The organism is Virgibacillus salarius (assembly GCF_039521925.1).
Lineage (GTDB): Bacteria > Bacillota > Bacilli > Bacillales > Amphibacillaceae > Virgibacillus > Virgibacillus salarius.
Genome location: NZ_BAAACY010000148.1, coordinates 329 through 57,999, shown reverse-complemented (window position 1 = coordinate 57,999; position 57,671 = coordinate 329). Strand labels below are relative to the sequence as shown.

Below are 57,671 nucleotides of genomic sequence, written 5' to 3'. Positions count from 1 at the left end.
ATTATCAAGTGTTTTATGATAATCTAAATGCGCCTCGAAAATATTTAATAAAACTGCAATCCTAGGCTTGAATTTATCTATCCCCATTAACTGAAAAGAAGATAGTTCTAAAACTAAATTCTCGTTATTATCTATTGTTTGTGCTACTTCAGTTGCAACTATTCCAATATTTCCAGCTATCTTAACAGGTTGGTCACTCTGTGTAAGCATTTGAGCAGTCATCGTGGTTGTCGTTGTTTTACCATTTGAACCTGTGATACCAATGATTGTTGCATCTGTTAACTGCGCAGCTATTTCTATTTCAGTAATAATTGGAATTTCTTTTTTTATAGCCTCGGCAACAATTGGATTCTCATAGGAAATTCCTGGGTTTTTTACGATTATGTCGATATCATTTAACACAGAAAGAGGATGGGAACCAACAATTATCTCTGCACCCATCTCCCTTAATCGAATTACCTCTTCATCTGAAGCAGTTGCTTTTTTATCGTTTATACGTACCTTTTTCCCATTTTTCATTAATACCTCAGCAGCAGCTGTACCACTCTTAGCTAAACCTAATACAAGTACATGTGAATAGGGAAAATCATTTAGCTTTCTCAATTTATGCCCACCTCAATGTATATACCTAAAGCTGCAAAAATTAAGCCTACTAACCAGAAGGTTGTTACGACACGCCATTCAGACCAACCTAATAATTCATAATGATGATGTAGTGGGCTCATTTTAAACACCCTTTTTCCAGTTGTTTTAAAAGATATAACCTGAATAATGACAGATAACGTTTCAATAACAAAAACTCCACCGATAATAACTAAAATAATCTCTAATTTAGTTAAAATGGCAATAGCAGCGATGGCTCCACCTAACGCTAATGAGCCTGTGTCACCCATAAATACCTTAGCAGGATGTGCATTAAATACAAGGAAACCAAGCAGTGCACCAACTACAGCTAATGAAAAAATAGTGACTTCATTTTGTGGAATTCCATACCAAGCTAGAATTCCGAATGCACCAAATGCAATAGCAGCGGTACCTGCAAGTAATCCATCCAAGCCATCTGTAAGATTTACGGCGTTAGAAGCACCAACAAGCATAAAAATAATTAAAAGTGCATAACCCCAGCCCAATTCCCATTGAATAGATGTACCTGGAATTGAAATGTAGGTCGGAAAGCCTTGATCTCTCAATATAAAATATACAACAAGTGCAATAATCAGCTGACCAAACATCTTTTGTTTTGAAGTCAAACCAAGGTTCCTCTTCATTGCGACTTTAATAAAATCATCTAAGAATCCTAATAATCCGTACCCTACTAACACAAAAATGAGTAACCAAAGTTCATAGCCAATGCCATCTGAATTTGTTTTCAAGGCCATAATTATTGATGTGATTATAACACTTAGAACAATCATTAATCCACCCATTGTAGGCGTACCTGTCTTCTTTTTATGTGATTTTGGCCCTTCTTCTCTTATGCTTTGTCCAAACTTTAATCGTCTTAAAAATGGAATAATAATAGGAGACATAAGGACGGTGATTAAAAATGCTATAGCAATCGTTATGACTAATACGAATATATTCATTGTTTCTCCTCCTTGTTAGAAACCGTCCATCTATTGTAAATAACTAACTTCTTTTATCATTAATTCAAATTTCAATCCTCTAGATGCTTTAAACAAAATTACAGTGTCTTTATTCAAATAAGGTTGAAGTGCCTCAATGAGCGCTTGTTTATCCCTAAAATGCGTTGAGGGAATTAGAGAATGTTTTTCTTTCATTGCTTTAGTAATGTATTTAGCATCCTCGCCAAATGTGAAAACTTCTGTCACAGGTTCTGATATAACTTCAGCTACAGACCGATGTAACATTTCTGAATGATTTCCTAATTCTAGTATATCACCTAGTACTAGTACTTTATCCTTAAAATCATGTAATTGTTTTACAACTTTTATTGCAGCCTTCATCGATGTCGCAGAAGCATTATAGGCATCATTAATAATGGCTACACCATTATTACCTGTTAGCCATTCAAATCGCATTCCTGTCTTTTCCATTTGCAAAAATGATTGCTGTATTAATGCGCCGCTAATATTTAACAATTCTCCAAGTGCTATTGCAAATGTTGCATTTTTAGCATGATGCTCTCCTAAAAAAGGTATGCTATATTCCTCATCTTTACCTAGCTGAAAAAGTGTCTGTGCATGTTTTAACTCGACCGATATGATTCGTTTATCGTTCGTATGATTAAATCCACATGTACGAACATTAGCTTTTTTATGCATATGATAAAGCAATTCCTCATCACCATCGATAATTAAATAACCATCTGACTTTAGTCCGGAAGTGATCTCAAGTTTAGCTTTGGCAATACCTTCGCGTGAACCTAAATATTCAATATGTGATTCGCCAATATTGGTAATTATGGCATAATCTGGCCTTGCAATTTCGGATAATTGTTCAATTTCTCCAAAGTTGCTCATTCCCATTTCTAAAACCAATGCTTCCGTATCAATCGGCATAGATAAAATAGTTAATGGTAATCCGATATGGTTATTATAATTTCCATCTGTATAATGTGTTCGATATACAGCTTTCAACATAGCTGCCACGATATCTTTCGTAGAAGTCTTACCATTTGAACCTGTAATACCTACTACGATTGGATCAATCTTTTTCCGATAATGAAAAGCCATTTCCTGTAAGGCAGTAATCGTATTGTCAACAAAGAAAATCGGAAGGTCATCGGGAACCTGCTGTGGTAGAGCCTTCGCCTGATCCCAAAATACAGCAATTGCTCCATTATGAATTGCCTGTTCCACATAAGCATGACCATCAAAGTTCTCCCCAATAATCGGAATAAACAAGGAATTTGGCTTTTGCTGCCTACTGTCTGTATGAACATGTTCTATTGATTTTCCGTGGATATCCCCCGTAAAGTCTGGAAAAAATCCCGAAAGCCAATTTAAACTAAACATAATCTCTACTCCTTAGCTAAAATAGCTTGGCGAGCTATTTCTCGATCATCAAAATCATATTTAACATTGCCGATTTGTTGATATGTTTCATGCCCTTTACCTGCTATTAGAATAACATCACCAGCTTTAGCATGTTCTACAGCATACTGTATTGCCAATCTTCGATCTACGATAACTTGATAATCTTCGTTAGCATGCAAACCATTTGTCATATCATCCAAAATTTCTTGGGGATCCTCCGTTCTCGGATTATCAGATGTGAAAATAGCATGATCTGCATATTTTAATGCAATTTCCGCCATAAGTGGCCGCTTCGTACGATCACGATCACCACCACAGCCTACTACTACAAACACACGATTTTCTGCAAATTCTTTCACCGTCTGTAAAACATTATCTAATGAATCCGGTGTATGTGCATAGTCAACAATAACTGCAAAGGATTGCCCTTCATTCACAGGTTCAAATCGACCATTTACACCCTCCATTTTTTCTAAAGCCGTTTTAATGTGGGCAATCGGAATATCACTCACAATTGCTGCAGCACTGGCCGCCAACATATTATATACATTAAACATACCAATAAGCTTGCTTTGGATTGTTAACTCTCCAACAGGTGTCGTTAATTGGAAAGTTGTACCTGCTGCACCAAGTTTAATATTACTTGCCATTACTTGAGCAGAATTTTCGATTCCGTACGTAATCACATGTTGAGCTGTACTTTCTTTTAATAGTGTACTTGACGCATCATCTTCATTAATTACGGCATATTTATCTTCACCGCTATAACTATTGCCTAGCTGCGCAAACAAGAGGCTCTTGGCTCTTAGATAGTCATCAATATCTTTATGATAATCTAAGTGATCCTGAGATAGATTTGTAAAAACCGCTATATCATAATCACAACCATAAACCCTTCCCTGCACAAGCGCATGCGAAGAAACTTCCATAATTGCTTGGTCTACATCTTGATCTAGCATCTTTTTGAACGACTTCTGAAGTAGTAACGCATCTGGAGTCGTATTGGCAACCGGATATGTTTCATTTCCTATTTTCATATGAATTGTTCCAATAACACCTGTCTTTTTCTTATATTCATTAAATATCGTTTCAAGCAGATACGTCACCGTAGTCTTACCATTTGTTCCAGTGATACCGATTAAAGGTAGCTTAACAGTAGGGTTATTATAATATTTCACACCAAGCATCGATAATGCTCTGCTTGTATTAGCGACTTTAATTATTGGTACGCTTGAATGTACTTCTTGATCGACAATAACGGCACTGGCTCCATTTTGAACCGCCTGCTCTACGTAGTCATGTCCATCAACTGTAAAGCCTTTGATGCAGACAAAAAGATTACCGGATTCTACTTTTCGCGAATCCATTTCAATACCAGTTACCTCTATATGAGCTATATCATCATTTGTTTCATAAAAAGGTATACATCCTAACAAATCAATTAATTTCATGTTTAACATCCCAATCTAAAATAATGTCCCACATATGTATTCTCGTAGATTACAATTTTTAAGAGGGTGACAGCACCCTCTTTTATTCTTTTTCCACCTAAATCATTATAGCAAATTTATCCCTGTTTAACGATTATTTTCCGATAAATAAATGCGGATTTTTGATCCTTGCTCTACTTTTGTTCCAGGACTAGGTGCTTGATCAATAATATAATCACCCTTTCCACTAGTTTCGATGGATAGGTTTGTCATGTATTCCGTTAATTCTTCTTTATCTAGTCCCACTAAGTCAGGAACTTCTACTTTCGGTTCTTCTGGCCACTGATATTCTTTGTCCAGTCCACCCTTACGAGGTTCGACTTCCATTGCCCTTAGGCTATCACCAATAATTGTACCAACAATTGGTGCTGCTACCACACCACCAAACTGGACCGTATCTTTCGGATTATCAACAGCTACATACACAACGATTTCAGGATCATCTGCTGGAGCAAAACCAATAAAGGATACCACATAGTTATTTTCCATATATCTACCATCTGGTCCAACTTTTTGTGCTGTACCTGTTTTCCCGCCAACTCGATAGCCATCAACATATGCAGGTCGTCCTGTTCCTTGTGCAACAACACTTTCTAAAGCGTGACGTATCTCCTTGGAAGTCGATTCGGAAATAACTTTCTTTTTCATGGTAGGTTCCACTTTTTCGGTTGTCTTTTTTGTTTTAGGATCAATCCACTCTTCTGCAATATATGGTTCGTATAAATAGCCACCATTAACTGCAGCTGCTACCGCCATTACTTGCTGAATTGGAGTAACAGATACACCTTGTCCAAAAGCTGTAGTAGCCAATTCAACTGGTCCTACATTTTCTGGTTTAAACAGAATTCCATTCCCTTCTCCCTGCAAGTCAATTCCTGTCTTTTTACCGAATCCAAAACTATTGATATATGAAAATAGCTTCTCCTTTCCTAACATTTGACCAAGGCTTACAAAGCCAGGGTTACAAGAATTCTGGACAACTTCCAAATAACTTTGATGCCCATGACCACCGCTCTTCCAACAATGTAATTCGGTTCCTCCAACAGAGATGTCACCATCATCGTGAAAGTGATCATTTTCTAAATCTACGACTTTTTCCTCAAGAGCAGCAGCTAATGTAATAATTTTGAATGTAGAACCTGGTTCATACGTACTCCAGATCGGCAGATTTCGATCAAACACATCGGAGTCTACTTCTTGATAATTCTCGGGATGAAAGTTTGGACGTGACGTCATACCAAGAATTCCCCCAGTTTTAGGATTTACGGCAATCGCAACTGCACCATCTGGATGATATTTGGACTCAGCTAGATCAAGTTCACGCTCCATAATAGTTTGTACTTTTGTGTTAATAGTTGTTTTGAGGTCTAGTCCATCCTTGGGAGGGCTGTATTCATCTGCTAATCTATCTAGACGTCTACCTTTCGCATCTGAGTAAAAGGAGAGACTGCCTTTATCTCCACTTAATTTATCATCATAAAATAACTCAAGACCCATTAATCCTTGATTATCAATGCCTGCAAATCCGAGCACGTGGGAAAGGTCATCTCCGTATGGATAATGTCGCTTAGAATCTTTAGATAAATAGACACCATCCATATTCAATGTTCGAATAGCGGTTTCTTGTTTTTCATCTATTTTCCTGCCATCTGGATGTATGTTCACACTCGATGCATTTCGTGTAACATATTCATAAGCCTTATCATATGAAATGTCTAGAATATTGGACAAATTCTTTGCCGTTTCCTCAGGCTTATCAACTTGCCTCGGTACAACTACAACGGATGGAGCCGTTACATTTTCAGCAAGTACTTCACCATTACTGTCCAATATATTTCCTCTTTCAGGTTCAAATTCAATATCCCTTGTCCATAATTCATTGGCTTGTCCCATTAATTTATCGCCTATTACAAATTGCACATACCCTAAACGAATATCAATAACTGTAAATATTAATAAACCAATAAGAAAAACAGCGACTATCCGTTTTTTTGTCGTCACAGCAGATACACGTTTCATACTACATCTCCTTTTTATAGACATGCTTGTATCCACTATATGAACAATAAAATTGGATTAGAACACTGTTTCTCATCGCCACAAAATTATATTACTTGTGTTATTCCCCTGTATCTTCTTGATCTGATGAAGTGTTTTCCTGCTTTTCTTGATTCGGAGGTACTAATTCAATACCTAAATAGTCTTTAGGCTTTACAGGTGTACCTTCCTTTATATTCTGAGTAACAACATAGCCATTACCAAAGGTCTCTGTTTTCAATTCCAATAGATTTGCTAACTGTAATGCATCACGTAGCGACCAGCCCACGATGTTAGGCATCTTTGGTTTTTCAGTTATTAATAAAACATGATCATTTGGTAACACTTTTTCACCTTCTCTGACATTACTAGCTACAATTTCCCCTTGACCAGCTACCGTAACTTTCAACCCATGCTTTTTAAGCTCTTTCTCCATTTTACTAGCATCTTTTCCTACTAAGGTAGGGATGCTTACTTGTTTAACCTTGTTGGTCTTCTCTTTATCAGGATTAATATTCAAATAGTGAAGCCCATTCTCCATTACATTTTTAAAAATAAAAGATACTGGTGTCGAACCTGATTCCGTTGGCTCTAACTTGGGCTGCTTAACAGATACATACATCATTAACTCCGGATCATCGATGGGTGCCATGCCTAAGAAGGAAAAAACATGATTTTCTTTACCAGATAAATATCCTCCTTCAGGATTAGGAATCTGCGCTGTCCCTGTTTTACCTCCAACTGTATAATCATCCAGTTTATACTTTTTACCCGTCCCATCTTCTCCATTTACAACAGATTTCAAAAGCTCTAAAACTTGTTCAGCTGTCGCTTTAGAAATTGGTTTGCCAACTACATTTGGTGACTTCTCTTCGATTATTTCTCCAGAATTAGCGTCAACAATTTTTTTGATCACATAAGGCTGTAGCATTTTTCCATCATTTGCAATAGCTGTTGCAGCTTTCATTTGTTGAATTGGTGTTAGCGTACTACCTTGACCGAAAGAAGTACTTAACTTCTCACGCGGCCAATTATATAAAATTTCACCAGCTACCTCATTGGGTAAATCAATTTCCGTTTTTTTATCAAATTGAAAGGCCTTTAAGTATTCTAGATATTTGTCGGTACCAATTTTTTCCCATACAAGCTTAGAAGCTGCTACATTGGATGATCGTTGGAATCCCTTATCAAATGAGATTTTCCCCCAACCGTTACCTCCATTATGGTCACGCACAGGCTTTATTTGCTCATTGGGTTGGTAGCTACCTGACATATAAGGTTCACTACCATTATATACATTCTCTTCTATCGCTGCTGCCCAAGTAAACATTTTAACCGTTGAACCCGGTTCAAACGGTGTAGAAACAACGTCATTAAACCAATTTTCTACTTTTGGATCATTCGGATTATAGCTTGGTCGATTACCCATCGCCACAATTTCACCCGTTTTAGGATTCATTACAACAGCAGAAATGCGCTCAGGCTCATACTTTTCATCTGCCTGTGTAAGTGTATCCTCCAGTAAGGTTTGAATTTTCTGTTCGATCGTTAAATAAACATCATCTCCATCCTCGGGTTCAGTAACAACTTCTTCTGGATGCAAGAGCTTTTTATTATATTGATCACGCTGATAAGATATGCGCCCATCTTTACCGCTTAATAAATCATTCATTTCATGTTCAATGCCAGCTATACCTTTGATTTCTTGTTTCGTACCAGTTTTGTCTTTCTTCTTAACTTCTTTTTCTCTTGCAAACCCAATAATTTGTGAAGCAAACATTCCATTTGGATAATAGCGAATTGCTTCTTCCTTGAAATTAATTCCAGGCAAATCTAAAGCTGCAATTTCATCCTTTTTCTGCTGAGATAATTCTTTACCGTTATTTCCAAACTCAACCTGAAATTTATTTTTTTCGATGCCAGCATTTAACTGTTCAAGCACTTCACTTTCTTTCATATCTAATAAAGGAGCCAGCAATTCCGCAGTTTTCTCCGGATCTTTTACATGCTTTGGCTCCTCTAAATCTTCGGAATAGGATTCATCTACAATGGCGTATAATCTATATGTAGGTCGATCATAAGCCAGCGTCATTCCATTACTATCGTATATTTTTCCTCTTTCTGCGGGTAATGTATAAGATGATGTTCGTTGTTTATCTGCCCATTCCTCCAATGATACTCCGTTTATTTCCTTTGTGGCTTGAATGTAGAGAAACCGTCCTGACAATGTAAGAAATGCACCTACGAAAAGGATTATAAAAATGCCTGCCATGAAGTGAGTCGCTTTATTTTTCCTCATAACCATGTTCCCCTTGATTCTAATTATTCATTTTCTGAGCTTGTTTCACTTTGGTATCTTGAATTTTTAGACCATTCTTTTCAGCTATATTTATAATTCTTTCCGGCCTACTCAACTCTTTCAACTCATAGCTAAGTTGATCATTAACAGCTTGTTGTAACTTGACTTTGCTTTCTAATTGTTGTAATTCTCGATTAACCGTATCCGTTGATGAAGAAAAAGAAACCATATACAATCCTGCTACAATTATACATACCCCAATTATGGAATAAATTAATTTTTCTCCTTTTGTAATCCAACCCTGCTTCTGCACTTTAACAGGTATGGATTGCTCCTTCTTCGGTGTCTGCTGCGGTCTAATTTGTTCCCATGATCTAGCATGATTTACACTCATTATTTTCTCCACCCTTCTTCATACCTAAAATGTGGTTTCCAATCAGATATTTTTTCAATAATACGCAGCTTAGCAGATCGTGATCTTCGGTTAACCTCCAACTCATGCTCATTAGCAATAATCGGTTTTCGGTTAACTAGCCGAAAAGGTGCTTCATTAGCTTCCGGTAAAATAGGCAAGTTTCTTGGTGTAGCCTTTGGTGTACTCCATTTTTTAAAAGCTTGTTTACAAAGTCTATCCTCTAATGAATGGAAGGTAATTACTGCAATTCTTCCACTAATGCCTACAACTCTTGCAGCTTGATGTAAGGCATCGTTAAACACACCTAACTCATCATTTACCGCAATTCGTAAGGCTTGAAATATCCTTTTAGCAGGATGTCCCCCTTTACGTCTAGCGGGTGCAGGAATACCTTCTTTAATAATTCCCACTAATTCATGTGTCGTGTCTATCGTTTTAGTTTTCCGATAGGCTTCTATTTTTCTGGCAATTTGTTTGGCGAATTTTTCTTCACCATATTTAAAGAAAATTTTCACCAAATCATTATACGACCAGTTATTTACGATCTCATAAGCGTTCAGATCTTTTGTTTGATCCATTCTCATATCAAGTATTGCATCATGCTGATAGCTAAAGCCTCTTTCTCCCCTGTCCAATTGAGGAGAAGATACACCTAAATCGAATAAAATCCCATCTACTTGGTCAATTTGATGCTCTTCTAGAGCTTCTTCTAGCCTGCTAAAATTAGAATGAACAAATAATATTCGATCTTTATATTCCGCTAATCGTTCTTTTGCAGCCTGTAATGCATCTAAATCTTGATCAAAAGCTATTAGTAATCCGTTTTCGCTTAATCTTGAGGCAATTTGCTCAGAATGCCCTCCACCCCCTACTGTACAATCAACATACGTACCAGTTGGCTTGATCTCCATTCCTTCAATTGTCTCTGTTCTTAAAACACTATAATGTTCAAACATTGAAACACCCATTTCTATCGTTTGCCGCCTTCATGATGTCAAATGTCCTCTCTAGTTGATTAGATATCGAAGTCCATTAGGTTCTCTGCAATTTCTGCAAAGGATTCTTCTGAGTCTGTCACGTACTCTTCCCAATTCTCATTCGCCCAGATTTCAATGCGATTTGAAACACCAATCACGACACATTCCTTTTCCAATGCAGCGTAACTGCGTAAATTCTGCGGAATATTTATTCTTCCCTGTTTATCAACTTCGCATTCAATTGCACCAGAAAAGAAAAATCGCGTGAATGCTCTGGCGTCCTTCTTAGTAAGTGGGAGTTTTTTTAACTTTTCCTCCAATAGTTTCCATTCGTCCATTGGATAAGCAAATAAACATTTATCTAGTCCACGGGTCACAACAAAGCTTTCCCCAAGCCCCTCACGAAACTTAGATGGAACAATCATTCTTCCTTTAGTATCAATGTTATGTTGGAATTCACCCATGAACATATAGTCCACCCCACCTTTGTATATCCAATATTACCACATTCCCCCACTATTCACCACTCATATTTAAAAAAACATAAAAAAAAAGCTGTTTATACAGCTAAAAGCTAACGGTAATAACAACGGAAAAAGCTGTCATATCAATATATGACAGCTTTTTTATACGATGGTGGTAATTAGTGGGAGAATAATTGCCTTTTTATACATAAATAATATAATGATCAGTTGTAAATTGATAGGAATGATTCATTAATTCACTTATAAAGCCTAAACCATACTTATTAATCCAAGGTAATACATTCCAAACACGCTCTTGTAAACCATTTTCTGGATGTAATACTATATTCATCAAATCAAATGCTTTTAATTCTTCCTCATGTTTTGATCGTAGTGCATTTATTAACTTACTCTCCAAAAAGGATACATCTGCTTTTAAAAATTGCAGATTCTTATTAGCTAAATCACCTAAATCGCTTCGCATATCAATCGCAACTTCCCTCAAAGGCAAATGCGCCCTTTCAACATCTTTTTTTACTTGTTCAGCAATTTCTTCAATAGCTGGCTGATTCTTCTGAGCGAACCAATGTTCTTTAAGGTGAACAGTGCCATGATTTATTGCGTCTTCAGCTGAAATTTGAAACTTGTGCATTGTTTTCTCTATATGACGTTCTACAATCGTTAAAGATAGCCTTGGTAAGACAGGTGGCATCTTTAACTGAACCGAATGAAAGGCAGATTTTAAAGAAGCCCAATAACCTATTTCTCCTGGTCCTCCGATAAATGCCAAGCTAGGAAATAAAAACTCTTGCATTAATGGACGAGTAACTACGTTGTTACTTAATAGATTTGGGTTTTGATTAGCAATGTATACTAGCTCGTCAGTAGTAAGCACTACCTCATTTTGTTTCCCTTGCCAGTCACCATTTTCCATACGGCGTAATAAAATTCGCTCTCCATTTCTGTGAAAAAACAAGTGACCATCCGATTCTTCCACATCAAGAGATAGAGAATAATTTAATTCATTCAATTCCTTAATCGTTGCATGTACACCCTTACTGATCTCGGGCTGTTGTTTAATCATTTGCACAAAGTACTCTTTTTCCAGTTCACGTACGCGATCATCACCCGAGTCAATGAGTACGACACCTTCATTTGGAAAAAGGGCAAAAATTATTTGTGCAAAAAAATCAACATAGCTAGCAGAATCATTCAAGCAATGCTTCATTTGCTCATATAATTCTTTTGTATAGTTTGTTTCTTTTAGATCTTTAAATAACTGCTGTAACCAAATTGCACTTTGCTCTTTATTAATCTGCAAATCAGATAATGAAATTTTGTCCCAAACCTTATGTTGCACCTTATATTTTTGTAAATGCTGTTGTTGAGGAAGGTAAATATGATTTACTTCATCAAAATCATGGTCTTCTCCGGCGATCCAAAAAATAGGAATAACTGGAACACCGAGAATTTTTTCTTGTTCCCTAGCAAACTGTATAATTGAAATAATCTTATTTATCGTATACATTGGACCCGTCATTAATCCTGCTTGTTGTCCCCCAATTACAACCACACTGTCATCCGCTACTAACCGTTCTATATTTTCCAATGTAGATGGAGGAGCGTTCCAGCCTTGGTTCAATTCATGCAATACCTCACATAAACTTTCTCGTTGAAAAGAACGTTCCATTAGTTCATCATATCTTTTATCAAAACTGCCAAATGGAGCATAATCAAAAAAAGATTGAATTTGCTCGTCGTTATTTCTATAATCCTGTATTAATTTATTCCGTTTCTTCAAAACGATCGGGTCAATCCGCATAGATCCCATGCTCCTTTATATGTAATGTCCTTTTTGTATTGTACATAAAAAGAGCGTAAATTTCATGCGATCTGTTTTGCAAGGTACAGTTAGAAAAAAATTCGCTGAATAACTCCTAGTAAAACAAGTAAGGCATATAAAAAACCGAAAATCAAAAATGAAATCCGTAACATAATTTTAAAAGCCCTCGCAAAATTAACCTCCGTTTGCATACGCCACTGTAAAACAATAATGGTAGTGATGAGTACAAGCAAAAATGTAATTATAATGCCAATAACATTGAAATTAAAAATAATTGACCCTATTACACATACAGATAGGATGTAAAATATTGTTGTCCAATGAACTGCAACATGTAAAGCCTTTAAGGGGTGTATACCTGAAGAACGAGCAATGTAATACAATATCCCAGTAGCAAATAGTGGAACTGTTACTAACAATGCAATGAAATAGCTAAGTACATTAATCATTTATTACCATTTCCTCCGAACTGTTCATCGTTAAAAACGCTAAATAATTCTTTTATTTTCATATTGTTCCTTTTATATTATAATAAATATATAGAAAATCCAAAATAATTGTAACAAAGTAAATGACAGCAACGATATAGAGGGGGAACTTTTATGGAATCCGTGAAAGTGGAAAAACTCATGATCAATTACAAAACACTTGAAAAATTTAAACATTTCAAGGAATATGGCAATCAAGAATTATCAATGCTGGAAGACCTAGAAAATAATATGATCGAAAATCAAAATGACTCGCCATTCTACGGGATTTATGTTGGGGATAGTTTAATCGCCAGAATGAGCCTTTATAAAGTAAAGAAAAAATACGACTTTTATTTCGAACCACCTCAAGACTATCTAACACTCTGGAAGTTAGAAGTTTTACCTGAATATCAGGGAAAAGGGTATGGTAAAGTACTTGTTAATTTCGCTAAAAGTTATCAATTACCTATTAAAACGAATCCTCGTATTAACTCCCACGGCTTTTGGGAAAAAATGGGATTCCAAAAAGCGCATTATGAAATGGAAAGAGACTTAGGCGAAAATCCTTTAATATGGATGCCTGAAGGGGTAAAAGAGCAAGAAAGTTCAAATTAAATTGAAGCTAAAGACATGAATGTAAAATTGCATTCATGTCTTTTTATCTCGCATATAACTGGCATTAATACCCCCACTTCAAGCAATAAAGTAAAACCAATATGGTAAGTGCGGGATAAACAAAAACCCCCACTGATTGAAGTTTCACTTTATCTGAATTTGGCTTTTGTTTACATTATATAAAACATAAAAAAGGCTTTAAATTATCTACTTATGCGCTAGACAAATCAAGCGCAATGAGTTATCTGTTTTTATTACTTATCCTGTGAATCCGTTTTTACCCAACTCCATAATTTACCCATTTCTTCCCAAGCATTTTCATATCGCGTAAGTTTCTCTTTTAGATGCGCATTTTCCTTCTCTAAATGCTCCGCATATTCTTTATCATTCTTGATATCTTCTGTTTTTTGTGTTGAAAAATTGGATCTCATCTTTTCTAATAGCAGAATCGCAGTTTCTATCGTATCTCTTTCTTGAATTTTAGGCTCAGTAAAGCTCCATATATCCTTTCTATTGCCAAGCTTTCGTTCCTCTTTCGCTGTTTGAATTGCATCCTGATATTGTTTACGAATTGTCGCATTCCAACGAAATCCACATGCAGCTGAAGTTCTTGATAATTTTTTAGCTACCTCTTTAAAAGCTTCTAATTGTGTTTTTCCATCTCGTATATAGCGCAGGACCGTTTCTGCTAACAACACATCCTCATCTTTAGTCCATGCATCTTGTCGAGTTGCATTCATAACATCCCTCCTTATACATTTGCTATCAATGTATGCAAAAAATAGGAGTGATAGAATAAAGTATTATGTATTTTTAACAGTTTTTTTAATTATTGTACAAATAAAAGTAAAAATAGAGGGTGCGCTTATCTAGTGAAATCCTTTCCTATATAACAGGTTCCAGCTAACTTGGAGTGAAAATAGACAACCATAGATTCCATAACTACCTGTTGATTATATAAAAAACAGATCACAATTTGTGATCTGTTTGTAAGCTATGATTATACTTTATTAGTTACTTACTACTTCTTTCCCGTCATAATGTCCGCATGATTTACAAACATAATGTGGTTTTGTTAATTCACCACAATTTGAACATTCTACCATGCCAGGTACGTGTAATTTTTTATGAGTACGACGTTGATTTTTAACTTTTTTAGAAGTTCTTCTTTTAGGTACTGCCATGACTTACACCTCCTTCATAGAAGATAAGAAAACCGAGTAGAATGATGTTAGTCTTTCTTCTCGTCATCTTTCAACAATGATTCCAATTTCTTAAAACGCTTATCTATCGTCTTTTCTTTTTTTTCTTCTGAAATAAACTCCCAACCTTTCCCTTCTGTAGGGGACTTCATTTGGTCATTTGTTTCATCTGAAAATACTCGATACGGAACCTCTAATAGAATATTTTCCTTTATAAGCGGGGTTAAGTCAAGTACTTCCCCATCAATCGGATGTATTTCTTCTTCCGCTTCATCTTCAGTAACGTATGGTGCAGTAGTAAATACTTCATCTGCATGAATATCAAACGGATACGGGACATCTACTAGTGTTCGCGCACAAGGAAGTATCATCTCTCCACTAATCTCCAATGAAAAAATGATTTGGTCTCCTTGAAAAAAACACTGTCCATGAACACGAACTGGTTCAATTTGACGAATATCGTTATTCATTGTCTCCAGTTCAGAAACATTTACTTTTTCATCAAAAGTGAATGGTTCATTATAAGCACTTTTCTTTAATTGAGCTAATGCAAATTTCAATATAATCACCTCAAGGCAACAAGAGTAATTTTAAAAGAAAAAAAGACTTTTGTCAACATATTTTCTTTACAGAATACAAAACTAATTGATTAGCTATATCCTTTATATAGAGTGTTCCCGATCACTCCTATCACTAGTCATCATAACAGTAGACCAAATGCGAAATAATCTATTTTTTGATACAATAAAGTGACACTTTATTCAAAAGTGTACTACTTCTGAATGTTAGTTGAACCAATCGGGCTTCTACGGGCAATTTCCTCTACGTGTTATTACTTTTTCATCTAGATTTACTGCCCAGGTTACCGGTAATAAAGTGAAACTTTATTTGAACTAGGAGATGATGAAAATGGAAGCATGTGGGCTAGTAGTTGAATATAATCCATTTCATAACGGGCATGTATATCATATACAGGAAGCTCGAAAAATAAGTCAGGCAGAATGTATGATAGCCGTGATGAGTGGGTCCTTCCTACAAAGAGGAGAACCAGCAATTATGGATAAATTTTATCGTGCAAGAGCGGCCCTAAGCAAGGGAATTGATTTAGTAGTTGAGTTACCATATTCATTCGCTGTGCAAAGCAGTGATTTATTTGCTAAGGGAGCAGTTTTAACCTTAAGCGAATTAGGTGTATCTAGCTTATGCTTTGGTAGTGAATCAGGCAATATTGACAATTTTATAAACAGTTATCACAGATTAAAAACAAATCAACAAGACTATCAAAACGTTCTTAGAGACCAGTTAAATTCCGGAATATCTTTTCCAGAAGCTAGTAAAGCAGCATACCGTCATATTAGCTTATCTACTGATGAAATGGATTTAACCAAACCAAATAATATTCTAGGGTTTAGTTATGTAAAAACCATTATGGATCATAATCTCCCGATTAGACCATTAACTGTCCAACGCTCCCAAAGTGGTTACCATGATGAAACAATTTCAGGATCAATTGCCAGTGCAACCAGTATACGAAAAACTCTAACAGAAAGAAACACGATCACACATGAAATTAGCAACTCTATTCCTGATACAACAAAAATGGAATTAGAAAATTATAATCAACGCGCTGGAACTTGGCATGTTTGGGAAAATTATTTTCCATTTCTACACTATCGTGTAACAACTATGTCGCTACAGGAACTTTCTATGATTCAAGGTGTAGATGAAGGGCTTGAACATCGATTAAAAAAAGCTGCTAGGAGTGTTCATTCATTTGGAGAATGGATGCAGACGCTAAAAACAAAGCGTTACACATGGACACGATTACAACGTATGTTCGTACATATATTGACGAATACCAAAAAGAAAGAAATCGACATCTTATGTAATCCATCCAAGATGGCTTACGTTCGTGTACTTGGATTTAATAAAACGGGGCAAGCTTATATTCATCAACAGAAGAAGAAAATAGATGTTCCTCTTATTCAGAAGTTGGGTCGTACCATGCATCCGATGTTAGAAATGGAAGAAAGAGCAAGTGATGCCTATTATAGTATTCTTGCTCCAGATGTAAAATTAGCTCTACGTAATCAAGAAATCCAACCACCGATTAAAATATTATAATAGCATTAAAAAACAAGACCTATCCTCTAAAAAATCTAGGTCTTGTTTTTTATTTACTTCAACTGCTGTAAATAATCAAGCGCATCTTCAAATGTATCAACAGGGACTATTTTCATATCTGTTTCTATTTCCGCTGCCTTTTTACGTGCGATTTCATAATTTGTCTCACCATTACCTGCCTCGTTTGGAGCAAAAAAGATATCCGCACCTTCTTTATCAGCAGCAACCACTTTTTTATCGATTCCCCCGATTCGATGTACGTTACCGTCATAGTCTATTTCGCCCGTACCTGCGATTTCATAACCCTTCGTCAAATCCTCTTCCGTTAATTGATCATAAATTTCCAAAGAGAACATGAGTCCTGCACTAGGACCACCTATCTTCCCGCTAGAAAAATGTACTTGAGGGTTTACTGAAACCGCACGATCAGTTACTAATCGAATACCTATTCCAGGCTTATTACCTAAATCAGCTAATGATTCGAGTGTAATCTTTACAGACATCTCTTTTTCGTCACGAACGAAATCTACAGTAATTGTTTCGTTAGCCTTTTTTTCTTCTACGTAATGAATTAAATCATTCGCTTCTTTAATCTCCTCTCCATCAATTCCAATAATTCGATCTCCCATTTGTAATTTCCCATCAGCAGGCATATTTTCAACAATTGAAACAACGTATACGCCATTGTAATCGATTGATATATCTTGATGTGCAGCTTTATATGCAACTACAGTCGATGCTTCTTGTGAATTTTCCATCATTTGCAATTGAGCATGCATATACTCATCATCTGTTATACCATCGGGGAAAACTTCTTCAATAGGAACTATTTGATGATGAGGTAGCACCTTTGCCAATATGTATTGTACTGGTGTAGCTTGTCCGCCACTAACTGTAACAAGATGCATATCTCCCTTACTTTCATAACCTTCTTCTACTTCAACAATTGGATTGAGCGCATCTGCACCACCAGGCTTATAAATATAAAATGGAAGCTGATATGCCGCTAAAAAATAAACAGCAACTATCATTAGAAGTAAGCTAGCCAAGTATTTTTTTGTCATTTCTTTACCCTCCACTATGTTCCACTAACACCATCTGTTTTAAAAGTGTATGGCATAAATTCGCTAGGTATGTGCGTATATTTATATAGACTTGTACATCGCATTAGGAGAACGCGCTTTCTCCTAATGATATTCCAATTCTACTACTATCATACGAATAAGTACAGAGCAAGGCTAACAATTAGGAGGCGCAACATTGTCACAAATAGTTAAAACAATCCTTCTTTCTGGGACAACGGCATTTATTGCATTTTCACTAATACAATTTTCAGATCAAACATTTGAAGCCAGTATCCGTGGCTTAAGTATTTGGTGGGAAGTGGTATTCCCATCACTATTACCTTTTTTTATAACTGCTGAACTACTAATCAGTTTTGGTGTCGTGAAATTTATTGGCGTACTATTTGAACCAATCATGCGCCCTTTATTTAACATTCCAGGTGTTGGAAGCTTTGGATGGATTATGGGGATGGCAAGTGGTTATCCTACTGGCGCCAAAATCGCAAGTAGACTAAGAGAAGAAAAACAATTAACACAAATTGAAGCTGAAAGATTAGTTTCATTTACTAATGCCTCCAGCCCATTATTTATTTTTGCAGCAGTATCTGTTGGTTTTTTCCACGATACAAAACTAGGAATATTACTAGCTGCTTGTCATTATATTAGTAATGCATTTGTTGGTATTTGTATGCGATTCTATGGAAAAAACAAAGAAAAACAAGATATAATGAGAAGGGAAGTTCGTGGGAGAGTATCAATCGTTAAAGCATTTAAAGATATGCATGAAACAAGATTAATGGACAATCGACCATTAGGAGAAATTCTCGGAGATGCTGTCCTTCATTCTGTTAAAACACTAGTAATGGTTGGTGGATTTATCATTTTATTCTCTGTGCTTACAAAGTTATTCTTTTTAACTGGTATATCCACATTCATATCTGTATTTTTCCAACATATTTTACAATTATTTTCTATGTCTCCCGAATTTGGTTTACCTCTATTATCTGGACTTTTCGAGATAACAATTGGTGCGCAGAGTATTTCAGGAATAACAAGTGATACGCTTCTAACAAAAGCTATCTTAGTAAGTTTTATTTTAGGTTTTAATGGTTTGTCGGTTCAAGCACAAGTTGCGAGCATACTTGCAAAAACAGATATTCGTTTTGCGCCTTATTTTTTTGCTAGAATTCTTCATGGAATGATTGCGGCCATCCTTACTATCGTCCTTTATAAACCGTTATATTTGAATAAACAAGCATTTGATTCCGATCATATCGCTGTATCGCAAGGCGTTCATGAAAATATTTGGAATATGGTATTGGAGAAAATAATAACATATGGTCCAATCATTACCATCATTTCCCTAGGAATTTCTATTATTATAATTGCTATTCGACTAAATGCTGCAAAATAAAGCGATGGTTAGCTGTATAAATAAAAGTGCAAGCGCTCGATTAGAAACGCAGCGACTGGAGCGAGTCAACGAAGATAGAGGATTCACACCGATGATGACTTAGATTAGGGAGATTCATGGGCGATGGGCGATGGGAGCTGAACGCAGCTTAACACGCCCATAATTATCCAGATGGGCAAATTTTATAATTTCCTAGACTATAAAAAGAAGGCTGGGACAAAACACAACTTCTTTTACTCAAAATACGAATAATCATGTTATCAATAGAAGTATCATCGCCACACCGTGAAACTATACGCGCTTTCCGCGGGCACGGACTCAACTAACTTGGTAAAGAAAAACAAGTTACTAAGTGGATCTTCGGACTCATGCTGTTCCCGCCGGAGTCTTGCTTATTTCAGGTGCTAAATGATGATTCTGATCAAACAACGAACGATAATTAATTCAAATTAATTATCGTTCGTTGTTTCTTCATTCTTTTGTCCATTAATTATACTTTTGCTCTAATGCTGCTTCTACAACATTAGGAACTAGATCACTAACATTTGCTTTATACTTCGCAACTTCTTTCACGATACTTGAGCTTAAAAATGAATATTGGTTATTTGTCATCATAAAAAAAGTCTCGATATCTTCATTTAATTTCCGGTTCATCGAAGTAATTTGCATCTCATACTCAAAATCACTTACAGCTCGAAGACCACGAATAATTGCCTGCGCATTTTTTGACCTTGCATAATCCATTAATAGACCATTTGATGAATCAATAGATACATTTGGTAAATCTGCTGTACATTGTTCCAATAAGTTGATACGTTCTTCTACATTAAATAAAGGGGCCTTTGATTGATTATTGAATACGGCTACAATAACCTGATCAAAGATCTTTGCTCCTCGTTGTATGATATCTAAGTGTCCATACGTCACAGGATCGAAACTGCCCGGACATATCGCCAATCTAGTCAAGATAAGCGCTCCCTTCCTCATTCATTTTATAAATGGTGATTCCTATCGTACCACCATAATGGGTTTGTTTTACTACGTTTAAATATGGGTGATCCGATGGCAGTTTTTCAGACATGTCATGCTCACAATATATCCAAGCACCTTGTTTTATAAGCCGAAGTTGAATCATTTCGTTGATTAACTCTTCATAGTTTACCTTTCCATAAGGAGGATCGAGTAAAACGAGTTGAAAATCCAGTTCACGTTTAGCTGCGGCGTGAATTGCACGAAATGCATCTGCGCGGAAAATTTCCACTCTATTTTCCAACTTCAGTTGTTTACTATTTTCATTAATGGTATGTACTGCCTTTGGGTGTTTGTCTACGAATACAACCTTCTCCACACCGCGGCTTAATGCTTCAAATCCAAGCGAGCCGCTACCTGCAAAGAGATCTAATGCATTCCCACCCTGAAAAAATGGACCAATCACTTGAAAAACTGCTTCCTTTACTTTATCAGTTGTTGGCCTAGTTGTCTTCCCTGGTACAGCTTTTAGCTGCCTTCCCTTATACTCACCAGCTATTATACGCATTATTCCACCTCGATTTTACCCTATTCGACATTTATCCTACCACAAAAGTATGGAAACGAAAACAAGAATTCATTGAAAAAATTTTTTAGCTAGGTGTATATTATCCTTATGATCGACCATACTAACATAATGAGACAGCTAAAGGTTAGCTTGGTTGTTTCAAAACACGGAGAAGACTTACTCTTCCCCATAAGTTCTTCTTCCGGTTTCTCCTCTCCCTTTGCCTTTTTGTTTTCTAACAAGAAAACAAAGGGACCTGTAGAATCATTTCTGCAGGTTTTTTCTTTTGTATAAGAGAATTGTTTCAAACGAAAAGCTGCGAACAATCAATTCGCAGCTTTTCCGTCATATCCCCATTTTATAATCGTATTGTTTAGCCTTATCTGGTTTCGCATTTTCAAAATCAATTCGAACAAAAGGCTTGTAGGAGCGCTCAACCTTAGAAACAAAAGAAAGCCTTAATAATTTTTCTTCTACTTTTTCTATTTCCTCTTGATCGACATATAATACAGCATATTTCATTTTCTTTGAACTGTATAAAAAATGACCATGGCGCTTAATTTGCTTTAGATTCTTCATATGTTGAAACCAGACCACAATTCCTTGACGTTTTGTTCGCATAAGTTACCTCGCTAAAAATAATATACTTTTTCCATCATTTAAGATGCACATCCACATCCGCCACCGCTACCACAACCACATCCACTATCGGATAATGCAGCACCATCTTGTGGGGCTTTGACTTGCTCACTTACACTATGAGCAACATAATTACTAATTTCATCCAGCAATTTTTGTAGATTACGTTCAGCTATCTTAAAGGAAGCAACTTTATCATTCATGTCCATCTCCCTTTTTACTCTTCGAACTTCTTTCATAATCGCATTATAATCTGGATGATATCTACCGAAACGTTGAACATCTTCATAATGACTTTTTATATCTATAAATGCTTGTATAAGCCGTTGTGCATGTTGGTCCTCATCAAGTTCCTGCTGAGATCGATTATAGGCTTCCATAACGTCTGAGTCTAAAATCATTCTACCAAGCTGCTCAGACCGATCTAGAATATCTACATATTCCATTGTCGCAATCATCCTATCCACCTCCATCCTTATCTTATCACTTTTCCTGCTTTCTGAAAATAATTAATCCTTCATCGCTCCAGCAAACTGCATTAACATTCCCACCATTTGAATGTGATTATTTACTTTCTCTACCTGCTGAGGAAATGTTTTTCCATAGAAGCGTTTGGACTCCTTTCTCATGTCTTCGATAAGATTAGGATCTCGTGATAAATATCGATACCAGATAGGATTAAGTCTAACAAATCGTAATAATTCAGGATTTTGTCGTAAGTAGTTATAGGAATTCGGATCCATATTTTCACTCCTTAGTCGCGAAACCATCCCATTCTTTCATTTGGTTGTTGTGAAGAAGTGCTTTTATTTTGTTGAAATTGTCCAATAAGTTCTTGTATCGTCGTAATGGAGTCACTAAACTGTTCAATTTGCTTTTGAATTTTTTCTAGATCCATTGATTCTGTCATTTTCATTAACTGACTGAATAGCTCTGAATTTTTTTCCTTTTTTGCTTTTTCTTTTTGGGTTTTTGTTTGCGATTTATCACCCTTATATTTTTCCCAAAAAGGGTCATCTTCACCTAGTAATACCCATTTTTCATATGTTTCCTGCCATGGTCTACCACTTTTTCTTATATGCTCAATCAGCTTGGGATGTTCGTTGATAAATTGCTTAAATTCAAGGACTGAAGGGTGTAGTTTCTGGTCACTCATCCTCATCACCTCTTTTAATACATAGTCATATGCACTATTTATTCTATGCATAGGCATGATAGATGTGATTCAAAATCAGCAAGCGAAGCATTATAAATCTTCGCTTGCTTACAATTAGAACGCTTTTGCTAAGAAATTTTGTGTATAATATAAGCGGTAAACACCTACCCCTAGGTGGGTATAATCATCACTCAGCAATGCCTTTCGATGCCCTTCACTATTCAACCATCCTTCCATAGCAGCTGCAGCATCTGGATATTGCGCGGCAATGTTCTCACCTGCTGATACGAATGAAACCTTCCCTTCATCTAACCTATCTTTTAAACCTCTTCCATCTAAACTAGAATGGGAAAAATAATTATTATCTGACATATCTTTACTATGCAGAAATGCTACTTCACCTACAGATTTTTCCCATTTTAACGTTGTTTTCCCTTGCTTATGTCGCATCACATTTGTTATATCAAAAATCTGTTGTTCCATACCTTCCTCTACCTTTGCCCATTGTTCGTTTGTTAAATCGGGCTGCTCAGGCAAATTCCCTCGGTACTGAAGCTCATAAGGCTGATGCTTTAATAACGTTTCCGCTTCTAACACTCGTACAGAGGATAATGTATTCGTAAATGTATCGAAATAGAGTTGCATAAAGACAGAATCGGATAATTTTACGAGTGGCCGCATTTTTTTATCTTCATCTTTAAGCTTAAACGTATATGAAGTTAATCCATTTCGATAAGTTACTTCATCTGAAAAATTAAACTGTTTGCTTATGTTTTCATAAGACTCGCCCAGTGTAACAGACTTTATGTTAATATTATTTCCAGTTGCATAGATTGTTTGAATTTTATCATCTGCCACCCCAAATTGCACATAGGTTTCTTTTTGATCCGTATAAACCCACCAAGTGTATCCGTAAGCACTTGGATCTTTTCTAGTAGGTTTTCCCATGCTTTGAATTAATGCATCGGTTGATTTACCAAACCATTGAAAAAGTTCACCTGCTAATGGAATTTCTTCCTTTTTCTCAGGTACAACTTTTGTTTTAAGTAATTGTTGCTTTTCTTTTACCGAATCACTAATTGATTCTATTGTTGCTTCCGGAGACATATCATTTTGCTCCAAGAAATAGAATCCTACTACCGCTAATAGAGATAAAAGTATGATGCTTTTAATAAATCGCATTATATAGTCTCCTTTTACGTTTTATGGTATATATATGATTCTAATATATAAATCATGCTATCTTCTCTATTATTTTAATGGTAATCATATAAAAAAATGCCAAGTTCGGCAAATAATTTCACTTTCAAAATACGCAAATAGAACCCATTACAACAATTTCAGTCCTGCGAATATCCAATAGTTATATTAGCAGTCATCCTGTAGGAATTTATCCTATTTTTCAATATGTCTTTTCAATTGCAAGTTCTTGCAATTCATACTAATATAGTATAGTGAGGACTATTAGGTGAGGTGGATAAAATGAGATTAGAAAATACAGGATTGGAAGACTTGGTTATTGATTTAAAGCCACTGGATCATTTAACTGCTAAACATGCTTTTATTCGTGCAGGTCAATGGGATTATGAACGTGTCACTTATGATTACCGAATGGATTCCAAAGAAAAGAATATTACATACTACATTCGAATTCAAGGCTATGCTGTTGAAGGTGATGTCGATCGTGGAAACGCCGTCATCAAACTAATGACACCTTTATTAGGAAAGCACTATTACCCGCATGGGGTTGAATATGGAGAGGAAGAAGGCTTTCCAGAAAATTTAGTTGAACGTGCAAATAACTTAGTTAGTAAAGTGAAATCTGAAATTGAACAATTCAACCAATAAATAACTAGCAGCCGACTACTCCTAAGTATGAGAGTAGCCGGTTTTTTTACACATTCCATGTATATATGTAACATAACATTTAGATATAAAAAGTATATAAGCCGTTGTGCATGGAAGTTTTTAGAAATATTATTCTGTTCAAATTCAAAAATAAATGCTATATTTTTTATATATTTGTAACTGTTTTTTCTAGGAAAGGAGCCATCGTAATAAGTTGTTTCGAAATATAACAAAACGCCATTGGACACTCATTTTTTTAGGTATATTCATCATTTTAGTTGCGATTTTTATTTTGCCCATATCAATACCTTTGATTGTAGCATTTGTTTCTGCCCTTTTCCTAAATCCAGTAATTCGACTAATTCAAAGAAGATTAAAAGTCAACAGAAAAATCTCAGTGACTATCGTTTTCTTACTGTTTTTAATCGTACTTGGAGTAGCAGGGACCTTTACTGTTACAAGGGCTGTCACACAAGTAGTTAATTTTGTTGAAGATGTGCCTTCTCATTTCAATGAATTGAACCGAATCTATAGGGAATGGGAAACAGAAGTTCAGCAATATACAGATGATTTACCATCTGAATTTGTTAATCAGGTATCATCTAGCATCGAAGCCAATTTGAATGCACTAAGTGAAACTGCTAAAGAGAAATTCACGCTTGATCGAATTGCACAAGTATTTGCAACGGTTCCTCAATACTTAATTAGTTTCATTGTCTATTTAATTGCTTTATTTTTATTTATGGTTGAACTACCATTGCTAAAGGCCAAAATGTATCACGTAATGACGAAAGAAACAGCAGAACAAGTATCGTTTATGAACGCAAGGCTGACGAGTGTATTTTTGGGTTTCTTCAAAGCTCAGTTTCTTGTGAGCCTTATTATTCTAGCTGTAACATTGATTGGATTATTTTTCATAGCACCTGAAGTAGCGATTATTATGTCATTAATCATTTGGGTGATTGACTTAATTCCAATCATTGGTTCAATTGCCATCCTTGGACCTTGGTCGATATTTATGTTCCTCGCTGGCGATACGGGGATGGGGATTCAACTCGCCGTGCTTGCTGTTATCCTACTTGCTATCCGTCGAACAGTTGAGCCAAAAGTGATGGGACAGCATATAGGATTGTCACCATTAGCCACCTTAATATCCATGTTCATTGGACTAAAACTCCTAGGTCTATTCGGATTTATACTCGGTCCACTACTAGTAATCGCGTTTAATTCAGCAAAAGAGGCAGGTATTATTAACTGGAATATAAAAATATAAAAAGAGTTAGAGGCTTAAGCCTCTAACTCTTTTCTATGTTCCTAAAATTGCTTTTATTAAACTAGTTGTTTCTCCACCCTCATAGAGTATATATAGTAAAAGATAAACAATTACTCCGGTAGACGCGCTTAAAAACCAAATTATACTCGTAATCGGACCTATTTTTCTATGTACGCTGATCTTACGCTTAAATGCCAATACCAACGTTGTAATACCAAAAACAGCCCCCGTTGTAGCTAAGGTAATGTGAAAAATCAAGAAAATCGTATAATATATTTCAAGATCCTCTGGTCCTCCAAAGCTCGTATTACCAATAAAAATAGTTCTTGATATATAAATAATAAAAAACAGCAATGCACTAATTGCAGCGGCAATCATCGTTTTCTTGTGGCTTTTCGCCTCTCCTTTAACAATAAATCGCCAGCCAAAAGCGACTAATACTGCACTAAGAACAATAAAAAACGTACTAATAGTGGGCAATAAAGGCATAGAAAATATGTGCTCCCTTCTAAAAATGCATAAGTAACTCAGCAAACCTCAAGATTATGCTTTTATATTTTATCATATTTTGTTAAAGGCTAAAATCACGACGTCCTGATAAAGTCATTATGGACGAATCAGTTTTAGCTTATGCTTAAAAATACGGTTTCCATTTAAAATAGACTTACTGATACTATTTTTACAACATAATGTCATATTATTAGTATTTCAATTTTACACCAGTATAAAAAAATTCCTAAACACAACAAAGCCCCCACCTAATTACCAAGTAACTAGATAAAAGAGGTGAGGCTTAGGACTAAAATTGCAATTAAGTAAAGTGCTGAAAACAATATTAGTAATCTTTTCTATAGGAATAAATCTTTGTTAATTTCTTATATCTGCTGGTATTGGATCGACTCTCAAGCTCTCTTGATTAAACCACTTAAAGAAAATTCTACCTAACAGAATACCATAGGTGATTTCCTGCATGATTTTCATAATAATCCCACCTAATTGCTGATCCTCAACGGTACTCATTGGGGAGAACATTTCAGGTCCAGAAATGGAAAAAGATATTCCCTCTAGTACCTCTCCCGGAACGCATAAAGCAAGCGCCTGTAACCAGGCTCCATCTTGACTATATGCAGCAAATAAAGGATGGTCTGCAAATATGATCAACACACATGCTGGAGTGATTAACACACCATTAGCAAAAATATACCCTATTTTCACTAGTGGTCGCATTGTATCCATTTCTTTAATTGGTGATAAGATTGGCCACCAAACAATGAAAGCTGCTGCAAGTATTACAAGTGAAATAGTTGTATGTGCAATCGGATTGGATTTAGCAAAGTCAAAGATTACAGGAATGTGATAGATGGAAAATAGTGCATTAAACAGGAGCAGTGAAATTAACGGTTTAGTTAATAAGTTAAAAAGCGGTTTAATAATTGGTGCTCCAATTACTTTTTTCCAAATCCAAGTTGGAATTCCCTTTATTACGAGTATAGGAAATACTAAGTAGTAAATTGCCATCTGTACCATGTGAGCAGTTAGCATAATATGTGAAAGCAAATCTATCGGTGCTCCCTTAACTACGTAAAGTAAAAAGATTGCGATATAGAACATAACTTGCTGTTTACTCGTCGGTTTATCAGTTCCACCAAATTTATGACGATATGGACCTGTAACTAAAAAGTAAGCGACACCCAATCCGATTACAAATAATAGAAAATACGGACTCCATAAGGCACGAAATCCGAAGATCTGTAATTCTAGCCACATTATTATTCACCTCTATAAAAGGATTGTCCTCACTATTATAACTGAATATGAATATTAACACACACTTATAATGTGACGACTTTTAGAAAACACTAGCATAAAGCAAGAACAAAAGCGTAAGCGCCGAATAGAAACGTAGCGACTGAAGCAAGTCAACCGAGATAAAAGAATCACGATGAGCTCGCGAGCCGATGATGGCTTAGATTAGGACGATTCATGAAGTAGCCTCGTTTCTGGGAGCTGGAACTGGACGTGACTTAACACGCGCCTATTTATCCAAATGGGCTAATTTTATAATTTCTTAGACTAAGAAAAAGAGGCTGGGACAAAACACAACTTCTTTACTCAACATACGAATAATCATGTTATCAATAGGAGTATCATCGCCGCACCGCAAAAACATACTCGTTCCACGGACACAGCCTCAGCTAACTTGGTAAAGAAAAACACGTTACCAAGTGGATCTTCGGACTCGTGCTGTTCCCGCCGGAGTCTCGCTTATTTCAGGTGCTAAATGAATTATTTTGATCAAAAAACGAACGATAATTATTTCCAACTAATCATCGTTCGTTTTTTATTGTTTCTTCATTCTTTTGTCTCAGCCTCTTTTATCCTACCACCAAACAATGGCTACTAATGCTGCTACCGTTAATATAGCAGCCCATATACCACCATAAATCATCATGGATGGAAACTCATGTCCCTTATCCTTCATATGCATAAAATAATAGAACTGAAATGCTACTTGAACTACTGCTAAAATTAGCAGTAGAGGAATAGCGAACATTTTATCCATTGCTTCAGTTGCAACAATAGCAAAAGCTATAATGGTAAATCCAATCATAAGAGCAAAAGTAATAAGTTGCTTCTTCATTTCTTCTTTATTCTTTTGCTTTTGGAACGAATTGGTATTGGTGTTATCCGTCATGAATTAACCCACCTTTCCCATTAGGTATACAACCGTAAAGATAAATACCCATACGACATCAATAAAGTGCCAATACAAGCTGAATGTGTAATATTTTGGTGCATTATATAGGTTTAAACCACGCTTCGCATTTCGAACCATAATGGCAATTAACCAACTAAGCCCAAACGCTACGTGCCCTCCATGGAAACCTACTAACGTATAGAACGCTGAACCAAAAGCAGACGATCTAAACGTAAAATGATACTCGTGAATATAATGATAAAACTCATATATTTCACAAGCTAGGAATCCAATACCAAGAAATGCAGTGATCCCTAACCATAATTGCATTTTCTTAAAGTCATTGTTCTTCATATGATACATCGCATACACACTAGTAAGTGAACTAGTTAATAAAAGCATTGTCATTAGAAAAACAAGCTCTAAGCCAAAAATTTCTTCACCAGCAGGACCGTCTGCAGTTGAATTTCTCAATGCTAAGAAAGTCCCAAACAAACTGGCGAATAAAACTGTCTCACCGCCTAAGAAGAACCATAGCCCAAGGAATTTATTTTTACCTTCAAGGGTAGCCTTTTCTGGTTCCTGAGGCATCGTTTCTGGATTTAAGGAATGATCGTGACTCATATTAGTCAGCCTCCCTTTCAAGTTCTTCTTTGGTAATATGAAAGCCATGGTAATCTTTCAAAGAGCGAATAAGCATACAAGCTAGCGCAATACCCATACCGGCAAACACAGCTACTAACCATGCTTTTTGATCCACCTGATAAATAAATCCAAACCCTGCAATAAAGAAACCTAATGACATGATGAAAGGTAAAATAGATCCATTAGGCATATGAATGTCCCCAAGTGGCTCGGCGGCAGTCATTTCACCCTTACCTTCCGTTTTCTCAATCCATAGTGGATCAAGCCCACGTACAAGTGGTGTTTGCTTAAAGTTATAGAACGGTGGTGGAGAAGGAATAGCCCATTCTAACGTACGACCGTCCCAAGGATCCGCTGGAGCTTTTTCTCCTTTAACAGATGTATAGATGATGTTAATAACAAATAAAAGACCTCCAACACCCATTAACAGTGCTCCTATAGTACTAACTAGGTTACCTATATCCAAGCCTTGATCCTCTAAGAATACCCAATAGCGTCGAGGCATACCCATTAGACCTAAAAAGTGTTGAATAAAGAAAGTTAAATGGAAGCCGATAAAGAATAACCAGAACGATAATTTACCTAAGGCTTCATTTAGAATTTTTCCAAACATCTTCGGCCACCAATAATGTAAGGCTGCCAAAATACCAAATACTACTCCACCTACAATAACATAGTGGAAGTGAGCTACAACAAAATAAGAATCGTGATATTGATAGTCTGCAACAGCTGAGGCAAGCATTACCCCTGTCATTCCACCGATTGTAAATGATGGAATAAATGCTAATGACCAAAGCATTGCGGAATTAATCGTAATGCTACCGCCCCACATTGTTGCCAACCAGTTAAAGATCTTAATACCAGTAGGTACGGCGATCGCCATCGTAGCAATCGCAAAAATAGCATTAGCAACAGGTCCAAGACCCACGGTAAACATATGGTGTGCCCAAACCATAAAACCTAAGAATGCGATCAGTATTGTAGCAAATACCATGGCAGTATAACCGAATAATCGCTTCTTAGAGAAGGTTGCGAATATATCACTAAACACACCAAATGCTGGAAGTATTAAAATGTAAACCTCTGGATGACCAAATATCCAAAATAGATGCTGCCAGATAACTGCATTTCCTCCAAGCGAAACTTCAAAGAACGCAGATCCGAACATACGGTCAAACATTAATAAAAACAGTCCAACTGTTAAAGCTGGAAAGGCAAATAAAATTAGCACGCTTGTTACAAATGTCGTCCAAGTGAAGAGCGGCATACGCATATATGTCATGCCTGGTGCACGCATTGTAACTATTGTTACTAAAAAGTTAATACCACCCATTAATGTCCCTGCACCCGAAATCTGGAGACCTAGGATATAAAAGTCCACTCCATGACCAGGAGACGTGGTTGATAATGGTGTGTAGGCAGTCCAACCTGCATCAGGAGCGCCTCCGAGGAACCAGCTACAGTTTAAAAGAACCCCACCAAACATAAATAGCCAAAACCCAAGTGAATTTAAAAATGGAAAGGCTACATCTCGTGCCCCAATCTGTAAGGGCATAATAGCGTTCATTATTCCTAGCAATAATGGCATAGCTGCAAGGAATATCATAGTCGTACCATGCATCGTTATCATTTCATTATATAAACCTGCACTTAAAAAATCATTCTCAGGTTTAATCAGTTGTATACGAATAAACAATGCTTCAAGTCCGCCAAGTAGGAAAAAGAAGCCACCGCCGAATAAATACAAATGCGCAATTTTCTTATGATCGACTGTGGTTAAATAATCCCAAATAACAGCACCGAAGCCTTTCTTTTGAGCAGCTGCAATACTCAAATTTTAAACCTCCCTTTTACTTCTTCCACCCTTTAGTTTAATTAGTTTCCTGCACTCTCTGGAGTTATCTCAGATGGCTGCAATTGCAGCAAATACTCTGCGATATTACTTGCTTCTTCTTTAGATAGTTCAGGGTAATTATTCGTCATTTTGTTCCCTGGTTTTATGGATTCAGGATCCATAATCCAATTAACTAACTTCTCTTTTGTTGGTTCCAAAATACCAGCTATTCTAGAGCGATCACCAAAGTTGGTTAAGTTTGGACCTACCGCATTTGGCGAAGAACCAATAGCGTGACAGCTCATACAGTTATTTTCCTCAAATGCTGCCTTACCATCTTGAGCCACTGCATCTTGAGGCTGCGCTTCTGGATCAACACCTTGCATGTCTTCAACCCATTGATCATATTCTTCTGGACTAACAGCAATAACTTTAAAATCCATCAAGGAATGTGAAGGTCCGCATAGCTCTGCACATTTGCCCCAGTAAACCCCTTCTTCTTTTGCTTCAATATACATGGTGTTGACATTTTCAGGGTTAACATCCATCTTACCAGAGATACTTGGTACCCATAATGAATGGATTACATCTGATGATTGCATATTTAGATATACTTTTTCTCCTGTTGGAATGTATAAATCCTGACTTGTTTGAATTTCTTCACCAGCATAACTAAAGTGCCACCAGTATTGATTACCAGTAACATCAATGTTGATACCATCTTTTGATTTGGATGTATCTGCCAAATCAAATGTAGCAGCAACGGTTGGTACTGCAAGCACAAGCACTAAAATAATTGGAATAACTGTCCATACTGTTTCCAAGGTTTTGTTGCCCTCTACTTGCTTTGGTATGAAATTTTCCTGTCCCTTCTTTTTGCGAAAACGGACAAGTGTAATTACATAAACCAAAAATACGATAACAAACACAAATAACATAATAATTGATGATAGAATAATTAAATTCATGGAAGACTCTGCTCCATACCCTTTTGGTACAAGGGCAGTTAAGTTTTCTTTCCCACACCCAGCAAGGACAAGTGCAAGTAAACTTAAAAGGAATACAGATTTGAATTTTCCCATCCAACCTTTCATGTATCCATACCTCTCTTTCTTTTCTTGATGCTCCTTATATATAAATTAAATTAAGGACGAATTAACTAAATGGAGAGTTCCATGTTACTAGAACCATCATTAAAAATAAGATAGTTAAATAATTCAATGAATAAATAAAAATGATGTTTGCCCATTTCAGATCATTTTTCATAAAGAATCCACTGATACCAATTGCTAGCCATCCAACATTAAGTAAAGTAGCAATAACCATGAACGTTGTTCCCAACGAAGCTAGGTAAAACGGTAATGGTAATAAACATGCAATGTAAATTACAATTTGACGTTTCGTGAATTCAAAACCATGTACTACTGGTAGCATTGGTATACCTGCTGCTTTATATTCTTTACTTTTTCTCATTGCTAATGCAAGAAAATGTGGAGTCTGCCAAATAAACATAATTAAAAACAGAATAAATGGAACAATATGAAAATTCGGTTCTACTGCCGCCCAGCCAATTAAAGGTGGTGCTGCCCCAGAAAAACTACCAATTGCTGTATTCAGCGTATACTTTCTTTTAGACCACATCGTATAGAGAACAACGTATACAAACCAACCAATAAACGCAAATAATACCGCTTCAATAGTTGTAAACAGGAGTAGTCCAAATCCTATTAATGTGGTAACGATACCAAGTGTAAGAACAGCTTGAAGTGAAATGGTTCCGGTTACGGTTGGGCGTAATTTCGTTCTTGTCATAATTGGATCAATATCAGCATCGTACCAATTATTTAACATACACCCTCCGGCAATCACTAGTGCACTTCCTACCATTGTTAATATAAATGTTCCAATATAATCTGTAAAAGAAGATCCAGTAAAATATAGCGCTAACCAGAAACCTGCAAATACCGTGATTAAATTGGAATTAATGATTCCAACTTTGATCAATGACTTAATATCTGCAAGTAACGTGTTGGAACGTTTATCGTCGGAAACACCAGCATTGCTTACAACCGTTGATGTAGGTGTCTCTGCTTTATCCATTCATATCCCCCCTTCAAGCGCCTACCAAAAGGCATAATGAGACAAGGTATACTTTAGTGGAAAATCCAATAAAAACAAAGTATCCCCAAAAATTAATTGTATCATGGAATTGTTTTACAATCTAATAACTACCTAGTAATTATTTTACTGTAATTCACTCATGTTTTTGTGACGATTTTGTGAATCATTTTAAAACAATAAAGAATTGGCTATGTAGGATGGTAGTTATTTTCGCGTAATGATGGTAAGTATATCAAACTCCCCTACACTATTTCTAGCAAACAACAGACAACAATGCAAGCGTTTTTTATATTTTCTATAGTGAAAAGAAAAACAAAACATGATACTATTACAATTGTGTGTCAACACAATCCATTTTTGAGGCAAACCATTGCTTTTTCTCAGGTATTAATATTATGATAAATCTATCGGATTTGTAAACATACTATTTTTTAAATTACATAAAGTGAGGATTTACTAATGATCAAAATCTTAAAGTGGTTATCTGTCGTGGCAACCATTGGTATGATGTTCGTTTTATTAGGTGGTGCACTTGTAACGAAAACAGGATCAGCTGACGGATGTGGAGATAGTTGGCCATTATGTGAAGGAGAAATAATACCAACTACGATTACACCAGAGTTAATAATTGAATTAAGTCACCGTATGGTCACAGGTATTGTTGGTTTTGCAGTATTGGGCTTGGCAGTATTAGCTTGGAGACATATTGGCCATATTCGTGAAGTGAAGTTCTTGTCATTTCTTTCATTATTTTTTTTAATTCTTCAAGCACTTATTGGGGCTGCAGCAGTGAAATGGGGGCAATCTGACTTTGTATTAGCTGCACACTTTGGCATTTCGCTAATTTCCTTTGCTTCCGTCTTTTTGCTTATGCTTCTCGTTTTTGAGGTTGACAAAAAATTCGATGCTAAATCTCTATTTATTAAGAGGTTTCATCGTATCGAAATATATGCATTAACGATATACACTATGTTGGTTGTTTATACTGGCGCCCTTGTGCGCCATACTGAATCTAATCTGGTGTGTGGTGGATGGCCATTCTGTAATAATAATGCTCCATTTGCTTTCTCAGAATATACTATACCTCAATGGATTCAAATGGGACATCGATTAGCTGCGGCAATATTATTTATATGGACAGTAATAGCTTTTATACAAATGATTAAAAATTATCGTTCCAACCATATTATGTATTGGGGTTGGATCATAACATTATCATTTATCTCCTTACAAGTATTCTTTGGAGCAATGATAATCTTTACTCGACTCCATCTAGGTACGGCACTTTTACATGCACTCGTAATTTCTCTTTATTTTGGCATGCTGAGTTATTTTGTTTTGCTAGCAACAAGAAGTGGCAAGTATGAAAAGCAAACGCAAGATAAGCCCAATATTTCATCAACTTAATATGGAAACTGTTTATGTCAATTATTTGCATAAAAAAATCTCAAGGAAAAAAATTTCCTTGAGATTTTTTATTTCAGGTACACTTTTGGCACAGCTATTCACATAGTAACAAGCTACGTCAAGTAGCGCTGACCAACACCCTATTAATCAAGTGGTATCCCATTTAATCAAATTCGATGAGCAAATCTCCTACTTCGATCGTATCGGCGTCACTGACGTATATATTCTTAATTGTACCTGTAAAAGGTGCTTGAACAGTTGTTTCCATTTTCATAGCTTCGGTTATTAAAATATGATCACCTTTATCTACTTTTTCACCAACATTTCTTAAAACCTTAATAACCGTACCAGGCATTGTTGCTCCGATATGCTTATCATTTCCTTTATCCGCCTTTGGCTTTATTTCTAATTCTGACTGGATATTTTCATCCTTAACGACAATTTCACGTGTTTGTCCATTTAACTCAAAATAGATAACCCTAGTACCATCTGCCCTTGCTTCAGATATCGATACAAGCTTTACAATTAGCGTCTTTCCTTGTTCGATTTCTACTTCTATCTCTTCACCTAGATTCATACCATAGAAGAAAGTTGGTGTATCTAAAACCGACATATCTCCATATGTATCGTAGAATTTATTGTAATCCATAAATACCTTTGGATATAATGCATGTGATATCAAATCAAAACTAGTAACCTGACGATCTAGTGTCTTAAATAACGTTTCTTTTAATTGGGTAAAATCGATCGGATCTAGTAGTTCGCCTGGACGTACCTTAATTGGTTCCTTACCCTTTAGAATAATGCGTTGCAATTCTTGAGGAAACCCTTGATATGGTTGTCCAATATAGCCTTGAGCAAATTCTATTACCGAATCAGGGAAGTCGATAGATTCCCCTCGTTCATAAATATCATCTTCTGTTAAATTATTTTGTACCATGAATAATGTCATGTCACCAATAACTTTTGAGGAAGGAGTTACCTTAATAATATCGCCAAACATATCATTTACTTGCCTAAACATTGCTTTTACTTCATTCCATCTGTCTTCTAAACCGACTGCCTTGGCTTGCTGTTTTAGATTACTATATTGTCCACCAGGCATTTCATGCATATATATTTCTGTATGCGGTGATTTCATACCACTTTCAAAGTCACGATAATAGTCTCGAATCCCTTCCCAATAATGCGAAAGTTTTTCATAAGCAGAAACATTTACCTTTGGCTGTCTCGAATGGGATTCTAACGCATGATATAGTGTTTGTGCGCTTGGCTGTGATGTTAACCCAGCCATTGGCCCAGCAGCAACGTCTACAACATCAACACCTGCATCTATTGCTCGAGCGTATAAATAAATTCCATTTCCACTTGTATCATGCGTGTGCAAATGAATTGGTAAATCAACAGTCTCTTTTAAGGTTGAAATCAATTGATATGCCGCTTCCGGTTTTAATAATCCAGCCATATCTTTAATACCTAGTATGTGGGCACCAGAATCCTCTAATGATTTAGCAAGTTTTTTATAATATTCTATGTCATATTTAGAACGGCCAATATCTAATATATCTCCAGTGTAACACATTGTGGCTTCAGCAATTTTGTTATTTTCGCGAACGGACTCGATTGCTAATTGCATTCCTTCGACCCAATTCAAGCTATCAAAAATTCGGAAAACATCTATTCCTGCAGTAGCACTTTTTTCAACAAATTCTTTAATTAAATTATCTGGATAATTTTTATACCCTACCGCGTTACTTGCACGTAGCAACATTTGAAAAAGTACGTTTGGCATTTTTTCTCGAAGCTTTAACAGACGTTCCCATGGATCTTCTTTTAGGAAACGATAAGCAACATCAAAGGTCGCTCCACCCCACATTTCTACGGAGAATAAATTTGGTAATAATCGTGCTGTCGGCTCAGCAATTTGATACAAATCCTTTGTTCTAACCCTCGTTGCTAATAAAGATTGATGGGCATCACGGAATGTCGTATCAGTTAATAAGACTTCCTGTTGCTCTTTCAACCAATTTGCAAGTCCTTCAGGTCCTTGCTGATCAAGAATTTGTTTTGTGCCATCAGGGGTTTTCTCTGCTGAGTCAAATTTAGGAATTTGTAATTTTGAAAAAGATGGTTTTGCCTTCTTCCCTGATGCATCTAACCCATTAATAGTCGTATGACCAATATAGGTTAACATCTTTGTACCTCGGTCCTTTCGTTTCGGAAAAACGAATAGCTCCGGTGTTTGGTCGATAAAGGTCGTATTATAAACACCTGAAAGAAAATTCTCATGTAAGATGACATTTTCTAAAAAAGGAATATTTGTTTTAATTCCACGTATCCGGAATTCTTTTAAGTTTCTGACCATTTTTTGTACAGCTTGCTCAAATGTTAGTGCCCAAGTAGATACCTTTACTAAGAGTGAGTCGTAATGAGGTGAGATGACTGCTCCTTGAAACCCATTACCTGCATCTAATCGAACTCCAAATCCCCCACCAGTTCGATATGCCATGATTCTTCCTGTGTCAGGCATAAAATTATTTAAGGGATCTTCTGTAGTTACCCGAGATTGAATAGCAAAACCATTTGTAACCAATTTATCTTGTTCCGGTATGCCAATAGAAGTATCATGTAAGTTTCTTCCTTCAGCTACCTTAATTTGTGTCTGAACAATATCCACACCCGTAATCATTTCAGTTATCGTATGCTCTACTTGAACACGTGGATTTACTTCTATAAAGTAAAATTCATTTTCTGTTACAAGAAATTCTACTGTTCCAGCATTAACATATTGAACATTGTCCATTAGGTGTACTGCTGCATTACATATTTCCATCCGTAATTTGTCAGGCAATGATGTACTAGGTGCTACTTCTACTACCTTTTGGTGTCTTCGCTGGACAGAGCAATCTCTTTCAAACAGGTGAATTGTATTACCAGCATGGTCACCAATTATTTGCACCTCAATATGCTTTGGATTCTCAATTAATTTTTCAACATAGATCTCATCATTTCCGAAAGCAGCCCTTGCTTCAGATTTCGCACGGTCATACGCTTCTGCAAGTCCTTGTTCACTGCGTACGATGCGCATACCTCGACCGCCACCACCAAGTGATGCCTTTATTATAATTGGAAAGCCATGCTGCGTAGTGAATTCTTCTACTTCTTCTAAAGAAGTAACTGGCCCATCGCTTCCTGGTATAATAGGAATTCCTGCATTAATCGCTTGTGTTCGTGCTTTTACCTTATCCCCAAACATATCGAGATGCTTACTTGTGGGACCAATAAAAATGATTCCTTCTTCTTCACAACGTTTCGCAAATAAAATATTCTCCGAAAGAAAACCATACCCAGGGTGAATCGCATCCACACCAACTTTTTTTGCGAGCTTAATAATGCCTTCAATATCAAGGTAAGCCTCAATTGGCTTCTTTCCTTCACCGATAAGATACGCTTCATCCGCTTTATACCGATGGTAAGAGCTAGAATCCTCCTTAGAATAAATAGCAACTGTCCGGATGTTTAATTCAGTACAAGCCCGAAAAACACGTATTGCTATCTCTCCTCGGTTTGCAACTAATATTTTGTTTATCTGCTTAAGTTGTTCTTCCATGTTTTTCCTCCTCGATTAGTATAAAGTACTTTACTATCATTATTCTGTTGTTCGGTTGCTGGTTCTTGTTCTCTCTTCTTTACTTGCATTGCTATATTATTTAAAACCCCCATCGATATCATTAATACCAATAGAGACGAACCACCATAGCTTACAAACGGAAGTGGAACTCCTGTGATAGGAAGTAAACCACTAATTGCTCCTAAATTAATAATAGCCTGCAAACCTACCATTGACGATATACCTATAGCTAATAATGCTCCAAAGCTGTCTTTTGTTTTTCGCGAGATAAAAATTCCGCGTAAAACAATAATGGCTAACATTCCTATAACGATAACCACCCCTAAAAAACCAAGCTCTTCAGCAACAATTGCCATAATAAAATCAGTATGAGCCTCGGTTAAATAGCCGAGCTTTTGAACACTTTGCCCGAGCCCTTCTCCCAAAATACCACCATTACCTATAGCCAGATAGGACTGAATTAATTGATAGCCATGAGAATCGGGTGTTTGAAAGGGCTGATATGCTCCTGTAAAACGGGAAAGCCTTTCGTCTGTTATCATATATGGTATTGCAAATAATAATAATGCAACACCAATACCTATTAATATCAGCAAGTGTTTTAATCGAATTCCTGAACTAAAAATTACGGAACATGCAATCAAAAAGATAATTGATGCTGTTCCAATATCAGGCTGAAGGACGACTAAGCCTAAAATTATGCCTGTTAGTATAAGCGGTGGAAGTACTCCTTTACTAAACTGATCAATATATTCTTGTTTTTTCGAATAAACAGAAGCTAGGTACATAATTAGTGCAAGTTTAGCAAACTCAGCAGGCTGTATTCCAAATATCCATGACTGAGCATTGTTTACATTTGAACCAAACAATAACACAGCTATTAATAATAAAATGATACCTAATATGATTGGTTTTATTAATTTTTGGTAATACTTATAAGGGAAAATACAGCAAACTATAAATGCTCCTAATCCCATTGCAAATCTAACAGATTGTAAGCCCAAATAATGCGTAGGTTTATACTCATTTACTACTGCGAATACCATACTCGCACTATAAATCATTACTAATCCAAATGCAGCTAAGAGGATTGGGGTAATCATTAAAGTAAAATCATAATTTTTTAATTTCTGTACCATTTTCCTTCTCCCTACTTTTATGTATTACAAGCGGTATTGTTTTCTATAAATTCTATATTTATTATGTCTTATCGCAGGGTATGAAGCTACTCACTTACCTATTTACATTGTGTTTAAACAAAAAAACCTTGCCGTTTTAGTTTGTAGGCAAAGTTTTTGCATCTTCGTTCAACCCGCAACTAATCTCGTGACGTTACTATCACACGGATTTCTGCGCTGCTTCATGCAGAATATTTAACTGCCTCTCCAAATTTTCAAGGAGTGCTTTACCTTCATCTTCGCTGATTAAGTTCAAACGAACAGCAAAATCAATTTCCCTGGAAAGCCCAAACATTTGTGTATCGAGAACTTCTTCGTATAAAGGACATTGTGGCATTGTTAGGTTATCTATTTGAACTTCTATTAGTCGCAAAATTTTGTCAGCATCAGCCTTAAGAAGGGCATGGGCTTTTTCGCGATGATTTACTGTCACCTCATGAATCAAATCTATCCCCTCCAAAAATAAGCTTCCTTCTCTATATTATATTATCGTTAGCATCAATAAAATGCAAATAAAATTAAAGAAAATCATAATCTTAGAAGTGAAAAATTAGTATAGGTCTGCTATCCTTAAGAAGGACAACTTTTAAGAGGTGATAAATATGATCGTACCAATAAACGGGAAAGTAGCGTATCCCATTACATTAGATCCAACAGTGTGGATATTCGATGACAGAAAAATAGAACTAGAGAAAGCTTTTACAGAAAAACCAGTTGATACCAATGATCAAGACGAATTAGAACGTGCTTCTCAAAGATGGAGCCAAGAGGTCTATCAACAAAATATAAAACCACCCGTAAATAGAAGTATTAAAAAATACGAGCGCGAAAAAATCTTGGAAAGCTCTTACGTGATGCCAATAGGTCATTTTCTTGATAATGCAGAAATTAGCAAGGATGCATCGGGTGCAATTTTAGTTACTGATAGTAAAGAAATCCCTATTTCCATTGATGATTTATACCATAGTTATTTTCTATTCGCTCGGGATGGAAAACCTCTTAAAGAAGACGGACCGGTTCATTTATATTATCAAGACGGTTCCAACAAGGATAATCCTATTAAACATATTACTGCTATAAAAATAAAGTAACACTAACTTAGACATCTTCTTCTTTCTATTTGACCATAGAACAACGGAAAGAAATAATGGGAAAGCAGTGATGAAAAACTTTATTAAAAAGTTACCGAATGATTTTGAAGGTTGTGCACATTGTTGCGACAACCTTTTTTTATAAGCAGGGAAATTATAAATTTTCCCATGTGAATAAATCTTGGCGTGTTGAGCCGCGTCCAGCACCAGCCTTCAGAAACGAGGCGACTTCATGAATCGCCCTAATCTAAGTCATCATCGGCTCACAAGCACACCGTAATCCTTTATCTTCGTTGACTCGCTCCAGTTACTACGTTTCTATTCGGGCGTTTGCGCTTTTGTTCTTTGCCGAAGTAATTTTTTCTAATACTATCTTTATCATAGTTTTCGTAAATAACCCTCAATATCTTACCGTTTTGTATAATTTATATTATTTCATCCAAAATAACAGTAATCGTTTTTATTATGGATGGAGGAATTTCTAATGAGATGGCGAATAGGTTTAATATTACTTGCTAATATATTTATATTGGCAGCATGTCAGCAGCAAAGTCAAGAAGAGCCATTATCGAATGAAGAGAAAGACAATCAAATGATTCAGGTAAAGAATTCGGACCCTCACGAACAAAAAAACCTTACAAATACAGAAATCGCAGATCACCTTGCAAATATTGCAAGTGACGTTCCTAACGTTGAAGACGCGACATCTGTTGTAGCTGGCCCCTATGCAGTTGTAGGGATTGATGTAGATAAAGACCTCGATCGATCGAGAGTAGGCACGATAAAATATAGTGTGTTAGAAGCTCTTTATCATGATCCTTATGGAAAAACAGCGGTTGTTGTAGCGGATGCAGATATGACAGAAAGAATTAGAGGAATGGCAAATAAAATTAGACAAGGACACCCAGTCCATGGCGTTGTAGATGAACTTGCTGCAATTGTAGGAAGGTATATGCCAGATTTTCCAATCAGCGATGACAGACCTCAGGAACCGGATCAAAATAAAGAAGTAATACCCGAGGACGAAAAACAAAAGCTAGAAGATACAGAAGAAGAACAATCTAATCATCATAATAATGAATAATAAAAGAGTTTCCGACTATTACGGAAACTCTTTATCCTTATTGTTGATGCTCAATGGCATTATTATCTTTATGCTCTGTATAGTATTGAACTCCAAATTGAGAGCCTTCTGAAACCATTTTAGCGTTTTCTAATTGTGCTAGATCCTGGTTTTCTGATTGATCCGGTACACCAGCATCTTCAAAAGTAGTACGTATTCCATTTTGATAATTTGTTATTTTGTCTTTTACTTTTTGCCGATTATCTTTATTCTTTAAAAAATATCCTGCCATTGTTGCACCAATCACACCAGCTGCACCAGCAGAATACAAATATCCTTTCTTCATCAAATCGCCCTTTCTTTTACTTATTTATGAGGTATTTACCCTATTCCACCAATCATCAAACATGACATACTTCTTTTTCAGGTCCACATTGTGTTACACTAAGATTAGATTATGATGACAAATAATGATGATATTGTCGACAATAATCTTAAGCCTATTTTTTTACGTTGAGGTGAAATTATGCAAGTTAAATGTACAATTTGCGACAATATAGAAAGTATTGATGATCATTCCTTTGAAGCGAAACGATTAAGAAACAGGCGAATCCATATGTACCTTTGCCAATTATGTTATGAACGAATTGAGCACAAAACGAAACAACGTCATGCTACCGGAAAATTTCGTTTATATACAGAAAAAAAAGCATCTGACGATTTTATTTAAGTCATAAAGAGCGGGGATAAAAAAACAGCTTTTTACGCAAAATACAATAATCATGTTATCCCGCAGGAGTCTCGTATATTTTAGAGCACAAGTGTCCGATTAGAAACGTAGCGACTGGAGCAAGTCAACGGAGATAAAGAAATCACGGTGAGCTTTCGAGCCGATGAATGAATTAGATTAAGGCGATTTGTGAAATCGCCTCGTTTCTCGGTGCTTGCACTTTACGCGACTCAACACGCCAATATTTATCCACCCACATGGGCACATTTTATAATTCCTAGACTATCAAAAAAACGAAAGGTAATTAATTTACCTTTCGTTTTTTATTGTTTCTTAATTCTGTTGTCTCATTCTCTTTATTCGTTGCGTTTTCTGGTTCTTTCCTTATGTAGTCGTAATCGATAAATACCTAACACGAGTGAAATAACAACTAAACTCTCTGTAATTGGCATTTGCATAACACTACTGAAAATCGTAAGTACAAATACACCAATTGCCAACATGATATATACCACAATCGTTTTAATCATCGGAAGCTTTCTAGCAAACCCCAGCTTAAATGCAATAATACTAAAGATAAGATTTAAAATATATAATCCTTCAAACAAATATTCCGTTCCAACTTGCTCGAGAACAAAATCAAATACTAGACTGAAATTCGAGTTCATATGTATCCCCCACTACTTATGTATAGCAATTTAAAATCCTTTTATTATCATACTAAATATTTAGCATGTTCGCCAGCCTAATATATGGTTACATACTTATATAAAACCCTTTGATCAAATAATCGATTTCCGATATACTAGATTTTGAGATAAAAGAGGTGTGGACATGAAAAATATAAATTTTCCAATGCTCTTATTAGCATTACTCGTTATTTTAATGTTTGTTGGCGTCAGCATATCGATAGCCTACCGTAATATATGGTTAGTGATTTTGTTTATATTATTGGGATTTGCTTTTATGGGATTTGGTATAAGCTTAAAGAAAAAAAGGAAGTGACTTTAAAAAGTCACTTCCTTGCTTTACGTACGTAATCTTCAAGAATGTTCTGTTGTATTTGTGGGTTACAGGTGAAGACAGAGTTCTTATCTAACATATTTATTTTATCCCCATCAATCGTTGAAGTTACTCCACCTACTTCATTAACAATAACCATTCCTGCCGCAATATCCCACGGTGAAAGACTAAGCGTTAAGTAGCCATCTAAAATGCCTTCAGCTACGTATGCAAATTCCAACGCTGCGGAACCATAAGTTCTCGTGCCTCTTATATCCCGAACGAGCTGTTGCATGATAGTTTCATCGACTAGACGATTCTTACACAACCAAAAATGGTTTAATCCGATGATCGCCTCATTAAAACGGACGTCTTGATTTAATAAAGGAAGTCTCGTCTCGCCTTTATAAGCCCCTTTTCCTCGTTGTGCACTATACAATATATCATCCATCACATTGTAAATAAGCCCAATCTCACCGATGTTGTCATGATAAATTCCAATTGATATAGCAAAATTTCTCTTTTGATGAACAAAATTCATTGTTCCATCAATTGGATCGATGATCCAAACCGTTCCATCCATTGTTCTTATCTCATCACCAAAACCCTCTTCACTTAATATAAAATGTTCTGGATATTTTTTCTTTATCCGGGAAGCAAAGAAAGCTTCTGTATCTTTGTCCATCGTCGTGACTAAATCATTTGCATTGGATTTTGTATCAATAGTTAATGGATCGTTCATATGATTTCTAATTGTCCTTCCAGCTTCAAGTACCCATTCTACCGCTTGATGGTATACTTCTTCACGATACACTTCATCCATATGTATTCCTCCAATGTTTTCTATATAATACTATAGTATCAGAACTCTTGATGCGAGTCATCGGTTTCACTACCTTAGCTATAATCATTTCTAGTTAGTAAGAAAAAAGCGCAAGCGCCAAATTAGAAATGTAGTGACTGGAGCGAGTCAACAGACATAAAGGAATCACGGTGAGCTTGCGAGCCGATGATGACTTAGATTAGGGCGATTCGTGAAGTCGCCTCGTTTCTGGGTGCTAGAGCTGGACGCGGCTCAATATTTCCATATTTATCCACATGAGCAAATTTAATAATTTCATTATCTAGACTATGAAAAAACCCTCAATACGGATGAAATACCGTTATTGAAGGTCAAAGCACTCTATTCATTATCAATCTCCATTAGCTGTCTCCTCAGCTGCTTTAATCGCTCTTTACTTTTTATAATTCCTACAGTATCTTCACTCTTCATCGCATCATAAAGTGTTACAAGTTCATAATCAATTTCCATGCGGATTACAGGCAATTTTTCTTGGGCTTCTTTACGACGTAAAGCCTCCATAACGTACTTCAATTTGTACACAACCTTTCGATCGCTTTTAATATATTTATGAATATCATCACCATTTGGTTCAATAAATCTTATAATTCCGCGACTTATTGTTATAATTTCCCCTTAAAACGACTTGTTTAAACATTATATTTATAAAACTTGACTTGCTTTAATAAATACTTAATAATAATTATTATAATTAGAATCTGCAGAAATACACCTTGATAACTAGACAGAAGAAAGGGAGATTAAAATGGCTTTTAATGGTTTTGAAAAAAAAGATTTTGATACATTTTTAATTGATGGACTTGAATCAAGAATGGAGGCAATTCAAACACGGATACAGCCAAAATTTCAAGAAATCGGTAGCTTTTTGGCAGATTATTTAGCTACGCAAGTAGGGAATGAAGTATTCGTACATATTGCCAAGCATGCGCGTAGAACAGTAAATCCGCCAAAAGATACATGGCTAGCTATTGCTGCGAATAAACGGGGATACAAAAAACTCCCACACTTTCAGGTAGGTTTGTTTGATGATCATGTATTCATTTGGTTAGCACTGATTTATGAACTAGATCATAAATCAGCCATTGCCCAGACATTCATTAATAGTTTTGATGAATTAAAACAACTTCCTAAAAACTTTGTCGTATCACTAGATCATATGAAAAAAGATGCAAAAAGTATAGAAGACTTAGAGCTAAAAGATGTTAAACGATTCCGCGACGTAAAGAAGGCTGAATTTCTAGTTGGTCTACATTTAGATAGAAATGATGACCGTGTGTATGATGGAGACGCATTCTTACATCAAGCAACAAGTACCATTGATTCTCTACTACCTTTCTATAAAAAAGCAGTAAATAGTAAATAGTATAGTGAACTACTCCCCCCACTTACCGCCCTTACGGGTTGCTTGAAATGGGGGCTTCTTGGGTAATCGCCACTTTTGGTAGCTGACGAAATGGACCAAGCTAACCCTCTTGTTCCAAGAGTTTATATTTTCATTAGGCACTTGCTAATAAGCGAATGCCTTCTTTTTTGATATGAAGCGCTGAATTATAATCTCTATCGAGATTTAGCCCACACGAACAAGCGTATGTTCTAATTTCTATAGGCATTGGTTGGGTATTTCCGCAACTCGAACAAGTTTTGGTAGATGGGAACCATTTATCAATATCCTTTGATTTTCAATCTATTTTTTTACTACTTCAATAGGCGAACCGCCAGTTGTCAACAAACCAAAACTTCTTGACCAAAACATTTCTTTCCATAACTTTTTACGAACAGGAGGAAAATCCCTCTTGCTAAGTCTTGAACTGGCACTTTTATAGGCATTGATGAATTTCGATCATTCACTGTTGGGTTGTGCTTTGAACAAAAAAGGAAAAAAGCCTTTGGGCTGTCGCCCAACCGAAATTCATCTCCACTCCCTTACCGTTGGGCTCCGCCCTTCACACGCTTGAAGATGGAGACTTCTTTCGGAAGTACGTTAAAATACGCTTCGCCAGTTTTATTTCATAGATATTTTATGTTGATCTGAATCCCTTGCGTGTCTTATAACCGGAAAGCATGCATATCCAGATCCCTGTTCAAATTCTCGAAATAGTTTCTTCTCTTCACTCTTCGAGGGAACGACCTTCTTAAAATCATTATATACAGTCAATAATACAGTACGGTCAACGTTTTTTTCATATGCTTGTTCGACCAGTGAAAAGAATTGAACCACCTGTATTACTTCCTCCTTCGTCCAGGTTTCATCAATGGGATAATGATAACTCATGCCACGACCCCTTTCAGCATCAAGCTTTTATGTTTTGATAAGTCTCTTTCTATAACTATCTGGAAGATATTCTTCTCTGTGTCTGCTTCGCTCATTGCAGCAATCTGCTAACTCACTAGCATTCCCTACCGATAAATCAGCAAAAGCCGAATGAGCTAATCTCTTTGAAAGATTGGGTTTTTAATGTTTAATTGCTAAAAACCTTTTCTAAAGAATTATATCAATAACTATTTCTTCTATTTTAGCATTTATTCTTGTTGAACGACTAGTATTTATGGTTGTCTTTTGCTATAATACTTTCGATATTTTAGTCTGACATCATAGAGAGGTGTTCCTATTGGATGAACAGCATCATACACCATTATTTACCGGTGTATTAGAACATATTAACAAAAATCCTATCCCCTTCCATATACCAGGTCATAAACAAGGAAGGGCTGCTGATGATACATTTCGTACGTTCTTAGGCGAGAATGCCTTTAAGATGGATTTAATTAATATTACACCTTTAGATGATCTACATCATCCACAAGGAATTATTAAGCATGCTCAAGAACTAGCTGCCAAAGCATTTGGTGCGGAGCACACCTTTTTTTCTGTGCAAGGAACAAGCGGTGCTATTATGGCAATGGTAATGAGCGTCTGTGGCCCTGGTGATAAAATAATTGTACCCAGAAATGTCCATAAATCTGTAACAGCTGCCATTATTTTTTCTGGTGCTATACCTGTTTTTATTCATCCAGAATTAGATAAAGTATTAGGTATTTCTCATGGAATTACGCCAACTTCTATTGAGCAAGCTCTTGAAGCACACCCGGAAGCTAAGGCGGTTTTGGTTATTAACCCTACCTATTTTGGTATTGCAGCAGACTTAGAAGAAATTGTAAAGATGGTACATTCATATCGTATACCTGTTTTAGTTGATGAGGCACATGGAGTACATATTCATTTCCATGATGACTTACCAATATCTGCCATGCAGGCTGGAGCTGACCTTGCCGCTACAAGTGTTCATAAATTAGGAGGAGCATTAACCCAGAGTTCGATTTTAAACCTTCAAGGTACGCTTATTTCACATGAACGAGTACAAACAGTTATATCAATGCTAACAACGACTTCTACTTCCTATTTACTGTTAGCTTCTTTAGATACTGCAAGAAAACAATTAGCTACTAAAGGGAAAGAGCTCCTAACCAAAACGATAGAACTTGCCAACTATGCCAGAATTCAAATCAACAGCCTAGCTTATCTTTATTGTGCTGGCTCTGAATTATTAGGATCAGAAGCAATAAATCAATATGATCCGACTAAGTTAATCATTTCCGTGAAAGATTTAGGAATTACCGGTTATGAAGCTGAACTATTTTTAAGGGAAAAGCATGCGATAGAAGTAGAACTTTCCGATCTCTATAATGTATTATGCATCATTACCCCTGCCGATTCTCTTTCTTCCATTAGTAAATTAATGGAGGGGCTAAATCATCTAGAAAAAGTTAAGAAACAATCTGTAACGGATGTACAAGTTACCGTACCCGATATTCCCATCCTTGCTTTAGCACCTAGAGATGCATTTTATGCAGAGACAGAAACCGTCTTATTTCAGGAGGCAGCAGGTAGAATCAGCGCTGAATCCATTATGATCTATCCACCAGGGATTCCTATATTTATACCTGGAGAGATCATTACGAATGAAAATATCTCTTATATTCAAAAGAATATTGATGCTGGACTACCTGTACAAGGACTTCTAGATGAAACACTTGAAACGATCCAGGTAATTAAGGAATATAAGCCGTTTAAATGATTTTAAACTAATAACCAGTTTAACCATAATAGCAAACAATTTTTTATACTCTCTATCCACATTCCACATAAATTAGCCTATAATCATATTTTTAAATCCCATAATTGTACACAAAAAGATAGCTAGCCCTAATGAGAGCTAGCTATCTTTAATAGGTATATATTAACTTTATTATTTATTTTCACGGCAAGTCGGACAAGTACCATATAAAGTGGTAACTTTCTCTTCATCATAATGTTCAATGACTTTTTGACAATCTTGGCAAACAACTGTGCCCATTTGGCCCAACTCCTTTTTAATGAATTGTGATAGCGTATTCACATTATAATATGTCACATTAAAAAAATCAACCTTAAAATAGTATGACACATTTAATAATTAATCCAAATTAAAAACCGCTACTTTTCGCAGCGGTTGTAGATTACAGTATTATAATGTTTTGATTAGATGAGGATCAACCATTTCATAGCCCTTATCTCTCAACCCATTCACAATATTCTCTAATGCCTCGTTTGTCCATTCACGGTCATGCATCAATAAATTAGCGCCGGGTTTGAGCAGTGAATAATCAATCCCTACTTCAGGCCCCTCACCTGTTATCATTGCCGTGGTCAATTTCTTTGCATCCATATAAGGCTTAAAATAATCATATCCATATGTCCAATTCATTAGGACCATTCCTTCATCTTTTACAACCTGTTTTGAATGCTCCGTGTTAGACCCATGCGGTGCTCGAAAAAATAATGGTTTTTCGCCAATTATTTCTTCAATTTGATCACTAACTCTCACTATTTCTTTCGTTTGCTCTTCATCCGTTAAATCTTTTAAATTTGGGTGACTGTATGTATGATTACCAATTACAAATCCCATTTCATGAATTTGTTTTAGCATATCTCTTTGCTCTGGTGTCTCTAAGAAGTGTCCATTTACAAAAAAGATAGCATTTACATCTAACTTTTTTAAAGTGTTTGCCATTTCCAAAGCATGTTTATCAGGTACATCATCAATGGTTAATAAGACTACTTTTTCATTCGTATCTTCACCCAAAGGTACAACTGATGAATCATCCGCTATTTCATACATAGGCTCGGTTTGATCTTCCTCTTTGTTTTTTATGACCTCGGCATTTGAATCTTTGCCCTCTAATTCTCCACTGCTTTCTTTGTCGGTAGAATCGGTTGAATGATCCTGTTCTTGCTCTGGTTGTTGCATCGCTTCATTTGCACCACATCCAGCAAGCAGAAAAAGTCCTATCGCGATTATAAGTGTTATGAATGATGTCTTCATCAGATCGTCCCCTTGTTTAGTTTATTATTCTGTCACCTATATTATAGCCTCCATAAAATGCACTGACAATATGAGTAATATACCATTTCCTATAAAGTGAAAGTTTAAACACACTACGAATTGGGTAAGAAAATATATGGTATGATCCTCTTTGACAAGGGAATAGTAAAAGCATGAGGTGTGAGATTTGCCTCAGACCTTTACTATATGTTTTAATACACTAAGTGCGCCTACTACATAAGATCAAAGAAATTTTAAATAGAAAGGACAATTTTTGTGAAAAAAGTAACACGCGTATTTTATATCTCAGCTATTATCGCATTATTGTTTATTATTTGGGGCATTATCCCGAAAGATATATTGCCTAATGGAAATTTGGATAATGTAACGTCAATTATTCAAGGCTTTTTGGTAGATAAATTTGGATGGTTTTACTTATTAAGTGCAACTGCATTTCTAGGATTTGCGATCTACCTTATTTTTTCGAAATATGGAAACATCAAGTTAGGTCGACCAGGTGATAAGCCAGAATATAGTTATTTAACATGGTTTGCTATGCTTTTTAGTGCCGGTATGGGAATTGGACTTGTTTTCTGGGGTGCAGCAGAGCCTATTTCCCACTTTCATAACCCTCCATTTGGAGAAGCAGAAACGAATGATGCAGCTAAAGCAGCAATGCAATATAGCTTTTTCCACTGGGGATTTCATCCATGGGCAATCTATGCAACGATTGCATTAGCACTAGCTTATTTCAAATTCCGAAAACAAGCTCCAGGTGTGGTTAGTGCCATACTAGAGCCGCTATTTGGTGATCGCATTAAGGGTGGATGGGGTACCGCCGTAGATTTCATTGTTGTATTCGCAACTATTTTTGGTGTTTCAACCTCCCTTGGACTTGGCGCCATTCAAATTAGTGGTGGTCTTTCCTTTGTAACGGGTATTGAATCAACAATAACCTTGCAGTTAATTATTATTGCTATTGTTACAGTATTATACATGACTTCAGCTATGACAGGTTTAAACAGAGGAATTAAATATTTAAGTAATGCAAATCTAATGCTCGCATTATTATTAATGCTTTTCGTATTATTCTTAGGGCCAACGAATTTTATCATGAACTTTTTCACGACAACTCTAGGAAGTTATTTACAGAACCTTCCTAGCATGAGCTTAAGAATGACTCCATTCAACGAAGAAAATGCAGAATGGATTAATGGCTGGACCATTTTTTATTGGGCATGGTGGATTGCTTGGGCCCCATTTGTAGGAACATTTATCGCTAGGGTTTCCCGCGGTAGAACGATACGTGAATTTGTTTTAGGCGTCCTGCTCGTACCAACTATATTCGGAGCACTTTGGTTTTCAGTGTTTGGTGGATCAGCCATACACTTAGAAGCGAATGCAGGTGCTAATATCATGCAATACATTGAAAGTGGCGGTGAACAATTAGCCTTGTTTGCTGTACTAGAACAATTTCCTATTGGTATCGTTATATCCATCATTGCAATTTTATTAATCTGTACATTCTTCATTACATCAGCAGATTCAGCAACTTTTGTATTAGGAATGCAAACAACAGGCGGTAGCCTAGACCCAGCTAATTCAGTAAAATTCATTTGGGGTATTATACAATCGAGTGCTGCAGCAGTACTACTTTGGCAAGGTGGATTAAATGCTTTACAAACGGCATCCATAATAGCTGCCTTTCCATTTGCCATCATAATGCTACTTGTTGTTATCTCGTTAGTTAAGTCATTTAGACAGGAAGCAAAGGAAATTGATTTAGGAAGCAAAAGAAGGGGTTAGAACCTCAGCTTGTAGAAAAAGCCTTGTGTGTTTTCTACAAGCTTTTTTTGCGCAAACAGCAATAACAACAGTTTTTTTCTTTGAAGCTACGTTTTATTTTTTCTTTTCTCATACGGAAAATCCACTTACCATCATTAGAAAGGCGGTTCAAACGAACCTGCTCTTCCTTCTCACACATGACGAGTAACAGTTTTCTGGTGCTTGTGTACATTTTGCAAGACTCGAATCCCTATTACATCTGCATTTCGTTTTATTTATAGCTTTATTACTAATCCAACAGATGCGTTTCAATCCATTAACAGTTCAATAACAAACGCTATGTTAAGCATTCTATTTGGTAAACTGATGTATATATGATTATTAAACAGGTAGGTGAGGAAAATTAGAAGCTTATTCATCCCTGTACTTGCTTTATTCCTACTGATTTTTTCATCAGGATGCCAAGCGACAAATGCAACTACAATAGACGTTATTTCATTTCAACCGAATGGTTACAATGTTATGTTTTTTACAAATAACTCGAATAGTGATTTAGAGAATATATATTTTGATGCAATTATTGAGATAAAAGCTAAATATCCATCCGCTTTTAAAGATGTACAAAAAGAGGAAAAAACGATGGACGATTTAGAAATGGGATTAAAACCTGAATCACCTTCCTTAGTTATCATGAAAAACGGGAAGACAATCGAACATTTATCTGGAGATATAGCAAAAAATGATCTCATGGATAAATTAGAGCAAATCATCAACTAATAGATGGACTGAATGCTCCTATAAGTTGTTTGAAATAGAAAAAAACTCCCCCAGAAATAGTTTATCTTCTGCGGGAGTTTTCTACTATGTCTTATAGCAAAAATAGCAGTGGTTTTACCTGTACCTGGCTTAGATAATAATAACGACTAGACTGCCAGCTAAGGAACTCTTTATGCGAATAAAAAAGGCTACCTCAGCTGTTGTGAGATAGCCTCTAATTTATATTACAGCATATGAATTGGTGTACCTAAAGCTACCTCTGCAGCTTCCATCGTAATCTCACCTAAACTAGGATGAGCATGAATAGTTAGTGCGATATCCTCTGCTGTCATTCCAGCTTCAATCGCAATACCAATTTCAGCAATCATATCACTAGCATTTGGTCCAGCGATTTGTGCCCCAATTACAAGGCCGTCTTCTTTACGAGTGATTAATTTCATAAATCCATCACTATCATTTAATGATAGCGCACGACCATTAGCAGCAAATGGGAATTTAGCAGCTTTTACATCGTAACCAGCATCTTTTGCTTCTTGTTCAGTATAACCAACTGATGCTAATTCTGGATCAGAGAATACAACTGCAGGCATACCTATATAATCAATCTCTGATTTTTCTCCACTAATTGCTTCCGCAGCAACCTTACCTTCATAAGATGCTTTATGAGCAAGTGGCATACCTTCTACAATGTCACCGATAGCATAGATATTATCTATGTTTGTGCGACATTGTTTATCAATTTTTATTAGACCACGATCATTCATTTCAATACCTACTTGTTCTAGACCAAGCTCTTGGGTATTAGGACGACGACCAACTGTTACTAATACATAATCTGCTTCAACGGTTTCCTCTTTACCATTAACTTCATAGGATACTTTTACGCCATCTTTGGTTTCTTCAACACCTTTAGCCATAGCTTCTGTGATGATATTTACACCTTTTTTCTTCAGACGTTTTTTCACAACTTGCTTCATTTGTTTTTCGAAGCCACCGAGAATATCCTTTGTACCTTCAAGTACTGTTATTTCAGTACCAAAATTAGCATACGCTGTACCAAGTTCAGTTCCAATATATCCTCCACCGATAACGACCATTTTCTCTGGAATTTCTTTAAGGTTTAAGGCACCCGTAGAATCCAATACACGTTCAGAGAATTTAAATGTTGGAATTTCAATTGGTGTAGAGCCTGTTGCAATAATACAGTTATTAAAGGTATATGTTTGAGAGTTTTTCTCATCCATAACTTTTGCTGTATTTTTATCCACAAAGTAAACTTCACCTTTGATAATATCTACTTTGTTACCTTTTAACAGACCTTCTACTCCTGATGTTAATTTATTAACAACAGTACCCTTCCATTCTTGGACTTTAGTAAAATCTACAGTTACGTTCTCTGTTTTAATACCTAACTGTTCATTTCCATAAGCATGTTCTGTTAAATGTCCTGCTTGAATTAATGCTTTTGATGGGATACACCCAACATTTAAGCAAACTCCCCCGAGGTTACCTTTTTCAACAATTGTAACTTTTTGACCTAATTGTGCAGCTCGAATGGCAGCAACATAGCCACCTGGTCCAGCTCCAACAACTAACGTATCTACTTCAATTGGGAAATCTCCTACAACCATAACCTACGCCTCCATCATAATTAATTGTGGATCGCTTAATAATCGCTTAATTTGATTTAGCGCTAACTGTGCAGTTGCACCATCAACAATGCGATGATCAAAGCTTAATGATAATGCGAGTACCGGTGCAATTACTATCTCTCCATCTCGAACAATTGGTTTATCAGCAATTCTGCCGATTCCTAGAATTATTGCCTCCGGATAATTTAATACCGGCGTAAACCATTGTCCGCCTGCAGAACCAATATTTGTAATTGTATTTGAAGCACCCTTCATCTCTTCAGGTGATAGTTTACCACTTCTAGCCTTTTCTGCCAATTCATTAATTTCTTTAGAAATAGCAAAAATAGATTTACGATCAGCATTTTTTACAACCGGAACAAGTAGTCCTTTTTCTGTATCAGCTGCAATTCCAATATTATAATAATGCTTCTGAACAATTTCATTTGTCTCATCATCCACCGCAGCATTTAAAATCGGGAATTTCTTAGAAGCAGATACAAGCGCCTTCGCTACATATGGCAAGTAAGTTAGTTTAATATCTTGCTCCGCAGCTACAGCTTTAAATTTCTTGCGATGTGCTACTAATTCTGTAACGTCAACTTCGTCCATTAACGTAACATGCGGAGCTTTCGTTTTCGAATTAACCATTGCTTTAGCAATAGCTTTTCGAATTCCACTCATCGCTTCACGTGTTTCAGGATAGTTACCTTCAGTCACAGCAGTTGTAGCCGTAGGTGCAGAAGCTTCTTTTTTCGTTTCTTTAGCTTCTTCAGAAGTTTTAGCAGGCTGATCACCGCTTAGGAAGCTATCAATATCCTCTTTTAAAATACGGCCATTTTTCCCAGAACCAGTAACCTCTGAGATATTCACATCGTTATCACGCGCATATTTTCTAACGGAAGGCATTGCGATCACTCGTTTGTCGCTACCATCATTTGTAGTATCTTGCTTTTTATCAGCTGCTGTTTCTTGTTTTTCTTCTTCTTTAGGAGCTTCTTCTTTATTATCTTCAGAAGCTGAATCTTCTGATTCATAACCTTCTGCGTCAAACGTTATTAGTACATCTCCTACAACAGCTACCGTTCCTTCATCCACATGGAGTTTTTTTACTGTACCCTCAACTGGAGAAGGGATTTCTACGACAGCTTTATCATTTTGGACTTCACACAATACATCATCTTCTTTGATGTCATCGCCCTCATTTACGAACCATTTGACAATTTCGCCTTCATGAATTCCTTCACCAATATCTGGAAGTTTAAATTCAAATGCCATTCGTATTACCTCCTATCTCTTATTAAAAATTCATTACAGTGTTTACTTTTTCTACGATGTCTTTATGGTTTGGTAACCATACTTCTTCTGCTGCTGAGAAAGAATATACTGTATCTGGAGCTGCAACACGTAATACTGGTGCTTCTAAATGTAAAATTGCACGCTCTTGAATCTCAGCTACAACATTTGCAGCAATACCTGCTTGACGCTGTGCTTCTTGGACAACAACGACACGATTTGTTTTCTTAACAGATTCGATAATGGTATCAATATCTAGAGGTGAGATCGTACGTAAGTCGATAACTTCAGCCTGTACACCATCTTTTTCTAATTCCTCTGCTGCCTTCAATGAAGCGTGTACCATGGCACCATAGGAAATAAGCGTAACATCTGTTCCCTCACGCTTAACTTCAGCCTTTCCTAAGTCGATTGTATATTCTTCCTCAGGTACTTCTCCGCGGAATGAGCGGTATAGCTTCATATGTTCTAGGAATAGCACTGGATCATTATCACGAATAGCTGAAATCAGCAAACCTTTTGCATCATATGGAGTTGAAGGAACTACTACTTTGATTCCTGGTTGTTGTGCAATTAATCCTTCTAAAGAATCAGCATGTAGCTCTGGAGTGTGTACTCCACCACCAAAAGGTGAGCGAATTGTAATTGGTGAACTATGTGATCCACCAGAACGATAGCGCATACGTGCCATTTGTCCACTAATAGAGTCCATTACTTCATATACGAAGCCGAAGAATTGAATTTCTGGTACTGGTCGATAGCCTTGTAAACCGAGTCCAATTGAAAGACCACCAATGCCAGATTCAGCTAACGGTGTATCAAACACACGATCTTCGCCAAATTCAGCTTGCAGTCCTTCAGTAGCACGGAATACGCCACCATTTTGACCAACATCTTCTCCGAACACAAGCACATTTTCATCATTTTTTAATTCTGTGCGTAATGCATCCGTGATTGCTTGAATCATTGTCATTTGTGCCATGATTTACTTCGACTCCTTTTCTTTGTATTCTTCCATTTGTTCTTGAAGGTTATATGGAAGTTCCTCATACATATTGCTAATAAAATCCGTTACTTTTTGTTTTGGATACTCATCAGCTTGCTTGATAGCTTTTTTGATCTCTTCTTTTGCTTCTTCAATTACTTTGCTTTCGTCTTCTTCAGACCATAGATTTTTACCTTCTAAGAATTTGCGGAAGCGAACAAGTGGATCTTTTTTCTCCCATTCGTTATCTAAATCATCTGTACGATAACGTGTAGGGTCATCTCCAGCCATCGTATGTGGACCATAACGATATGTTAATGTCTCAATAAGCATTGGGCCCTCACCATTAATAGCACGTTCACGAGCGTGTTTAGTTACAGCATAAACAGCAAGTACATCCATTCCATCTACTTGGATTCCTTCAATACCAGCAGCTACAGCTTTTTGTGCCAACGTTTTAGCATTTGTTTGCTTTTCAACAGGTACTGAAATCGCGAAGTAGTTATTTTGTACAAAGAAAATAGCAGGCGCTTTATATGCACCAGCAAAGTTTATTCCTTCATAAAAGTCCCCTTGTGATGTACCGCCATCACCAGTGTAAGTTACAGCAACTGCTTTCTTACCACGTTTTTTAATACCTAGAGCTACACCAGCAGTTTGTACATATTGTGCTCCAATAATAATCTGTGGACTAACTGCATTTACACCTTCAGGCATTTGATTACCATGAAAATGACCTCTTGAGAATAGGAAAGCTTGGTATAAAGGTAATCCTTGCCAGATTAATTGTGGAACATCGCGATATCCTGGTAAAAGAAAATCATCCTTTTCCAATGCAAATTGACTTCCTAATTGAGAAGCTTCTTGACCAGCAGTTGGTGCATAGAATCCTAAACGCCCTTGACGATTTAAAGCAATAGAACGCTGATCTAACACACGAGTGTATACCATTCTACGCATTAGTTCCTTTAATTCGTCATCAGATAGTTCGGGCATATCATCTTTATTGACAATCTTTCCATCTTCGTTAAGAATTTGGAACATTTCGAACTGACTTTCAACACTTTCTAATACGTGTTTCAAAATAGTTCACCTCTTCCTTTCTTTATATCCTTATTGGTATTGTCATTTCTAGCGTACCCAAAATACGAAAAAAATCTGTACTTTTTGCTATTAACTATGTACCCTTTTCCGTTTTAGATTAATCAAAGCTACTTTCACATTTATCTGTTACATAAATAAAGCAAAAATCATTAGTACAATTTCTTTTCATGTAAATTCTAGCTTAATTATTTCAGTTGGTCAAACACTTTGTTTTTATTAATTTATTTTTAAAACAGCCTAATAATGGCTAGTGATTTATATGGCATTTACCTCCCCTCTGTTATATTACATATTAAAAACTGTATTATAATCATTACCATTAAAATATTTATAACCAATGTTTCTATATAAAAATAAGAAAAACTGAGCAAAATTCGCTCAGTCCTTATCACTACATGCTCAGATTTACGCTTCCTCTAGAAGCTGGGACAAAACCCAGTAACTAAAAAAAGTGGTACTCCAATTTAGGGCGTATCACTTTTTTTACTTTTTTCAATATTTTTATACGCAAAAAGGATACCTTCTGGTAAAGTTAAAGTAATCACACCCAAACAGAACCGGAGGTATCCCTTATGTTTAAACATTATACCATGAATCAAGTC

General features: G+C 36.2%; 57 protein-coding genes and 2 pseudogenes (1 of these 59 cut by a window edge). 14 read left to right on the top strand and 45 right to left on the bottom strand.

The genetic code is table 11. The annotated features are described in order from the left end of the window. The 11 genes from murD to ABDZ84_RS18350 all read right to left on the bottom strand — a co-directional run. On the bottom strand, positions 1-603 hold the 5' end (the start) of the coding sequence (gene murD, locus ABDZ84_RS18400; protein WP_343782543.1) for a UDP-N-acetylmuramoyl-L-alanine--D-glutamate ligase. It extends 747 nt beyond the left edge of the window; 603 of the gene's 1,350 nt are visible here — the first part of the coding sequence; it begins with the start codon at positions 601-603; its stop codon lies off the left edge, out of view. Continuing rightward, positions 600-1,586 carry a phospho-N-acetylmuramoyl-pentapeptide-transferase gene (gene mraY / locus ABDZ84_RS18395; protein WP_026680804.1) on the bottom strand — a complete coding sequence of 329 codons (987 nt, stop codon included), beginning with the start codon at positions 1,584-1,586 and terminating at the stop codon, positions 600-602. Before mraY ends, murD begins: the two co-directional genes overlap by 4 nt. A gap of 30 nt (positions 1,587-1,616) precedes the next feature. Continuing rightward, complete coding sequence (locus ABDZ84_RS18390; RefSeq protein WP_246484574.1) at positions 1,617-2,978, bottom strand: UDP-N-acetylmuramoyl-tripeptide--D-alanyl-D-alanine ligase; 1,362 nt, start codon at positions 2,976-2,978, stop codon at positions 1,617-1,619. Between the two features lie 5 nt (positions 2,979-2,983). Further along, on the bottom strand, positions 2,984-4,450 hold the full coding sequence (locus tag ABDZ84_RS18385) for a UDP-N-acetylmuramoyl-L-alanyl-D-glutamate--2,6-diaminopimelate ligase (protein ID WP_026680802.1): 1,467 nt from the start codon (positions 4,448-4,450) through the stop codon (positions 2,984-2,986). A 126-nt stretch (positions 4,451-4,576) separates the two neighbouring features. Beyond that, positions 4,577-6,508, bottom strand: coding sequence for a stage V sporulation protein D (locus tag ABDZ84_RS18380; protein WP_026680801.1), 1,932 nt, complete (start codon positions 6,506-6,508; stop codon positions 4,577-4,579). A 100-nt stretch (positions 6,509-6,608) separates the two neighbouring features. Beyond that, positions 6,609-8,825 carry a penicillin-binding protein gene (locus ABDZ84_RS18375; RefSeq protein WP_026680800.1) on the bottom strand — a complete coding sequence of 739 codons (2,217 nt, stop codon included), beginning with the start codon at positions 8,823-8,825 and terminating at the stop codon, positions 6,609-6,611. 19 nt (positions 8,826-8,844) lie between these two features. After that, positions 8,845-9,219, bottom strand: a complete 375-nt coding sequence (gene ftsL, locus ABDZ84_RS18370) for a cell division protein FtsL (protein ID WP_026680799.1) — start codon at positions 9,217-9,219, stop codon at positions 8,845-8,847. Beyond that, on the bottom strand, positions 9,219-10,196 hold the full coding sequence (gene rsmH, locus ABDZ84_RS18365) for a 16S rRNA (cytosine(1402)-N(4))-methyltransferase RsmH (RefSeq protein ID WP_026680798.1): 978 nt from the start codon (positions 10,194-10,196) through the stop codon (positions 9,219-9,221). Before rsmH ends, ftsL begins: the two co-directional genes overlap by 1 nt. A 59-nt stretch (positions 10,197-10,255) precedes the next feature. Beyond that, positions 10,256-10,687, bottom strand: a complete 432-nt coding sequence (mraZ, locus tag ABDZ84_RS18360) for a division/cell wall cluster transcriptional repressor MraZ (RefSeq protein ID WP_026680797.1) — start codon at positions 10,685-10,687, stop codon at positions 10,256-10,258. Between the two features lie 196 nt (positions 10,688-10,883). Beyond that, the gene (gene bshC / locus ABDZ84_RS18355; RefSeq protein WP_026680796.1) at positions 10,884-12,503 is read right to left on the bottom strand and encodes a bacillithiol biosynthesis cysteine-adding enzyme BshC; all 1,620 of its coding nucleotides are present in this window, start codon (positions 12,501-12,503) and stop codon (positions 10,884-10,886) included. 89 nt (positions 12,504-12,592) lie between these two features. After that, entirely contained in the window at positions 12,593-12,973 is a 381-nt protein-coding gene (locus ABDZ84_RS18350; RefSeq protein WP_026680795.1) for a DUF3397 domain-containing protein, read from the bottom strand. Between the two features lie 153 nt (positions 12,974-13,126). On the opposite strand from ABDZ84_RS18350, the gene ABDZ84_RS18345 reads away from it, so the two are divergent. Next, positions 13,127-13,609 (top strand): N-acetyltransferase, encoded by a 483-nt coding sequence (locus ABDZ84_RS18345; RefSeq protein ID WP_026680794.1) that lies wholly within the window; start codon positions 13,127-13,129, stop codon positions 13,607-13,609. Between the two features lie 254 nt (positions 13,610-13,863). On the opposite strand, the gene ABDZ84_RS18340 is transcribed toward ABDZ84_RS18345, so the two are convergent. The 3 genes from ABDZ84_RS18340 to ABDZ84_RS18330 form a co-directional block, all read right to left on the bottom strand. After that, positions 13,864-14,349, bottom strand: coding sequence for an RsfA family transcriptional regulator (locus ABDZ84_RS18340; protein WP_026680793.1), 486 nt, complete (start codon positions 14,347-14,349; stop codon positions 13,864-13,866). A 270-nt stretch (positions 14,350-14,619) separates the two neighbouring features. Then, positions 14,620-14,793, bottom strand: coding sequence for a 50S ribosomal protein L32 (rpmF, locus tag ABDZ84_RS18335; protein ID WP_026680792.1), 174 nt, complete (start codon positions 14,791-14,793; stop codon positions 14,620-14,622). Positions 14,794-14,840: 47 nt separating this feature from the next. After that, positions 14,841-15,371: a YceD family protein gene (locus ABDZ84_RS18330; RefSeq protein ID WP_026680791.1), complete on the bottom strand. Its 531-nt coding sequence runs from the start codon at positions 15,369-15,371 to the stop codon at positions 14,841-14,843. A gap of 349 nt (positions 15,372-15,720) precedes the next feature. On the opposite strand from ABDZ84_RS18330, the gene ABDZ84_RS18325 reads away from it, so the two are divergent. Then, a complete protein-coding gene (locus tag ABDZ84_RS18325; RefSeq protein WP_026680790.1) occupies positions 15,721-16,935 on the top strand; it encodes a nucleotidyltransferase in 1,215 nt (404 codons plus the stop codon). Positions 16,936-16,988: 53 nt separating this feature from the next. On the opposite strand, the gene ABDZ84_RS18320 is transcribed toward ABDZ84_RS18325, so the two are convergent. Further along, positions 16,989-17,999 carry a SepM family pheromone-processing serine protease gene (locus tag ABDZ84_RS18320; protein WP_026680789.1) on the bottom strand — a complete coding sequence of 337 codons (1,011 nt, stop codon included), beginning with the start codon at positions 17,997-17,999 and terminating at the stop codon, positions 16,989-16,991. 196 nt (positions 18,000-18,195) lie between these two features. On the opposite strand from ABDZ84_RS18320, the gene ylbJ reads away from it, so the two are divergent. Further along, a complete protein-coding gene (gene ylbJ / locus ABDZ84_RS18315; protein ID WP_281949111.1) occupies positions 18,196-19,413 on the top strand; it encodes a sporulation integral membrane protein YlbJ in 1,218 nt (405 codons plus the stop codon). Between the two features lie 486 nt (positions 19,414-19,899). On the opposite strand, the gene coaD is transcribed toward ylbJ, so the two are convergent. The 7 genes from coaD to ABDZ84_RS18280 form a co-directional block, all read right to left on the bottom strand. Then, positions 19,900-20,379 (bottom strand): pantetheine-phosphate adenylyltransferase, encoded by a 480-nt coding sequence (gene coaD, locus ABDZ84_RS18310; RefSeq protein ID WP_121605044.1) that lies wholly within the window; start codon positions 20,377-20,379, stop codon positions 19,900-19,902. Beyond that, the gene (gene rsmD, locus ABDZ84_RS18305) at positions 20,372-20,950 is read right to left on the bottom strand and encodes a 16S rRNA (guanine(966)-N(2))-methyltransferase RsmD (RefSeq protein ID WP_026680786.1); all 579 of its coding nucleotides are present in this window, start codon (positions 20,948-20,950) and stop codon (positions 20,372-20,374) included. Before rsmD ends, coaD begins: the two co-directional genes overlap by 8 nt. Before the next feature lie 345 nt (positions 20,951-21,295). Then, positions 21,296-21,571: a YlbG family protein gene (locus tag ABDZ84_RS18300; protein ID WP_026680785.1), complete on the bottom strand. Its 276-nt coding sequence runs from the start codon at positions 21,569-21,571 to the stop codon at positions 21,296-21,298. Between the two features lie 38 nt (positions 21,572-21,609). Beyond that, the gene (locus ABDZ84_RS18295) at positions 21,610-22,047 is read right to left on the bottom strand and encodes a YlbF/YmcA family competence regulator (RefSeq protein WP_026680784.1); all 438 of its coding nucleotides are present in this window, start codon (positions 22,045-22,047) and stop codon (positions 21,610-21,612) included. A 51-nt stretch (positions 22,048-22,098) separates the two neighbouring features. After that, the gene (locus ABDZ84_RS18290; RefSeq protein ID WP_026680783.1) at positions 22,099-22,332 is read right to left on the bottom strand and encodes a YlbE-like family protein; all 234 of its coding nucleotides are present in this window, start codon (positions 22,330-22,332) and stop codon (positions 22,099-22,101) included. Positions 22,333-22,343: 11 nt separating this feature from the next. Beyond that, positions 22,344-22,745: a YlbD family protein gene (gene ylbD, locus ABDZ84_RS18285; protein WP_026680782.1), complete on the bottom strand. Its 402-nt coding sequence runs from the start codon at positions 22,743-22,745 to the stop codon at positions 22,344-22,346. 114 nt (positions 22,746-22,859) lie between these two features. After that, on the bottom strand, positions 22,860-23,927 hold the full coding sequence (locus ABDZ84_RS18280) for a CAP domain-containing protein (RefSeq protein ID WP_343782529.1): 1,068 nt from the start codon (positions 23,925-23,927) through the stop codon (positions 22,860-22,862). 300 nt (positions 23,928-24,227) lie between these two features. Between ABDZ84_RS18280 and ABDZ84_RS18275 the strand changes: the two genes are divergently transcribed. Both ABDZ84_RS18275 and ytvI read left to right on the top strand, forming a co-directional pair. Continuing rightward, a complete protein-coding gene (locus tag ABDZ84_RS18275) occupies positions 24,228-24,593 on the top strand; it encodes a YugN family protein (protein WP_026680780.1) in 366 nt (121 codons plus the stop codon). Positions 24,594-24,807: 214 nt separating this feature from the next. Next, a complete protein-coding gene (gene ytvI, locus ABDZ84_RS18270; protein ID WP_343782526.1) occupies positions 24,808-25,866 on the top strand; it encodes a sporulation integral membrane protein YtvI in 1,059 nt (352 codons plus the stop codon). Positions 25,867-25,899: 33 nt separating this feature from the next. On the opposite strand, the gene ABDZ84_RS18265 is transcribed toward ytvI, so the two are convergent. The 7 genes from ABDZ84_RS18265 to cyoE form a co-directional block, all read right to left on the bottom strand. Continuing rightward, the gene (locus ABDZ84_RS18265; RefSeq protein ID WP_026680778.1) at positions 25,900-26,355 is read right to left on the bottom strand and encodes a DUF420 domain-containing protein; all 456 of its coding nucleotides are present in this window, start codon (positions 26,353-26,355) and stop codon (positions 25,900-25,902) included. Positions 26,356-26,733: 378 nt separating this feature from the next. Continuing rightward, on the bottom strand, positions 26,734-27,633 hold the full coding sequence (gene ctaG / locus ABDZ84_RS18260) for a cytochrome c oxidase assembly factor CtaG (protein ID WP_026680777.1): 900 nt from the start codon (positions 27,631-27,633) through the stop codon (positions 26,734-26,736). A gap of 613 nt (positions 27,634-28,246) precedes the next feature. Continuing rightward, a complete protein-coding gene (gene ctaF, locus ABDZ84_RS18255) occupies positions 28,247-28,561 on the bottom strand; it encodes a cytochrome c oxidase subunit IVB (RefSeq protein WP_026680776.1) in 315 nt (104 codons plus the stop codon). Positions 28,562-28,564: 3 nt separating this feature from the next. Then, positions 28,565-29,188 (bottom strand): cytochrome (ubi)quinol oxidase subunit III, encoded by a 624-nt coding sequence (locus ABDZ84_RS18250; RefSeq protein WP_026680775.1) that lies wholly within the window; start codon positions 29,186-29,188, stop codon positions 28,565-28,567. A gap of 1 nt (position 29,189) precedes the next feature. Further along, positions 29,190-31,043 carry a cytochrome c oxidase subunit I gene (ctaD, locus tag ABDZ84_RS18245; protein ID WP_026680774.1) on the bottom strand — a complete coding sequence of 618 codons (1,854 nt, stop codon included), beginning with the start codon at positions 31,041-31,043 and terminating at the stop codon, positions 29,190-29,192. 41 nt (positions 31,044-31,084) lie between these two features. Continuing rightward, positions 31,085-32,137: a cytochrome c oxidase subunit II gene (coxB, locus tag ABDZ84_RS18240; RefSeq protein ID WP_121605039.1), complete on the bottom strand. Its 1,053-nt coding sequence runs from the start codon at positions 32,135-32,137 to the stop codon at positions 31,085-31,087. A 61-nt stretch (positions 32,138-32,198) separates the two neighbouring features. Next, positions 32,199-33,143, bottom strand: coding sequence for a heme o synthase (gene cyoE / locus ABDZ84_RS18235; RefSeq protein WP_026680773.1), 945 nt, complete (start codon positions 33,141-33,143; stop codon positions 32,199-32,201). A gap of 480 nt (positions 33,144-33,623) precedes the next feature. Between cyoE and ABDZ84_RS18230 the strand changes: the two genes are divergently transcribed. Then, positions 33,624-34,571, top strand: a complete 948-nt coding sequence (locus tag ABDZ84_RS18230; protein ID WP_026680772.1) for a COX15/CtaA family protein — start codon at positions 33,624-33,626, stop codon at positions 34,569-34,571. Between the two features lie 163 nt (positions 34,572-34,734). On the opposite strand, the gene pyc is transcribed toward ABDZ84_RS18230, so the two are convergent. The 3 genes from pyc to ABDZ84_RS18215 all read right to left on the bottom strand — a co-directional run bounded on the left by pyc (position 34,735) and on the right by ABDZ84_RS18215 (position 39,822). Next, entirely contained in the window at positions 34,735-38,181 is a 3,447-nt protein-coding gene (gene pyc / locus ABDZ84_RS18225) for a pyruvate carboxylase (RefSeq protein ID WP_026680771.1), read from the bottom strand. Then, on the bottom strand, positions 38,157-39,341 hold the full coding sequence (gene ftsW / locus ABDZ84_RS18220) for a putative lipid II flippase FtsW (RefSeq protein WP_026680770.1): 1,185 nt from the start codon (positions 39,339-39,341) through the stop codon (positions 38,157-38,159). Before ftsW ends, pyc begins: the two co-directional genes overlap by 25 nt. Positions 39,342-39,540: 199 nt before the next feature. Then, entirely contained in the window at positions 39,541-39,822 is a 282-nt protein-coding gene (locus ABDZ84_RS18215) for an Fpa/YlaN family protein (protein WP_026680769.1), read from the bottom strand. Between the two features lie 160 nt (positions 39,823-39,982). Between ABDZ84_RS18215 and ABDZ84_RS18210 the strand changes: the two genes are divergently transcribed. Together ABDZ84_RS18210 and ABDZ84_RS18205 are read left to right on the top strand one after the other, a co-directional pair. Beyond that, positions 39,983-40,471, top strand: a complete 489-nt coding sequence (locus ABDZ84_RS18210; RefSeq protein ID WP_026680768.1) for a hypothetical protein — start codon at positions 39,983-39,985, stop codon at positions 40,469-40,471. A 484-nt stretch (positions 40,472-40,955) separates the two neighbouring features. Beyond that, positions 40,956-41,555, top strand: a complete 600-nt coding sequence (locus ABDZ84_RS18205) for a YhcN/YlaJ family sporulation lipoprotein (protein ID WP_026680767.1) — start codon at positions 40,956-40,958, stop codon at positions 41,553-41,555. A gap of 37 nt (positions 41,556-41,592) precedes the next feature. Here the strand turns inward: ABDZ84_RS18205 and ABDZ84_RS18200 are convergent, their stop codons facing one another. After that, a complete protein-coding gene (locus ABDZ84_RS18200; protein ID WP_026680766.1) occupies positions 41,593-41,880 on the bottom strand; it encodes a hypothetical protein in 288 nt (95 codons plus the stop codon). A gap of 180 nt (positions 41,881-42,060) precedes the next feature. On the opposite strand from ABDZ84_RS18200, the gene ABDZ84_RS18195 reads away from it, so the two are divergent. Further along, on the top strand, positions 42,061-42,264 hold the full coding sequence (locus tag ABDZ84_RS18195) for a YlaI family protein (RefSeq protein WP_026680765.1): 204 nt from the start codon (positions 42,061-42,063) through the stop codon (positions 42,262-42,264). Positions 42,265-42,620: 356 nt separating this feature from the next. Here the strand turns inward: ABDZ84_RS18195 and ABDZ84_RS18190 are convergent, their stop codons facing one another. Further along, positions 42,621-42,932 carry a YlaH-like family protein gene (locus tag ABDZ84_RS18190; RefSeq protein WP_026680764.1) on the bottom strand — a complete coding sequence of 104 codons (312 nt, stop codon included), beginning with the start codon at positions 42,930-42,932 and terminating at the stop codon, positions 42,621-42,623. Between the two features lie 166 nt (positions 42,933-43,098). On the opposite strand from ABDZ84_RS18190, the gene ABDZ84_RS18185 reads away from it, so the two are divergent. Continuing rightward, the gene (locus ABDZ84_RS18185; protein WP_161629269.1) at positions 43,099-43,269 is read left to right on the top strand and encodes a DUF5325 family protein; all 171 of its coding nucleotides are present in this window, start codon (positions 43,099-43,101) and stop codon (positions 43,267-43,269) included. A gap of 10 nt (positions 43,270-43,279) precedes the next feature. Here ABDZ84_RS18185 and ABDZ84_RS18180 read toward each other — a convergent pair whose 3' ends face one another. Further along, positions 43,280-44,089 carry an inositol monophosphatase family protein gene (locus ABDZ84_RS18180; protein ID WP_026680763.1) on the bottom strand — a complete coding sequence of 270 codons (810 nt, stop codon included), beginning with the start codon at positions 44,087-44,089 and terminating at the stop codon, positions 43,280-43,282. Positions 44,090-44,449: 360 nt separating this feature from the next. Then, on the bottom strand, positions 44,450-44,641 hold the full coding sequence (locus tag ABDZ84_RS18175) for a hypothetical protein (protein WP_026680762.1): 192 nt from the start codon (positions 44,639-44,641) through the stop codon (positions 44,450-44,452). Positions 44,642-44,873: 232 nt separating this feature from the next. On the opposite strand from ABDZ84_RS18175, the gene ABDZ84_RS18170 reads away from it, so the two are divergent. Further along, entirely contained in the window at positions 44,874-45,491 is a 618-nt protein-coding gene (locus ABDZ84_RS18170) for a YktB family protein (RefSeq protein ID WP_343782517.1), read from the top strand. 133 nt (positions 45,492-45,624) lie between these two features. Here the strand turns inward: ABDZ84_RS18170 and ABDZ84_RS18165 are convergent. The 3 genes and pseudogenes from ABDZ84_RS18165 to ABDZ84_RS18155 form a co-directional block, all read right to left on the bottom strand. Then, positions 45,625-45,795, bottom strand: a pseudogene (locus tag ABDZ84_RS18165) (zinc ribbon domain-containing protein); the annotation flags it as partial. Positions 45,796-45,812: 17 nt separating this feature from the next. After that, positions 45,813-45,998 (bottom strand): annotated as a pseudogene (locus ABDZ84_RS18160) (transposase); the annotation flags it as partial. A gap of 132 nt (positions 45,999-46,130) precedes the next feature. Continuing rightward, complete coding sequence (locus tag ABDZ84_RS18155; RefSeq protein WP_026680760.1) at positions 46,131-46,400, bottom strand: UPF0223 family protein; 270 nt, start codon at positions 46,398-46,400, stop codon at positions 46,131-46,133. A gap of 337 nt (positions 46,401-46,737) precedes the next feature. On the opposite strand from ABDZ84_RS18155, the gene ABDZ84_RS18150 reads away from it, so the two are divergent. Next, positions 46,738-48,204, top strand: coding sequence for an aminotransferase class I/II-fold pyridoxal phosphate-dependent enzyme (locus ABDZ84_RS18150; RefSeq protein ID WP_034678872.1), 1,467 nt, complete (start codon positions 46,738-46,740; stop codon positions 48,202-48,204). A 171-nt stretch (positions 48,205-48,375) separates the two neighbouring features. Here the strand turns inward: ABDZ84_RS18150 and ABDZ84_RS18145 are convergent, their stop codons facing one another. After that, positions 48,376-48,483 (bottom strand): GapA-binding peptide SR1P, encoded by a 108-nt coding sequence (locus ABDZ84_RS18145; protein ID WP_080668661.1) that lies wholly within the window; start codon positions 48,481-48,483, stop codon positions 48,376-48,378. A 150-nt stretch (positions 48,484-48,633) separates the two neighbouring features. Next, the gene (locus tag ABDZ84_RS18140) at positions 48,634-49,491 is read right to left on the bottom strand and encodes a polysaccharide deacetylase family protein (protein ID WP_343782513.1); all 858 of its coding nucleotides are present in this window, start codon (positions 49,489-49,491) and stop codon (positions 48,634-48,636) included. 276 nt (positions 49,492-49,767) lie between these two features. On the opposite strand from ABDZ84_RS18140, the gene ABDZ84_RS18135 reads away from it, so the two are divergent. Both ABDZ84_RS18135 and ABDZ84_RS18130 read left to right on the top strand, forming a co-directional pair. Further along, on the top strand, positions 49,768-51,297 hold the full coding sequence (locus tag ABDZ84_RS18135) for a glycine betaine uptake BCCT transporter (RefSeq protein ID WP_026680757.1): 1,530 nt from the start codon (positions 49,768-49,770) through the stop codon (positions 51,295-51,297). A gap of 372 nt (positions 51,298-51,669) precedes the next feature. Further along, positions 51,670-52,053, top strand: a complete 384-nt coding sequence (locus tag ABDZ84_RS18130; RefSeq protein WP_026680756.1) for a hypothetical protein — start codon at positions 51,670-51,672, stop codon at positions 52,051-52,053. 224 nt (positions 52,054-52,277) lie between these two features. Here ABDZ84_RS18130 and lpdA read toward each other — a convergent pair whose 3' ends face one another. From lpdA to pdhA, 4 genes are read right to left on the bottom strand one after another with little or no spacing between them, the layout of a single operon-like run. Continuing rightward, entirely contained in the window at positions 52,278-53,684 is a 1,407-nt protein-coding gene (gene lpdA / locus ABDZ84_RS18125; protein ID WP_321132856.1) for a dihydrolipoyl dehydrogenase, read from the bottom strand. Positions 53,685-53,687: 3 nt separating this feature from the next. After that, the gene (locus ABDZ84_RS18120; protein WP_121605034.1) at positions 53,688-54,962 is read right to left on the bottom strand and encodes a dihydrolipoamide acetyltransferase family protein; all 1,275 of its coding nucleotides are present in this window, start codon (positions 54,960-54,962) and stop codon (positions 53,688-53,690) included. A 22-nt stretch (positions 54,963-54,984) separates the two neighbouring features. Then, positions 54,985-55,962 (bottom strand): alpha-ketoacid dehydrogenase subunit beta, encoded by a 978-nt coding sequence (locus ABDZ84_RS18115; RefSeq protein ID WP_026680753.1) that lies wholly within the window; start codon positions 55,960-55,962, stop codon positions 54,985-54,987. 3 nt (positions 55,963-55,965) lie between these two features. Continuing rightward, on the bottom strand, positions 55,966-57,009 hold the full coding sequence (gene pdhA, locus ABDZ84_RS18110; RefSeq protein ID WP_226983656.1) for a pyruvate dehydrogenase (acetyl-transferring) E1 component subunit alpha: 1,044 nt from the start codon (positions 57,007-57,009) through the stop codon (positions 55,966-55,968). Positions 57,010-57,671: the final 662 nt, after the last annotated feature.

Excerpts from the sequence above, each read along its gene's own strand:
- mraY (WP_026680804.1), bottom strand. The coding sequence starts at position 1,586 with ATGAATATATTCGTATTAGTCATAACGATTGCTATAGCATTTTTAATC.
- ABDZ84_RS18390 (WP_246484574.1), bottom strand. The coding sequence starts at position 2,978 with ATGTTTAGTTTAAATTGGCTTTCGGGATTTTTTCCAGACTTTACGGGG.
- ABDZ84_RS18385 (WP_026680802.1), bottom strand. The coding sequence starts at position 4,450 with ATGAAATTAATTGATTTGTTAGGATGTATACCTTTTTATGAAACAAAT.
- ABDZ84_RS18380 (WP_026680801.1), bottom strand. The coding sequence starts at position 6,508 with ATGAAACGTGTATCTGCTGTGACGACAAAAAAACGGATAGTCGCTGTT.
- ABDZ84_RS18375 (WP_026680800.1), bottom strand. The coding sequence starts at position 8,825 with ATGAGGAAAAATAAAGCGACTCACTTCATGGCAGGCATTTTTATAATC.
- ftsL (WP_026680799.1), bottom strand. The coding sequence starts at position 9,219 with ATGAGTGTAAATCATGCTAGATCATGGGAACAAATTAGACCGCAGCAG.
- rsmH (WP_026680798.1), bottom strand. The coding sequence starts at position 10,196 with ATGTTTGAACATTATAGTGTTTTAAGAACAGAGACAATTGAAGGAATG.
- mraZ (WP_026680797.1), bottom strand. The coding sequence starts at position 10,687 with ATGTTCATGGGTGAATTCCAACATAACATTGATACTAAAGGAAGAATG.
- bshC (WP_026680796.1), bottom strand. The coding sequence starts at position 12,503 with ATGCGGATTGACCCGATCGTTTTGAAGAAACGGAATAAATTAATACAG.
- ABDZ84_RS18350 (WP_026680795.1), bottom strand. The coding sequence starts at position 12,973 with ATGATTAATGTACTTAGCTATTTCATTGCATTGTTAGTAACAGTTCCA.
- ABDZ84_RS18345 (WP_026680794.1), top strand. The coding sequence starts at position 13,127 with ATGGAATCCGTGAAAGTGGAAAAACTCATGATCAATTACAAAACACTT.
- ABDZ84_RS18340 (WP_026680793.1), bottom strand. The coding sequence starts at position 14,349 with ATGAATGCAACTCGACAAGATGCATGGACTAAAGATGAGGATGTGTTG.
- rpmF (WP_026680792.1), bottom strand. The coding sequence starts at position 14,793 with ATGGCAGTACCTAAAAGAAGAACTTCTAAAAAAGTTAAAAATCAACGT.
- ABDZ84_RS18325 (WP_026680790.1), top strand. The coding sequence starts at position 15,721 with ATGGAAGCATGTGGGCTAGTAGTTGAATATAATCCATTTCATAACGGG.
- ABDZ84_RS18320 (WP_026680789.1), bottom strand. The coding sequence starts at position 17,999 with ATGACAAAAAAATACTTGGCTAGCTTACTTCTAATGATAGTTGCTGTT.
- rsmD (WP_026680786.1), bottom strand. The coding sequence starts at position 20,950 with ATGCGTATAATAGCTGGTGAGTATAAGGGAAGGCAGCTAAAAGCTGTA.
- ABDZ84_RS18300 (WP_026680785.1), bottom strand. The coding sequence starts at position 21,571 with ATGCGAACAAAACGTCAAGGAATTGTGGTCTGGTTTCAACATATGAAG.
- ABDZ84_RS18295 (WP_026680784.1), bottom strand. The coding sequence starts at position 22,047 with ATGATTGCGACAATGGAATATGTAGATATTCTAGATCGGTCTGAGCAG.
- ABDZ84_RS18290 (WP_026680783.1), bottom strand. The coding sequence starts at position 22,332 with ATGGATCCGAATTCCTATAACTACTTACGACAAAATCCTGAATTATTA.
- ylbD (WP_026680782.1), bottom strand. The coding sequence starts at position 22,745 with ATGAGTGACCAGAAACTACACCCTTCAGTCCTTGAATTTAAGCAATTT.
- ABDZ84_RS18280 (WP_343782529.1), bottom strand. The coding sequence starts at position 23,927 with ATGCGATTTATTAAAAGCATCATACTTTTATCTCTATTAGCGGTAGTA.
- ABDZ84_RS18275 (WP_026680780.1), top strand. The coding sequence starts at position 24,228 with ATGAGATTAGAAAATACAGGATTGGAAGACTTGGTTATTGATTTAAAG.
- ABDZ84_RS18265 (WP_026680778.1), bottom strand. The coding sequence starts at position 26,355 with ATGCCTTTATTGCCCACTATTAGTACGTTTTTTATTGTTCTTAGTGCA.
- ctaG (WP_026680777.1), bottom strand. The coding sequence starts at position 27,633 with ATGTGGCTAGAATTACAGATCTTCGGATTTCGTGCCTTATGGAGTCCG.
- ctaF (WP_026680776.1), bottom strand. The coding sequence starts at position 28,561 with ATGACGGATAACACCAATACCAATTCGTTCCAAAAGCAAAAGAATAAA.
- ABDZ84_RS18250 (WP_026680775.1), bottom strand. The coding sequence starts at position 29,188 with ATGAGTCACGATCATTCCTTAAATCCAGAAACGATGCCTCAGGAACCA.
- coxB (WP_121605039.1), bottom strand. The coding sequence starts at position 32,137 with ATGAAAGGTTGGATGGGAAAATTCAAATCTGTATTCCTTTTAAGTTTA.
- cyoE (WP_026680773.1), bottom strand. The coding sequence starts at position 33,143 with ATGGATAAAGCAGAGACACCTACATCAACGGTTGTAAGCAATGCTGGT.
- ABDZ84_RS18230 (WP_026680772.1), top strand. The coding sequence starts at position 33,624 with ATGATCAAAATCTTAAAGTGGTTATCTGTCGTGGCAACCATTGGTATG.
- pyc (WP_026680771.1), bottom strand. The coding sequence starts at position 38,181 with ATGGAAGAACAACTTAAGCAGATAAACAAAATATTAGTTGCAAACCGA.
- ftsW (WP_026680770.1), bottom strand. The coding sequence starts at position 39,341 with ATGGTACAGAAATTAAAAAATTATGATTTTACTTTAATGATTACCCCA.
- ABDZ84_RS18210 (WP_026680768.1), top strand. The coding sequence starts at position 39,983 with ATGATCGTACCAATAAACGGGAAAGTAGCGTATCCCATTACATTAGAT.
- ABDZ84_RS18205 (WP_026680767.1), top strand. The coding sequence starts at position 40,956 with ATGAGATGGCGAATAGGTTTAATATTACTTGCTAATATATTTATATTG.
- ABDZ84_RS18200 (WP_026680766.1), bottom strand. The coding sequence starts at position 41,880 with ATGAAGAAAGGATATTTGTATTCTGCTGGTGCAGCTGGTGTGATTGGT.
- ABDZ84_RS18195 (WP_026680765.1), top strand. The coding sequence starts at position 42,061 with ATGCAAGTTAAATGTACAATTTGCGACAATATAGAAAGTATTGATGAT.
- ABDZ84_RS18190 (WP_026680764.1), bottom strand. The coding sequence starts at position 42,932 with ATGAACTCGAATTTCAGTCTAGTATTTGATTTTGTTCTCGAGCAAGTT.
- ABDZ84_RS18185 (WP_161629269.1), top strand. The coding sequence starts at position 43,099 with ATGAAAAATATAAATTTTCCAATGCTCTTATTAGCATTACTCGTTATT.
- ABDZ84_RS18180 (WP_026680763.1), bottom strand. The coding sequence starts at position 44,089 with ATGGATGAAGTGTATCGTGAAGAAGTATACCATCAAGCGGTAGAATGG.
- ABDZ84_RS18170 (WP_343782517.1), top strand. The coding sequence starts at position 44,874 with ATGGCTTTTAATGGTTTTGAAAAAAAAGATTTTGATACATTTTTAATT.
- ABDZ84_RS18155 (WP_026680760.1), bottom strand. The coding sequence starts at position 46,400 with ATGAGTTATCATTATCCCATTGATGAAACCTGGACGAAGGAGGAAGTA.
- ABDZ84_RS18145 (WP_080668661.1), bottom strand. The coding sequence starts at position 48,483 with ATGGGCACAGTTGTTTGCCAAGATTGTCAAAAAGTCATTGAACATTAT.
- ABDZ84_RS18140 (WP_343782513.1), bottom strand. The coding sequence starts at position 49,491 with ATGAAGACATCATTCATAACACTTATAATCGCGATAGGACTTTTTCTG.
- lpdA (WP_321132856.1), bottom strand. The coding sequence starts at position 53,684 with ATGGTTGTAGGAGATTTCCCAATTGAAGTAGATACGTTAGTTGTTGGA.
- ABDZ84_RS18120 (WP_121605034.1), bottom strand. The coding sequence starts at position 54,962 with ATGGCATTTGAATTTAAACTTCCAGATATTGGTGAAGGAATTCATGAA.
- ABDZ84_RS18115 (WP_026680753.1), bottom strand. The coding sequence starts at position 55,962 with ATGGCACAAATGACAATGATTCAAGCAATCACGGATGCATTACGCACA.
- pdhA (WP_226983656.1), bottom strand. The coding sequence starts at position 57,009 with ATGTTCCAAATTCTTAACGAAGATGGAAAGATTGTCAATAAAGATGAT.